Consider the following 46,728-nt stretch of genomic DNA (forward strand, 5'->3'; position numbering starts at 1 on the left):
TGTTTATTCTGACTTCATGGGTAAGTTCTTTTTATTTTCCTTCACTCTAAAATGGTAAATGATAGTTACGCTTAAAGGAATTTAATTAATGTTAAAAAGAAAAATTGCTTAATTATCGGGTCATAAAATAATGCGGATTATATGAGTGGAATTCTTGAACTTGTTGTTTGAAGAAGCTGCTACAATTAAGTCTTTTTTTGTCGCCCAAAGTAATAAATTCTGTGTTATACTCATTAGGATAAGGAAATTGTTGGGGGTGGAAAAATGGACGAAAACAAAAAAATATCTGCGAAAATCTATCCATTTTATCCGAATGGGCAATTTTATTTTGAGCGTGGTGTAGAAGCATTTCGCGATCAACGCATTAAAGAAGCTATTCGCTACTTGATACGTGCTTCAGAACTTGAGCCGGGAGAGTCAGTAATTATTTGTCAACTCGCGATTTGTTATACAGAAATAGGACAATTCCATAAATCTAATCAATTAATTAGAGATATTCTAGAAAATCGTAATGGGAATATGGATTATTGCTACTATTTTATTGCTAATAATTTTGCTTATATGAAAGATTATAGACGTGCGCTCCAATATGCGAACCGCTATTTAGAAATGTCTCCAGAAGGTGATTATGCGGAAGAAGCTCGTGATTTAATAGAGGTCTTACTTGAAGAAACTCCTTTTGGTGAAACATTAGAAAATGGTTTTTCAAAGTTAGAACAAGAATTTTATGCTTATAAAAAAGAAATTAATCGTCATTTGGCAGAAGAGGATAGCGCCTCAGCATGTGATATTTTAAAAAAAGTAATTGATGAAAAGCCAAATTTTTGGCCGGCTTATAATCAACTAGCGTCACTTTATTTTGAACAATTGAAAGAAGCGGAAGGTGTCAAAGTTTTAAGTGATTTGCTTGAAAGAAACCCTGGAAATCTTTTAGGGCTTTGTGATTTCTTTGTATATCATTTCTATAAAGGTCATAGAGAAGTCGCTGATGCACTTTATGCTGATTTGCGTGATGTATTACCAGTTCTTTCGCATCATAAAGAAAAACTTGGACTGATTCATGCGATGATGGGCAATTACAAGGAAGCAGACGATTTACTTGAACAAGTAGCTGATTTGGAAGTTAATGAACGCAGCAAATATTACTATTATCGTGCCAAAGCGGCTTACTATATAGGTGAAGTGGAAGATGCAAAGCTTTTTTGGCATTCTTTTTTAGAGTGCGATTTATATGAGGATGTTAGATTTCCCTGGGAAAAAGAAATCGATTTAACGAATGATACGCGCTATATATTAGAGATGCTTCAATCGGAGGATGAGTTAACACATCTATTGGGTGTTTATGCACTAACTGTTTCTAGTAACCGTCCAGAATTAATGTTATTTCACCCATTGCTTGATATGAGTAAATGGTCATATATGGAGCATTTAATTTTTACCGATTTTGATTATTTTCCAGATGGTGATGTAGAGCAAAATTGCTTTTTAATTACGAAGGCAATGAACACACTTCGAGAAAATGGTGTTTTGTTTAATAAGGAAAATCTGTCTTTATATAGTACAGTGTTTTCATTAGTTTTACATGATAGACGAAATGAGTTAATTCTTGGATGTTACACTATTCAAATTGTTGCTACTGCCATTGCGTATGTATTTTTACCAGAATTAAAACTTACCATGACAGACGAGCTAAATTACCATAAGTGTGCAAAAGAGATACAGCAAATTCTGAGCAGATAAATAGACCTTTTTGCTATTCCGTATTAGGATTAATTTAGGCTAACTATAGTGCGAACATAAATGAGGAGGGCGAAATGATGGCTAGTGAAGAAAAAATTTATGATGTGATAATTATTGGTGCGGGACCAGCTGGGATGACAGCAGCTCTTTATACTTCCCGTGCAGATTTAGATACTTTAATAATTGAACGTGGTGTACCAGGCGGACAAATGGTAAATACTGCTGAGGTAGAAAACTATCCAGGATTTGATAGCATCTTAGGACCAGATTTGTCTGATAAAATGCTTAGCGGTGCAAAACAATTTGGCGCTGAGTATGCATATGGTGATATTAAAGAAGTCATTGATGGCAAAGAATTTAAAACAGTAACAGCTGGTTCGAAAACATATAAGGCTCGTGCGATTATTATTGCTACAGGCGCTGAGCATCGAAAACTTGGCTCAGCAGGTGAAGAAGAGCTTAGTGGACGCGGTGTATCCTACTGTGCGGTCTGTGATGGAGCCTTCTTTAAAGGACGAGAGCTAATTGTTGTTGGTGGTGGCGATTCTGCTGTAGAAGAAGGAACTTACTTGACTCGCTATGCCAATAAAGTAACTATTATTCATCGTCGTGATAAACTACGCGCGCAACAAATTTTACAAGATCGAGCTTTTAAAAATGAAAAAGTAGATTTTATTTGGAATAGTACGGTAGAAGAAATTATTGGTGATGGGAAGAAAGTCACTGGAGCTAAACTTGTATCAACAGTGGACGGTTCTGAATCGATTATGCCAGTGGATGGTATCTTTATCTATGTTGGACTTGTACCATTAACAAAAGCGTTCTTGAATCTAGGTATTACAGATGATGAAGGCTATATTATAACGGATGAAGAAATGCGTACAAATCTTCCAGGTATTTTCGCAGCAGGAGATGTTCGTGCTAAAAGTTTACGCCAAATCGTGACTGCAACCGGTGACGGCGGACTTGCTGGACAAAATGTACAAAAATATGTGGAAGAACTAAAAGAAGAATTAGAAACAGAAGCGGCAAAATAAAGTATTGATATGGAAAATGGGTCTAAGGTTATTAATCTTAGACCCATTTTTGCGTGACTAGATAGACTAGAGTAGTGTAGAATAGAATGAAAAGAATCAGGTTAGGAGAGATAAACAAAATGAGTATTGTTGTTCTTGGAGGAGCCGGATATATTGGTTCTCATGCAGTAGATGAGTTAATTAATAGAGGTTATAAAGTAGTAGTCATTGATAATTTAAGAACGGGGCATAAGGAGTCCATTCATAAAGAAGCCATTTTTTATGAGGGGGATATTCGTGATAAAGCATTTTTGCAAACCGTTTTTGAACGTGAGGAAGTGGAGGGTGTAATTCATTTCGCTGCTAGTTCGCTTGTTGGTGAATCAATGGAAGAGCCCTTGCCCTATTTAAATAATAATGTATATGGAACACAAATTTTGTTGGAAGTGATGGAAGCGTTTAAAGTGAAGCATATTGTCTTTTCTTCTAGCGCAGCAACATACGGAGAGCCTGAGAAGGTGCCAATTACAGAAGATATGTTAACAAATCCTGAAAGCACCTATGGAGAAACAAAATTAATAATGGAAAAAATGATGAAGTGGTGCGATAAAGCCTATGGAATGAAATATGTTGCGTTGCGTTATTTTAACGTTGCAGGAGCAAAAGCAGATGGCTCTATTGGCGAAGACCATCAACCAGAGTCGCACCTTGTACCAATTATTTTACAAGTAGCGCTTGGTCAAAGAGAAAAATTAGCTATTTACGGAGATGATTATAATACTCCAGATGGTACATGTATCCGTGATTATGTCCATGTGGAAGATTTAATTGATGCGCATATTCGAGCAATGGAATATTTGAAAAACGGAGGCGAAAGTAATATTTTCAATTTAGGTAGTAGTAACGGTTTTTCTGTGAAAGAAATGTTAGATGCGGCTCGTATAGTTACTGGAAAAGAAATTCCTGCTGAAGTGGTAACAAGACGAGCGGGAGATCCGGGAACACTAATTGCTTCCAGTGAAAAGGCGCGAGATATACTTGGTTGGACCCCTATATATACAGATGTGAAAGATATTATCGCAACAGCATGGAAATGGCATGTATCACACCCAAATGGCTATAAATAAAATAGAAGAAAGAACGTGATTCTCATCAAAGTAATAAAACAGCATTTTGGCGAATTTAAAGGCGAAACAGTTTGGCAGTGGACATTAACAAATGACCATGGAATGAAAATGAGTGTGTTAAATTTTGGAGCAATAGTTACCTCGATAGAAACGGCGGATAAATTTGGTGAGTTTGCGAATATTAGCCTTGGTTTTTCAAACTTAGATGATTATCTGGCTTTCTCCCCTTATTTTGGTGCAGTGGTTGGTCCTGTTGCAGGGCGAATTACAAAAGGGCAATTTGAATTAGAGGGGGAGCAATTTCAGCTATCCATAAATGATGGTAATAATTCTCTTCATGGTGGAAAAGCAAACTTTAGTAAAAGAATGTGGGATGTTGCTATTGAAGAACAACCAGATCAAATTATTATGAAGTTTCAATATCAGTGGCCAGACGGAGAAAATGGCTATCCTGGAAAAATAGAAACAAAAATGAGCTATATATTAAATAATAAAAATGAATGGCTGATTGATTATGAGGCAGAGACGGAGAAACCAACTATTTATAATCCATCTAACCATATTTACTTTAATTTAACTGGAGATAATGGTTCCACTGTTTTAGAACATCAGCTTAAGGTTAATAGTGAGCAATATGTGCCTTTAGATGGTGAAACGCTCCCGATAGGAGAAATTTGGTCAGTAAAAGATTCGGTTTTTGATTTACGGGAAGAAACTAAAATTGCTGAGATAGTTAGTAGTTCAGATGAGCAAATAAAAATAGTCGGAGCAGGTCTAGATCATGCTTTTATTTTAAAACATGAAAAGGAACAGCCAGACGCAATCTTAGTAGATCCTAAATCAGGTAGATGTGTGGAAATGGAAACGACATCAGATGCGGTGGTAATTTATACAGCAAATAGTTTGGCAAGTAAATTTAACATTGCTGGAGTACCTGTTCCCAAATATGCAGGAATAACGATGGAAACGCAAGGCTTGGTAGATGCAATTAATCAACCGGGTTTTGGAGATATTGTGCTTAGACCTGGTGAGAAATTTGTTGCAAGAACTACTTTCCGTTTTACAGTGGGTGGACGAGATAAATAGAACCTGTTAAAATCAAAGAAACGAGTATGCTAAGGAGTGTGACTAATGAACTGGCAAAATGAATATCAAAATTGGACTAAAAATAAAATGTTAGATGAGTCCTTAAAGGCTCAATTAAATAAAATAGCTACTGATGAAAAAGAATTAGAAGATAGTTTTTACCGAGATATGGAATTTGGTACAGCGGGAATGCGCGGAGTACTTGGTGCAGGGATAAATCGGATGAATATTTATACAATCCGAAAAGCTTCATTTGGTTTAGCTCAGTTTGTAGCTGAAAATGGAGAAGAAGCAAAAAAACGCGGAATAGTAATAGCTTATGATCCGCGTCATATGTCACGTGAATTTGCTTTTGAGTCAGCTGCTGTATTAGGAGAACATGGTATTAAAAGTTATGTTTTTGAGGCACTTCGCCCAACTCCAGAGCTGTCATTTGCTGTTCGTTATTTAAATGCTTTCGGGGGAATTGTTATCACAGCTAGCCATAATCCGCCTGAATACAATGGTTACAAAATATATGGAGAAGATGGCGGGCAAATGCCACCAAATGGCGCAAAAGCAGTGACTGAATACATAGAGTCTGTCAAAGATATTTTTTCTGTCAAAGTAGCAGATCAAGACGAACTAATGAAACAGGGTTTACTAGAAGTGATTAGTGAAAAAGTGGATCGTCCTTATTTGGAAAGGTTAAAGGAAGTCATCGTCAATAAAGAACTAGTTCGTGCAAATGGAACGGATTTAAAAATTGTTTTTACGCCGCTTCATGGTACTGGTGGGATTTTAGGTGTTCCTGCGCTTGAAAGTGTTGGATTTACTAATATTATTAAAGTAGCTGAGCAATTTGTAAATGACCCGGACTTTGGTACAGTGAAATCGCCAAATCCTGAAAATCGCGAGGCATTCTTACTTGCCATTGAATATGGTAAAAAGAACGGTGGAGATATTTTAGTAGGAACAGACCCAGATGCTGACCGATTAGGAGTAGCTGTGCGTAATCATGCAGGAGACTACGAAATTTTATCTGGCAATCAAATTGGTGCCATTATTTTACATTACTTATTAAAACAAAAGAAAGCTCAAAATGAATTGCCAGAAAATGCTGCGGTATTGAAATCAATTGTAACGAGTAACCTTGGAACAGAAATTGCTAAACATTATGGTGTTGAAATGATCGAAGTACTAACAGGATTTAAATTTATTGCTGAACAGATTAAACAATTTGAACTTACTGGCAAACATACTTTTGAGTTTGGTTATGAAGAAAGTAATGGCTATATGGTGAAGTCGTTTACTCGAGACAAAGATGCTATCCAAGCTGTTTTAGCAATTTCAGAGGTGGCGCTTGTTTGTAAAACAGAAGGTCGCACGCTATTAGATGAATTAGACCAAATTTATGCGGAGTTTGGCTATTATAAAGAAGATCTTGTGTCGTTAACTTTAAGTGGAAAAGATGGTTCCGAGCGTATTAAAGAGATTACAAGTGGTTTTAGAGAACAACTTCCAACAAGTATGGGTGGCTATAAAATCGAACGCGCAGAGGATTATTTAAGAAGTGAAACAACGTGGATTGCTTCTGGTGAAACAGCAACAATTAAGCTACCAACTGCAGATGTGATAAAATGTTATTTAGAAGATGGTTCCTGGTTTGGTTTACGCCCATCTGGCACAGAGCCGAAAATCAAGTTTTACTTTAGCATTTGCGGAGAAAACGAGGAAGAAAGTACAACCAAACTAGAAAAAATTAAGACGGATTTGCTTACCTATATTGAGGCTTAAAAATAAAATCCCGGAAATGCTCTTTGGAGACTTTTCCGGGATTTTCTAGTAAGAAGTGTGCTAAAATGGTAGGTAGATATATTTTGTGCGAAAGGATGAGGCATTTATGGCTTCTAAACAATTAAAATTAGTAATTATTACTGGGATGTCTGGAGCAGGTAAAACAGTTGCAATGCAGTCCTTAGAAGATCTCGGTTATTTTTGTGTAGATAATTTGCCGCCAAGTTTACTTCCGAAATTTTGGGAGTTAATGAAAGAAAGCGATAAAATGGATAAAATCGCGCTAGTAATGGACCTACGCGGAAGAGAGTTTTTCGATTCCATTGAACCAGCGCTTGATGAATTAGATAATACCAATTTTATTACAACGAAAATTCTCTTTTTAGAAGCGGATGATAAGGTGCTTGTTTCGCGTTATAAAGAAACACGTCGGCACCACCCACTAGAGCCAAATGGTTCTGTACTGGATGGAATTAATGCGGAACGTGAACTGCTTAGCGATTTAAAAGGACGGTCTCAATTAGTAATTAACACTTCCAATATGGCTCCACGAGAGTTGCGCGAACGAATTAATAATGAATTTCAAACAGAAGATAAAGATGTTTTCAATGTGCAACTAATGTCTTTCGGTTTTAAATATGGTATTCCAATTGATGCAGATTTAGTATTTGATGTACGGTTTTTACCGAATCCACATTATATTGACAAAATGCGCCCGCTTACTGGCTTAGATGAAGATGTCTATGAATATGTGATGAAATGGCCAGAAACACAAACCTTTTTAGATAAATTAATAGACTTATTAATGTTTACACTTCCGTTTTATAAAAGAGAAGGTAAAACACAACTTGTGATTGCAATCGGATGTACTGGAGGGCAACATCGTTCAGTCGCTTTAACAGAGTTTGTCGGAAGAGCTATTCAGCAAAAATATGAAACAACGATCTCACATCGAGATATGAAACGTAGAAAGGATCGTTAATATGAGAAACGAAATGAAACCGAAAGTAGTCGTTATAGGCGGCGGCACAGGTCTTCCAGTAGTTTTAAAAGGATTAAAGCGAAAAGATATTCATCTGACAGCAATTGTTACAGTAGCAGATGATGGTGGAAGTTCTGGTAAGATTCGTGAGCAAATGGATGTGTTACCACCGGGAGATATTCGGAATGTTATGCTTGCTTTGTCCAATGTTGATCCGCGTGTGGTAGATTTGTTTCAGTACCGTTTTGCTGTTGATGGCGATCTTTCTGGACATGTTATTGGCAATCTGATTTTAACGGCTTTATCGCAATTGAATGATAGTTATGTGGATGCAATTAATGTTCTTGCTACCGTGCTAAAAATCCGTGGAAAAGTTATTCCGGCGACAGATCAACCGTTAATTTTGAGCGCAGAGATGGAAGATGGTTCGATTGTTCATGGTGAATCTCTTATCCCTTTACAAGGAAAACATATTAATCGCGTATTTATTGAACCTGAAAATGTGAAACCATATCCAACAGCAGTTGCGGCTGTAAAAGAAGCAGATTTAATTGTTATTGGTCCGGGAAGCTTATATACTAGTATTTTGCCTAATTTATTATTAACAGAACTAACAAATGAAATCATAGCAAGTAAAGCGCCAAAAGTCTATATTACCAATATTTTAACGCAAATTGGAGAGACCGACTTCTTTTCAGATGCAGACCATATTAAAGTTATTCACGAACATGTTGGTAAATCTTTTATTGATAAAACGTTGATTAATACCACAACAGTACCGAAAGAATTGCTATTTCCAGAAGATGTTACTCAAGTAGAACATAATGCAAAAGAAATAGAGGATCTTGGAGTAGAAGCCATTTATCAAGATTTTCTTTCGACAGAAGATGGACTTGTACGTCATGCTGCTGATAAGGTGGCAGATGCACTTTTAGCAATATTACCTAATAAAAAAATGGAAAAGGAGTGAGTCAGCCATGTCATTTGCATCGGAGACAAAGAAAGAATTAACTCATATGGACGTAAGTGATAGCGATGCAAAAGTGGAACTCGCAGCTTTTATTCGAATGAATGGTGCAATCTCGTTTTCTAATCAATTAGTCATAATGGATGTTCAAACGGAAAATGCCGCTATTGCTAGACGAATGTACCAATTATTAAAAGATTTATATGAAGTTCCAATTGAGCTTCTTGTTCGTCGGAAAATGAAACTCAAAAAAAATAATGTCTATATTGTTCGATTAAAGTCTGGGACACGAGGGATTCTGGAAGATTTACGAATTCTCGAACCACCAATGACGTTTACCAAATCAATTGATAGGGGATTTGTTAAGAAAAGAAGTGCCAAACGTGCTTATTTGCGTGGTGCATTTTTAGCAAGTGGCTCTGTTAATAATCCAGAAACTTCTTCCTATCATTTAGAAATTTTTTCGGTTTATGAGGAACATAACGAAGCAATATGCGCATTGTTGAATCAATTCGACCTTAATGCGCGAACACTTGAACGGAAAAATGGTTATATTACTTATTTGAAAGAAGCGGAAAAAATCACAGAGTTTTTAAGTATTATTGGAGCAACAAGCGCACTTCTGCATTTTGAGGATGTTCGAATTATGCGCGATATGCGAAATTCTGTGAATCGGCTAGTGAATTGTGAAACCGCCAATTTAAATAAAACTATTAATGCAGCTGTTCGACAAATTGATAATATTAAATATATTCAAGCGACAGTTGGTTTAGAAGCTTTACCCGAACGTTTGCGTGAAATCGCGGCACTACGGATCGCCAATGAGGATGTAACGTTAAAAGAATTAGGTGAAATGTTAACAACAGGTCAAGTAAGTAAATCTGGAATTAACCATCGTCTTCGTAAACTTGATCAAATTGCCGAACGTTTAAGAAGTGGAGAATCTCCTTCTCAAGTAGGTTTAAAAGTTAGTAATAGTTAAATAAAAGAAAAGGATGCGAATTAGAATGTCAAAATTATTTTCAGAATATAAGTTAAAAGATGTAACATTAAAAAACAGAGTAGTTATGTCACCAATGTGTATGTATTCAGTAGAAAATAAAGACGGAATCGCAACAGATTTTCATTTTGCTCACTACGTTTCTAGAGCAGCTGGTGGAACGGGACTTGTAATTTTAGAAGCTACTGCAGTGCAGGAAGTAGGGCGGATTTCAGAGTTTGATTTAGGTTTATGGAATGATGAACAAGTTCCAGCACTAAAACGAATTGTTGACGGTTTACATTATCATGGCGCAAAAGCAGGAATTCAACTTGCTCATGCGGGTAGAAAAGCTGTTATACCGGGAGAAATAGTGGCACCATCAGCTATTGCCTATGATGAAAAATCAATCAAACCAACAGAATTAACAAAAGAAGCTATTAAAGAGGTGGTTGCTGATTTTAAGCGGGCAGCTTTTCGGGCTAAAGAAGCTGGCTTTGATGTAATTGAAATTCATGCGGCTCATGGTTATCTAATTCATCAATTTCTTTCGCCTATTACAAATCGCCGGGAAGATAATTACGGTGGCCCTGCTGGTAATCGCTATAAAATTTTAAGTGATGTTATTAAAGCTATTAAAGAAGTTTGGGACGGTCCGATTATTGTCCGAGTTTCTGCAACGGATTATGCTCATGGTGGTCTGCAATTGGAAGACCATATTCCTTTCGCTAAATGGATGAAAGCAGATGGGGTTGAGTTAATTGATGTTAGTACAGGCGGGCTTGTTAATGTAGCGCCACCTGTTTTCCCAGGTTATCAAGTGCCATTTGCCGATGAAATTCGTCGTGGAGCTGGAATTGCAACCGGAGCGCTTGGCTTGATAACTCGTGGAGAACAAGCCGAAGAAATTTTATGTAATGAACGTGCAGATTTAATAATTATTGGGCGTGAATTACTGAGAAATCCTTATTTTGCAAAAGACGCAGCTCAAGCATTAGGTGAAACAATCGAAGCACCTAAACAATACTCTCGAGCTTGGAAATAAAAGAAGAGACTTGAAATCCCAATGATAAAGTGGATTTCAAGTTTTTTTATTTAATGGTATATGTATATATTTTTTTCAATAATAGAATAAATCACATGGAATGAGCGAATGGTGGTTGTAATCGCTTTTTCAAGTTTCATACCATAAAGCAGTCATTTTTGTATGTTTTTATACAAATATGGTGTATTTTTTAATTTATTTATGTTAGTATGGATAATGGTTTTCATGTTAGTTTTAAAAGAAATAGAAGGGAATTAACTGAAAATTGAAATTTGAGGAGGCGGAATTTTTATGGTAAAAGTTAATTCTTTTTTTAGAAAAAAGAGTTTTCATAACCCAGAAAAAGACAAACATCATTTGAACAAGACTTTGGGAGCATTTGATTTAACGATGCTAGGAGTTGGAGCAGTTGTTGGTGGGGGGATATTTATTCTTCCCGGGGAAGTTGCTTCTGTAATAGCAGGTCCAGGAATCGTTATTTCTTTTATAATTGCAGGAATTGCCTGTTGTTTGGCGGCGCTTTGTTATTCAGAGTTTGCTTCTAAATTACCAGTTGCTGGTAGTGCGTATACATATAGCTATCATGTGTTTGGCGAGGGAATTGCTTGGATACTCGGTTGGTCACTTATTTTAGAATATGGTTTGGCAGTTGCTGCTATTGCGAGTGGTTGGTCTTCTTATATGAAGAGTTTACTAGCAGGCTTTAACTTACACATACCAACAGTTATATCATCAGCGTATAATCCAAGTGCAGGAACTTATTTTGATTTAATGGCTTTTTTAGTAATTATGGTAATTGGAATTTTACTTAGTTTTGGTATTCGTGAATCCACTCGTGTCAATAATATTATGGTTTTAGTGAAAATTGCAGTAGTTGTATTATTTATTATTGTTGGTGCATTTTATGTTAAGCCTGATAACTGGACACCGTTCTTACCTTTTGGAGTACAGGGAGTAATTACTGGTGCTTCTACTGTGTTTTTTGCATATATCGGTTTTGATGCTGTTTCAAGTGCAGCAGAAGAAGTGAAGAATCCGCAACGAAATATGCCAATTGGGATTATTTCATCGCTTGCTGTTTGTACCTTGCTTTATATATTGCTTTCGGCAGTATTAACGGGCGTTGTTCCTTACACTGATTTAGTGGGTGTTAGTGCACCAGTTGCATTTGCACTTCAAGCAATTAATCAAAACTGGATTGCAGGCTTGCTTTCAGTTGGAGCAATAGTTGGGATGACAACCGTTGTTTTAGTTATGTCTTATGGTGGTACTAGGTTATTATTTGCGATGGGCCGTGATGGTTTATTACCAAAATCATTTTCAAAAATTGGTAAAAATGATACACCAGTTAGAAATACAATGATTTTTGCTACTGTAATGGGTTTAATAGCTTCAGTAGTTCCAATGAAAGATTTAGCTCAATTAATCAATATTGGCACATTATTCGCCTTTGCAATGGTCTCCATCGGGATTTTCTTTTTACGTCGAAATCCAGATCTTAATAAAAAAGGATTTAAAACACCATTTTATCCGGTTGTCCCAGCGCTTTCCTTTTTATTATGTGTCTATTTAATGCTTAATTTATCAAAAACGACTTGGATTGCTTTTGGTATTTGGTTTGTACTAGGAATTATTGTATACACATTTTACGGAAGAAAACATTCCGTCATTCGATTAAAATAAGACAATAAAAAAGTGGTTCTGCGTAAGCAAAACCACTTTTTTGATTAACCTTTTAAACCAGCTTTATTAACAATAATATCATCAATTAAACCATAATCTTTGGCTTCTTGTGCAGTCATAAAATTATCACGATCTGTGTCGCGAGCAATAACTTCATATGGTTGCCCTGTTTTTTCAGCCATAATTGTATTCATACGTTCTTTGATTTTTAAAATATGACGAGCAGCAATCTCAATTTCTGTTGCTTGACCTTGCGCACCGCCAAGTGGTTGGTGAATCATAATTTCAGCATTTGGCAAGGCAAAACGTTTACCATTTGCGCCTGCTGTAAGTAAGAATGAACCCATAGAAGCTGCCATTCCCATACCGATTGTTTGTACATCAGCTTTAACGAAATTCATTGTATCATAAATTGCCATCCCTGCTGAAATGCTTCCTCCTGGAGAATTGATATAAAGGAAAATATCTTTTTCAGGATCTTGTGCATCTAAAAATAATAACTGGGAAACGATAGAGTTAGCAACGTTATCATCAATTGCAGAGCCTAACATAATAATTCTGTCTTTTAATAAACGAGAATAAATGTCATATGCGCGTTCACCGCGGCTAGTTTGTTCAATTACTGTTGGAATTAAGTTCATATCAAGATTCCTCCTGTTAAATGTGAATTAAAATTAACTTTGTATCTATCATACACTAATGGTCAAATTAGGTCAAATAATAAAGTTCGAACCCAGAAATAAAGTGGGATTTAACTAAAAAAACGGAAAACTGTATAAAGTGAAACGGTTTAAAAGATTAAAGAACAACGAATTATGCAAACTAAACTGTTTATAGATAGTTGGAAGAACAATAATTGGTAAGTTAATAGGCACATAAGCTGTTTTAGCTCAAAATAAAGCTTGTAAAACCTTCTTTTTTTCGCTATAATTACTATTCGTACGATAATAATATTATGTGTACATAAAGCCCTCGTGGTGCAACGGATAGCACGTAAGATTCCGGTTCTTAAAATGGGGGTTCGATTCCCTCCGAGGGCAGTATTTCAACTAAAAAAACATTTTATAAATGACGTTAAAGTTAGCTTTATCAAAGCATTCAGCCGTTTATAAAATGTTTTTTATTTTGTTCTATTTTCCTTTTTTCACCCTGTTTTTTACAAATTTTTTACATTTTTTTATATAGTAAGTTCCCGATTGAATTGTTCTGATGTTCTTTTTTCATTTAGTGTTCTAATTTTAGAACTGACGTGATTATAGTACTTCATTGTTAGGTTAATGTCCGACGCGTTCAGACGCATATATAATAATCATACCCACTTCAAAACACTGTACGATGTGCGTATGTCGTAAGTTTATGCTTACAATATTTTTTAATTTCCCCTAACACACTCGTTAGGGCTTTTTTATGAGAAAAATAGTATAGGCAGTAGTATTATAATGACTGAAAATTAAAAATTGCATCCAAAAAATAGGGGGAACGCCCTTTTTTAGTCGTTCATGACAAGAATCGGACATTTTATTATATTTTTGATTATACATTCGCTTTTCATGCTACACTTATTTTGAAAACTAGTTTTTACATAAGGAGAAATATAATCATGAGAAAGAATTTTTTAATGAAAGTGATAATACAATTGCTTGTCGGATTTTTGATAATAACTCCGCTTGCACATGTATCCGCAGCAGAGGAAAAGGTTGGAACATCTCCAATTCTTACGCAAAGTGAGGTTGAAAATAGTGTGCAATGTAGTAGTGAAGCATTATCGACTGAATTTATAGTTAAAGATCAAAATACCCCAAATAGTCAAGAAAGACCACTTTTAAAAAGTGCCAGCTAATACACAAGGACAACTACAAAATATACAAGTACTGCTTCAAGTACATACGGTCAAAGCTGTAATAAATAAAATGAAAAGAGAGATAATGGAATGAAGAAAAAGTGGTTAATATTATTAATTGGGACAATAGTTATTGGTACTTCAGTATTCGGAATAAAATGGCTACTAGATAGAGATAATCTTGTAGGGATGGTACAAGTTGATGGGCTTCTATATATAGTGACGAATGAACCAGCAAAAAAGGAAGATAGTTTGGGGAAATTTGGGGAAGTAGAGCAGAAAATAAAAAGATATCAAATACCAGATAAAGATTTTACCTCTAACTCATTAAATGAAGGCGTAGAACTTTATCAAGCCAAAAACGGAGACGCTTACCCTAGAATTATTTTGTATAAAGAAGAGGGTGAATACTACATTGCCTCGGAAGCTGTGGAACAACCTAATCAGCAGCAATGATAGGATTTAGTATTAACAAACTAGTGGGTTATCCAACATAAGAGGTATGATTTGTAGCAAGTAAACTCTAAACGGCTATAAACCAAGTGTGTATTAATCCTCTGTTAGCATAACGGAAAACGAAAGATTAAAGCCTATAAATTATTTGAAAGCAATTGTAGTTAGTTGTTTTCGATTAATTTATAGGTTTTTTTAGAATAAATATATGCGAATTTATTTAGAAAAATATCAATATCACTTGAAAATGAAGGGCTGATTGCTTGTAATTTGATTTTTTAGTTTTTTGAGCCATTCACATTTTGTTCACAAAATAATGGATTAAGAAAAAAACTTTATGAAAACAGCTCAAAATTAAATAGAGTAAGCACGGTATGATATTAGTATGTATAGAAACGCAGAGGAGTGAGCGGATGATTAAAAAGATTTTCACTGGTGTCATAGCTGGTGCGATATTAGTGCAAGCGACAGTAGGCCCGATATATATCACAGCGAATGCGGTAGAAACACAAACAGAAACAAAACAAGCCGATATTACAATGCAAGCTAAAGCAGAAAATACAGGTTTAGATAATAATGAAATTGTTATCCAAAACACAGTAGAGGGTCAAAACTACACACTAACTTTACCTGAACAGCTTCAATTGGATACAAGCAAAATAGCTGAAAATATAACTTATAATAAAACAAAGAATGAAGTAACTATTGAAGGAACAGGGGAGAAAGTTTCTTTATTTTTGATAGCTACAAAAGAAGGAAGTTATAAGTTAGACCTTAAGGAAAATACAAAGGTTACTGCAACTCTTGACCTGATTGTCCAAAAACAAGAAGATAACACTGATGAAATAAAAAATATAATAGCAAGTAAGCCACTTAAAGCCGGATTACTTGCTGGTAGTGCTATTTCCGATAAGCTATCTTTGCAAGCAGAGGGTAGCAAAACGACACTTAATAGCTACACAGAACAAATGACTATTAGTTACTCCATTAACTTCTTGGATGGTGGAGCAACCTTAAAAGATGGAAAATTAGTAGTTGATTTTACTGGTTCGGGATTAGAACCAGTAAACTACCCGAAAAGTTCCGCAGCAAATGCAAATGTAAAGTCCGCATCCTATAGCTCATCCACAGATAAATTAACTATTAACTTAGCTGATAATATCCCGAGTGGTGCTCCATTTGATATTCCGGTTGTAGTTCGTGCCAGCTATGATGCTGTGCCTGGAACTACCATGGACTTAAAAGCAACTCTTTCCGGAGCAAATAACAGCGGAGACACATATAATCCAGTGGATAAAGCAATAAGCTATATGCTAGCAATAAGTGGCGATAACAAAGTATACGAGCCGATTACTGCTGGAGATGGCAGTTGGGATTTTGCTAATAGAAATGTATCCTTTTCATTGGCACCTGGAGGCTATCACATTGTATGGCCTGTACTTAATAAAAAAAGTACAGAAAATAAGAGTTTTAAAAACTTAAAGATAGAATATCTCAAAGAAAATGGTGCTGAAGCGTTTGATTTGAGATTGGGTAATTTAAATATCATTCAGTCTGGTGCATATTGGTCTTCTCTAAGCGATATTAACGGATCACCTATTCAAATTAGTGATACCGCTGAAAAAAAAGTAGTAGAATATGGACCAATTAATGCCAATTTATATAAGCAAGTACAATTAACTGTAGCATCTAGGATTCCTAAAACAGCAGTTCCGGGAACAGTTTATACAGGAACAATTAATGTATATGACGAAGATGTTTTAGTTACAACATTGAAAGTTAATTCAAATGTCCTTGCTGCCAAATCAACGGTAACCGTAGATAGTGAAGTATCCAGAACAACCATAACAGAGAATGAAATTTTTGAATGGGGTCTAATGCCTAAAGTCTCTTCTGCTATGTCTGGAGTTAATGATTTACAGATTGTCGCTCCAATTCCAGAAGGACTAAAGACACTTTCTTTTACACCCAACAATAACATGCTCCATGCCATAAAAAAATTAGAGTATTATCAAAATGGTTCATGGATAAAAGTGGATGCAAGTTCTCGAAGCGGTTGGGATTTTTCTGAAATAAATCAGTCTACTAACCCAATTGAAAAATTGCGAATTACTTATCGAGATGGAATAGTAGATGCAAATGAGTTACCTCCTTACACACCAGGAACTATTCGTTTACAAAATACAGGTATTCGTGCAGGAGATTCCTTTACTTTACAACCAGAAGCAATTTCCTACACGGATTTTGACAGCACAACTAAATCAGTAGATCCAACTAATTTAAAGAAAACAGTTCAAGTTGTGACACCTACTTCTGAACCAGCGAAGATTAACGGTGCTATTTCTTACCCATCTACTGTAAGTTCTTACGGGAAAGATTTTGGTAGTACCATTTTCTTTAACGGAGATACCATTGCACAATCAGTTCGGATTGGTAATTATGCGAATAAACTAGAAAACCCATATATTTTTGTTGTTGTACCTAAGGGGATGGACGTTACTGTATTAAGAAACTATATCCAACAGCCTTATAACAGTGCTTTAAATTATACCTATGCCCCATCAAACGGGATAGATACCATTTATCCAAAAACTTCTGCAGATATCAGTGGAGAAGAAAAACTAGCAGATGGTTCCACATTGCTTTATTGGGAAGCTCCCGATACTAGTTTATCTCCGGGAGTAAGACAATGTGAACTGCTATCTGTTGACTTAGCCTTTAAATTAAACAAAGTAAACAGTGGGGACAATAAAGTAGAATTTGGTATGGGTTCCATGACTGATGCAAACTGGTCTCTCAATGGTGCAGGTAATGATGGACTCACAACTAAAACGCTATCAAGTGAACTTCAAGCAAAATTACCAGGAGTCACCTCTAACAAATATCTATCAACAACTAAGACTGCTAATGTTGGGATTTCCAATAGCTTAGCGACCAAAATGAAGATAAAAGGTAGTCAAGATACAGAGTTAGTTGATGTAAGTACAACAACAGCAACTACGATTCCAGGTAAAAAAGTTGATTACAATTTAAACTTTAAAAACAATGGGACCAAGAGTATGAATAACTTGGAAATCATTGATATTTTACCTCATGTTGGAGATCAATACGTCCTCGGTACTGGAGGTCGTGGGTCACAATTCTCGGTTATACCAACAAGTGAAATTGAAGTACTAGTTAATGGAGAAAAAAGTGATGTAGCTACAGTAGAATACTCGACTAGCACCACACCAGAACGCTTTAACACGGATGGCGAAAATGTTGCCGGTGCTGCTTGGCAAATGACTGCACCAACCAATATGGCGGAGGTTAAAAGTTTCCGGATTAAATTACCAAACATTGAATTTAAAGTAGGCGACCAAATTGATCTCAACTTTGAAGGAATTGTTCCAACTGATGCACCACGTAACGGAGAAATTGCGTATAACTCTGTAGCGTATAGAGTGGATAAAGAAACAGCATCAGGGATTACAAAACTAGCATCCGAACCTCCACGCGGCGGTGTTAAAAGTACTACTCCAGCTACTGATTTAAGTCTCGAGGGGAATTCTTTCATCGACTTAAATAAAAATGGTGTTCAAGATAACGGTGAAAATGGTTTGAATTCTGTTCAGTTAGATTTATATAAAGAAAAAGAGGGGACATTTGAAAAATTAGAAACAATATATACGTCTCCCGATTCAACTAATCAAACGAACGGATTGTTTAACTTTGCCGGATTAAGCAATGGAGTTTATAAAATTGCTGCACATTTACCAAATAGAAATGCAGAATTTGTTACAACAGGAGATAATAAAGTCATTATAGATTCAGAAGATGATTCCATTGGTTGGTTAACTAAAAATGGTGCTCCCGAGTTTACAATAGATGATTTAGCAGCCGGAAATCCTAAAACCATCGCTGGAATTCAACTACCTATGTATATGTCTACTCCAGTTCAAGGGGCAGTCATCTTCATGAATAAAGATGGTGAGCGTAAAATTACGCAATATGGTGAAGGTTATCAAATTAAGCTATTAGATGAAGATGGGCAAGAAGTGAAAACTGCTGTGACTACAAATAATAAAGGAGAATTCTCTTTTAAAGATGTCGTTATTCAAAATCCAGTAGATTATACTTTGCAAGTTACTGCACCATCTGGTAGTAAATTTGTCTATGCGCCGCAGAATATAAATTTTAATAATACAACTGGAAAATATGCGCTAGATAATTTAACACCAGGCATTGGTAGCGTATCAGAAATTTATATTACAGATACAGGTTTACCAACAACAGCTATTCAATTAGATCGTGCGGTTTCCCCGAAAGCAATAACGATTGATTCCAAAGATGCTGAAACGGTGGTTACCAATAAATGGACAGTAGTAGATAGTAATGGAACACTGATTTATGAAGGAGTCGGAAAGGCAGTTCGTATCCCTAATGATGAAGGAACCTATACCGTTAAAAACATTGCGTCTGATGAAGCCGGAAATACGGCAACAGCAGAAAAAACTTTTGATATAGATCAAACAGCACCAGTTATTACTGCAAACCAAGATGCTTCTATCCAAGTGAATAGCACGGAAAGCGCGATTCAATGGGTGAAAAAACTTACTGTTACGGCAAATGATGTACACGATGGGAATATTCAACCAACTATCGACTACAGCCAAGTCGTTTGGAATGAACTTGGAACATATCCGGTAACAGTGCGAGCTACGGATGCTTCTGGTAATGAGTCAACACAAATCGTATCAGTTCAAGTTATTGATACCGTAGCACCTACTATTTTAGTAACCAATAATTCATTAACTTATACTGTTGAAGATATGCGTTTGTTATCGGAACAAGAATTATTTGAATCAGCTGGATTAATCGGAAGCGATAATTATGACCTAGCACCAGGACAAGCACCACAACCGAACAAGATGCCGATGATTTTTAGAAGTGATTTTAACACCGTATTTAATGATATTTCCAACGTGAAAAAAGGCCAGTATCAAGTACAAATTTTATTGGCAGATTCAAGCGGAAACCAAGCTATACCGCAAACTATCTCCATTCAAGTTGTGGATGATCAGGGACCTACTATTACCGCAGATAGTGTGACATATCATGTGAATACGACTAAAACAGAAGCAGATTTTTTGCAAGACGCTAATGTTAAAATTAAGGATAACAATGATGCTGAGGCTGATTTAACTTTAACAACAGATTTCGTTACCAAAGTTGATTTAGCAAAACCAGGAAAGTATGACGTGACTGTGAGTGCAACTGATACTTCAGGAAATACATCCACGAAAAAAGTAGAAGTTGATGTAGTAAAAGATAAGCCAGTGATTTCAGCAGATAAAGAAATCACTTATCAAGGGAAAACAAACGTCACAGAAGCTAAATTCCTCAGTGATATTCAGGCAACAGTGAATGATGAATTAGATGGAAATATCCAGGTTACCAGTGACTTTGCTGAAAAAGTTAATCAAAACAAAGTTGGCATCTATCCAGTGAAACTTGACGCAGTAGACACCTATGGGAATAAAGCAAATCCTGTTACTATCTATGTGCAAATTGAAAATAAGATAGCACCAACTTTAGAAAAAATAAAAGATCAAACTATTGAGGCGACGGATAAATTATCTGAGTTGTCGGCGATTTTCGGGATAGAAGCAAGTGATTATATGACGGGCGAATCCTTAGCAATCACCTACACTCCAGACCAATCTATCCAAGGTAACGTTCCAGGAACATACCCAATAAAAGTCAGCACGAAAGACACTGCGGGTAATACAACAGAGAGCAATGTTGTACTCACGATTGTTGATACAACAGCACCAACATTTATAGCAAAACAATCAAGTAAAAAAATAGAAATTAATACAGCAGCGCCAAATTGGTTGACGTTCTTTGGCATCCAAGCAATTGATATTGTAGATGGTGATGATACTAAACAGGTCAAAGTGGATGCGAGCGAAGTGAAACTAGCTCAACTAGGCGAATACCATGTTTACTTTACAGTAACGGATCAAACAGGAAATGTAGCAAATCAATTTATCACAACGGTCCAAGTGGTTGATACGACATCTCCAACATTGTTGGTAACAAAGGACAAGATTAGTTACCCGAAAGGAAAAAATGTATCAGAAAACCAATTTCTACAAGATGTCGGTGCAAGTGCAACTGACAATAACGGCATTGTATCAATCACTACCAACTTTGCCAAAGTAGTTAACTGGAATCAAGCAGGCGTATATCAAGTAACTATCACTGCAACTGATTCATCCGGAAATGTGGCGAAAAAAGTGATTCAAGTTACAGTAAAAGATAGCGACACAGCAATTATCATCAACCCTAAAAATGAACCCAATAACCAAAGAAAAGGCGGCAGCAAAAACGTTTCTTCTAAAAATAAGAAAAACATGCCAGAAACAGGAGATACATGGAATACTGAATTACTTCTAACTGGCAGCCTACTTCTCTTAGCTGGTATTTGGTTGTTCCGCAGAAAGAACACAAAAACAAAATAAAATAAAAAAAGTGGAGATAGTTAGTGATAGAAAAAATCACCAAACATCTCCGCTTTTTCTTATTTAAATACTGTATTTTTAACTTTCCAATCTTCCAATTTAATAAATACCCAGAAGCTATAAATACCTATCGTAATAATGCTTAATAATAACCACTTAATCCAATGACCGAAAAGCCCAACTGCTGATCCTCGAAATTCTAAACGTCTACCTTCAATAACAGTATGATTTATTTTCCAACCATAGATCATACATAAAGCCCATGGATAACAAATACCAATTGTCACAATCGTTATAATAACTCCTAGTATTGTCCAACCTATAAATTGCAGTAATCCTCCGTCAAAAAATGATGTTCTCCCGTTTCGTGTTTCTAACATAGTTTGTTCTCCCATTTTGCCCCAACTTCCTAGTTATATTTTGATAGCCATAAAAACGATTATACTATATTAATATAGCCGTAACAGCTACACTATTTATTTTAGCATAATGACTATAATAAGTAGACCATCCATTGATCATATAACAACAAATATTTAAAAGTAACGCTACAATTTAAAAAAATCCATTTTACAAATAGTCCAGCTTTTGGGAGCTGACAGTTTTTATTTAAAAAAATAGGGGCGTGAGGTAGGATGGAGGTAAGGATAAAAAGTGGCGTGTGTTAATTACTTATTGTGAAATGTAAATACTCCTGAAACACGGTTCATTACTTTTTCACGCAACGGATTAAACCAGATAGAAAACAATTATGTCCGTTTGGAGTAAATTGAGGAATTGCAACAAAAAAAACAAGGAACTAGTACAAAATTAGTTTCTTGTTAGAGTGGGTGTTGGTTATTTTGAAGGATAGAAGCTTCTAGAGACTGCAGGTCAGTCATAATTTCTTGAACAGAACGTGTTTTTAACGAAGATTCTTCTGTATTAGATTCTTTTTCTTTCTTCTTTTTGGCTTTTTCTTCGGCTTCAATATCGGAAATATTGGTTGATTTAAATTTATATTTTTGTTTCATATAATTTTCGTATATGTAAGTTGTTGTATCAACGACTTCAACTCCATTTATTCCGTCTAAAGGAGCATCAATTTTTAATTTTTTGTTATTGTTTATGTAACCTTTAATATGTGTTACACCGGTTGGATTTGTATAGGTTTCTGTTAAAGTAACAGATTCTATATTGTTATAGTTATAGTTTAGATATTTTTCAATACGTGGTTTTTGTTCAGCCATTAAATCTTTTTCTTGATGTTTCATGTATAAGTACCCTCCTAAAATGATACATAGTATAATAAATGGTATGATTGATATGATAATGAATTTCTTTTTTCTTTCCATGTAGTAAACTCCCGTCTTTTGTTCTATACAAAATAAGTATAACATACGAGGTGATGAAAATGGCAGAATTTAATGACGAACAATATTTTAATTTAACTGCTTGAGTTTATGAGAATGATGTACTTGAAATGTGAACAAGGATTTCCAAAATGTGGGAAAGGAAAATTTGGCACATACCAGGAGATAGATGCGCCTTGCGATGTGTGAAAATGAAGGAGTAGAAACATGGTTCATTGCCTTTTTACGCAACGGATTAAACCAGATAGAAACAATTAAGTCCGTTTGGAGTAAATTGAGGAATTGCAACAAAAAAACAAGAAACTAGTGCAAAATTAGTTTCTTGTTAGAGTGGGTTTCGGTTATTTTGAAGGATAGAAGTTTCTAGAGACTGCAGGTCAGTCATAATTTCTTGAACAGAACGCACTTTTAACGAAGATTCTTCTGTATTAGATTCCTTTTCTTTCTTCTTTTTGGCTTTTTCTTCGGCTTCAATATCTGAAACATTTTTTCCTTTTGTATCTGCATTGGGTTTTTCGAGTTTGTAAATTTCTTCTGTGACATTGACAACTTCAACGCCATTTTTTCCATCCATAGCAGCATCAATCCAAAGTTTTTTATTATCATTGATGTATCCTTCAATATGTGTGATTCCTGTTGGGTTTGTGTGAGTGCCTGTTAATGTTATGCTGTCTACATTATTAAAATTATAAGCGAAAAATTTTTCAATACGTGGTTTTTGTTCAGCCATTAATTCTTTTTCCTGATGTTTCATGTATAAGTACCCTCCTAAAATGATACATAGTATAATAAGTGGTATGATTGATATGATGATGAATTTCTTTTTTCTTTTCATGTAGTTAGCTCCCGTCATTTGTTCTATACAAGATAAATATAACATAAGAGGTGATGAAAATGGCAGAATTTACAGATGAACAATATTTTAATTTGGCTGATAGAGTTTATAACAATGATGTTTTAGAAAGTAAAAAGCCTATTAGTTTGAAAGATGGTTCGCAATGGCGTGTAATTAATTCGGTTGATAAACAAGGAAGTGGCTTACAAGCTATCGCCGTTGTACCAGCAAAAGAGTACAAAAAAGGAAAAACATCTTATGCTAACGCTATTTTTGTGGCACGAGGTTCGGAACCAAATGCCAAGCAATTTATGAAGGATTGGATCCACACGGATGTTGGGAAACTGGGTATTGGACAGAAACCAGAAACGGATAGAAAGTTAAAAAAAGCTGTAGGACAACCGTCTCAAACAGTGGCTGATTTTGCTAAAAAATGGTCGTTACCGGGAAAAGGAATGGCGCAATTACCAGCTTGGTACAGCAATACCGACAACCAATTTTATGATTATCAAGTGTTTGTGAATCAAACGTTAAAGGATTATCAGATTCCCAATTATACGTTTACAGGGCATAGTTTAGGTGGTGCTTTATCGCAATATATGGGTGTACAAAAAAAGAAAAAAACGGTGACGTATGCAGCAGCTAATCCGTTTCGCTTATTGACGAAGGAACAACAAGCAGCAGTGGAAAATGGAGATTTTGATAGCCTTATTACAGATTATCGTCATCGTCTAGACCCAGTAGGAAAAATTGTTCCTGGAGGTGTCGTGATAGGAAAACAATTTATTATGGATACGAATTCAGATGTACCTTTAGGTTCGTCTCTTTTCATGGGACATTTAAAAGGAACGTTTGCTGGAATGTTTACTGCTAATGGTTCAGCGAAATTAAAAGTGAATCCAGATATGGTTATTCAACAAGCAAGTCGATTGGATGATGTGTTAGCGATTATGCAACAGACTCAATATCGCATGCAAGATTTAGAGGAAGAAGTAATGAAAAAGTCGCGAAAACTTCGAGAAGATTTAGAAGATGATACCAGCGAAGGCGCTCGTTTTAGCGAATTAAATGTATGGGATGTGGATGAAGCATTAACGGAGCGTGCAGTGAAATATCATGAGGGGGTTTATACGTTTCATGATCCAGCTAAATTTGAAGCTTTTTATGCGTTAAATGAACAACAAATGCAACGTTTACGTGGTTTTCAAGAGGAATTAATTCAAGCAGCAGAGTCCATCCGAGAGAAAGATATTTCTTTAGGTGATTGGATAGCTCATAATCAGTCATAGGAGGTTTATGCATGTATCAAAGTACGTATCAACGGGGAATGGAAATGGCAACAGGCAGTCGTTCTGGTGAATTATTGTATCAAGCAAAACAATTAAGAGAACGGCTAGATAAAGGGGATTTAAGTGACAAAGAACGAAGCAATTTAGTGATGGCAGAAAGAGAGCTTATTCAGCAAGCGCAAAAAATTGATTTAAAGAAAGCCGTCAAAAAAGGGGCTAAAAAAATAGAGGATGTATTGGATGAAGAAATGGACCGTGTTCAAAAAAAGTATCCGACGGTACAAGAAGACCTGCAAGCAGTGCAAGTGACGTTGAAAGACGCTTTTGAATCAGCGACAGGAGATGCGGTATTTATGTGGCTACAAACGACTCGAACAGAAGCGATACAAGCGAGTAGAGAAGCATTAGAAGCTTCGTGGTAAGCAAGTACAAAGGATAGAAACGGATTAAATAGGAAGTGTCCACAGTAAATGGCCGGTAGAATGGAGAGGGGGGTTATGTTTTTTCTTGCCAAATAGAAGACACTGCCACTAAAAAATGAGCATAAAAGAAAAACATTTTCGTTGGATTTATGTAAAATGAACCGCTCCAAAAAGTTAGACCAAAAATCTAACTTTTTGGGTATCTATAGTAGAGGTATACTTTTTTTCCTACAAAATGCTATCCTTATAAGGTGATAAAAGATATCGGATTAGAAAAGACGTTTACATGCATTCTTTTTTTGAAGAAATCGTAATTAGCAAGGGAGGCGTTTAGGTTGGCTATTAGTTTAAGAGAGCGATTAGAAGAAGAAATAAAGGTATACAGTGAAGAAAATAATTTAACCGTTCGGACAATGGATTTTTTATATGCTGGTACTAACATGCGAGCAAGGCACACACTTGTCTTAGCTTTTACAGAGGCAGGAATGTTTACTTTTGTATTTAAGTTAAGTGATGCCGAAATGCACTTTTTAGATGCAAAAACAATCCAACAAATAAGTTTAGCTAAAAAAAAGTTAGTATATCAATTACATATTCGAGCAGTTACTGAAAATGGCGAGCTTGAAGAAGGTAAGTACCTTGTAAGTAAGCGTGTTTTTGGGAGGAAATGGCATAAAGAAACTTTGCAAAAATTAATTAATAAAAATATCCAATTGTTATCCTCGGAATAAAAGAAAGGTGGGATGATGATGCAGAAAAAGCGTACAAGAGCAGAAGAACTAGCAATTACTAGAAGGAAAATTTTGGATACCGCGCGTGATTTATTTATGGAAAAAGGCTATCGGGCTGTATCTACAAGGGAAATAGCAAGTGTTGTAAAAATTACTCAGCCAGCTTTATACCATCATTTTGAAGATAAAGAAACACTTTATATAGAAGTAGTCCGTGAATTAACCAAGCAAATCCAACTAGAAATGCATCCACTTTTAGCATCCACAAAAACTAGCGAAGAGCAGCTGAAAGATATGTTAATCATGCTAATTGAAAAGCATCCTACCAATATTTTATTAATGGTTCACGATATATTAAATGAAATGAAACCAGAAAATCAATATTTAATGTACAGATTATGGCAAGAAACCTATTTAGAACCATTTCAAGCTTTTTTTCAAGGGCAAGAAGCTGCGGGGAAATTGCGAGAAGGTATAACTGCCGAAGTGGCCGCTAGATATTGTTTAGCGACAATTAGTCCGCTTTTTTCTGGTAAAAGTCAATTTGCCGAAAAACAAAGTACAACACAACGGATTGAAGAATTAATGGATTTAATGATGTTTGGCATTTCTAAAAAAGAGGTATAAATGAGAGTGCTTCTTTTTTTGGCATTTCACTTATCAGACGATAAATGAAAATCAAACAAGCGTGAAGGGGGATTAATAATGAAAGATGGATTCTTAAGTAAAGTAGCTAGCGGGGTAGGTGGGAAAAAAGGACGTTTTATAACTCTTGGAATTTGGATTGCCGCAATCATTGTGTTACAAATTTTCTTTCCAAAAGCAGCTGATTACAAAGATGATACAGCTAAAGATTTACCAAGTTCAGAACCTTCTGTTGTAGCGCAAAAATTAATTGATAAGCAATTTGCTGGGACAGATGGGGTGCCTGCGCTTATTACATGGTATCGCTCAACAGGTTTGACCACAGCAGATTTAATAAATATTCAAAAATACAGTAAAGAATTAACTGAAAGCCCTGTGGATTATCAACAAATGGCTGTTCCTTATGATAAATTGCCACCAATAGCTCTTAAACAGCAAGTATCTGATGATGGGACAACCTTTATTCAAACTATTATTATGGAAAATAGTGCTACATCTGATGAACTATCAAAAAGTTTTCAGCAACTTGAATCAAAAGCAAAAACAACTATTGGAGAAGATCCATTTACTCAGAAAGTGACAGCGAGCGATACGTTGATAGCACGAACTACAGGACCTGCCGGGATTAGCGTAGATGCGAGCGGCTTATTTAAAGATGCGGATGTTTCTCTTTTAATCGGAACTGTTTTGCTCGTACTTATTTTTTTACTAGTTATTTATCGTTCACCGATTTTAGCGCTTATTCCGCTAATTGCAGTGGGTTTTGCCTACTTAGTTATTACGCCAATTCTCGGATTACTCGCAAAAGAAGGAATTATCACATATGGATCTCAAGGGCTGTCGATTATGACCGTATTGCTATTTGGTGCAGGGACAGATTATTGTCTCTTCCTTATATCCAGATTTCGTAGCCATTTGCATACAGAGAAAAATCGCTTTCAGGCATTTAAAGAAGCTTTTAGTGGCACAGCAGGAGCAATTGCGCTTAGTGGTTTGACTGTAATGGCGGCACTGTTGTTACTGCTAGCTGCTGAGTATGGTTCATTTCATAATTTTGCAGTACCATTCAGTTTAGCGATTTTTATCATGATGATTTCATCGTTAACGCTTGTACCAGCATTGTTAGGTGTTTTTGGTCGCGTTTCATTCTGGCCATTTGTCCCTAGAACAGTGGAAATGGAAGAAGAACGTGCAACGAAGAAAGGTAAAGCACCTAAATATCACAAAGAAAATCGATTTTGGCATAAAATTGGCGAAATGTCTGCAAAACATCCAGTGAAAATTTTAGTTATTACTTTGATTATTTTAATTGGTTGCGGCATCTTTACCACCCAAGTAAAATACACCTATGATACACTCTCCACTTTTCCAGAAGATATGCCATCTCGAGAAGGATTTACATTAATTAGTGATCATTATGGTGCAGGTATGTTAGCTCCAATGGAAGTTGTTGTAAACTCGAAGGAATCAATGAAAGCCTCACTCGAAAATGTGGATGGGATTCAATCTGTTTCCAGACCTGAACGGAACAATGGTTACCAAAAATATACACTAATTTTGGAGGATAATCCGTACAGCAATGAAGCAATGGATGTTGTACCGAAAGTTCGCGATGCAGCAGATAAGGGAAATGATGTATATATCGCTGGGCAAACAGCTACACAATATGATGATCGTGCAGTTACAGAGCATGATGAAAAAGTCATTATTCCTTTAGTGATAGCTCTAATTGCAATTTTACTACTCTGCTATTTACGTTCCATTACAGCCATGCTTTATTTGGTTGCGACTGTCTTGCTTTCATTTGTCGGGGCGCTGGGACTTGGTTGGGTCATTATTCATTATGCGATGGGAGTAGAAGCTATTTCTGGTTTAATACCACTATATGCTTTTGTTTTTATAGTTGCACTTGGAGAAGATTACAATATCTTTATGATCTCTAGCATTTGGAAAAATAGTGAAAAATTACCACTTCGAAAAGCAATTACAGAAGGTGTTGGGCAAACAGGAGGCGTTATTACTTCAGCTGGTTTAATTCTCGCAGGAACATTTGGTGTACTTACTACACTTCCAATTCAGCTATTAGTCCAATTTGGATTAATAACAGCAATTGGTGTGTTATTAGATACTTTTATTGTCCGTCCGTTCTTAGTTCCATCGATTACCGTACTTCTTGGAAAATGGGCATTTTGGCCGGGTAAAAAGCATAAAATCAGCAAATAAATTCATTCTAAAAAAACTGCTTGTCTATTCCTTAGAAAAGTATATAATAGATGTATCAAAAAGGAGGCACGACAGAAAATGAGAGTAATTGATACACACTGTGATGCGCTTTATAAATTGCAAGCTGGAAAAGGTAAATACACTTTTCAAGATGCTGAGGAACTAGATGTTAATTTTGAGCGACTTGTAGAAGCTGAAATGTTATTACAAGGGTTTGCGATTTTTCTTGATGAATGTGTTCCAGTAGAGCATAAATGGAAGAAAGCTGTAGAACAGGTTAATATTTTTAAGCAACATGTGCTCCATAAGGGTGGAATAATTCATCAAGTGAAAAAATGGACTGACTTAGAAAATTTCCCAGAGAATAAAATTGGCGCTGTGCTAACGTTAGAAGGCATTGAACCGATTGGACACGACTTGGATAAATTAACACAATTACTCGATGCAGGTGTATTATCTGTCGGTTTGACTTGGAATAACGCAAATTTAGCAGCAGATGGAATTATGGAAGAACGCGGCGCTGGTTTAACACAGTTTGGCAAAGAAATTATACGCCGCTTAAATGAACGAAAAGTATTTACAGATGTTTCTCATTTAAGTGTAAAGGCGTTTTGGGATACTTTAGAAGAAGCAGAATTTATTATTGCCAGCCATTCAAGTGCAAAAGCTATTTGTTCTCATCCTAGAAATTTAGATGATGACCAAATTAAAGCAATGATTGAGCGAGACGCAATGATTCATGTGATTTTCCACCCGCTATTTACCACTAATTCTGGAGTAGCTAATATGGAAGATATTATTCGTCATATTGATCATATTTGTGAACTTGGAGGAGTGAAAAATATTGGTTTCGGTTCGGATTTCGATGGCATTCCAGACCACGTTAAAGGGCTTGAAAATGCTGGGAAATACCAAGACTTTCTCCAAGTACTAGCAAAACATTATACAAAAGAAGAAGTAAGCGGATTTGCTTCTCAAAACTTTTTAAATCATTTACCAAAATAACCAAAAAACCAAGTACCAATCCAGTACTTGGTTTTTTGCGCATAAACAAACAGAATCTACTGTAATTTGAAAATCCCCATGTTATAATAAATTAAGAATGGAATATTACTTAGCTTGATATAAACATAATCAGACTAAATTTTAATGGAGGTTTTATTTTGCGTTTAGAATCTAATTTCGTTCAAAAGCAGCAACAAAAACAATCGCTGAAATTAAATATGACGCAACAATTGTCACAGTCTATTGCTATGCTTCAATTTGCAACAGCTGATCTAATGGCATTTTTAGAAGATAAAGCACTTGAGAACCCATTAATTGAAGTGATTCCAGGCTCAGATATTGGAACAGATTTTTCTTACAGTGGTCGTAAAAGCTCTGGAAGTTCAGATGATACAGACTGGCTAGACCAAATTGCAGATAATAAGCTGACATTAGCTGATGCGCTAAAAGAACAGTTGCAATTAATGAAAGTGACCCAAACACATAAAATTATTGTTTTATATTTAATAGAAAGTTTAAGCGATAGTGGTTATTTACAAATTGATTTAAAAGATGTAAGTTCTGCACTTTTAATGGATGATTCAACGGTTTTAGAAGGACTTGAAATTCTACAAAGTATGGAACCGGCTGGTGTGGGAGCTAGAGATGCACGTGAATGTATTTTGCTCCAAATCGAACGGTCCCCAGATGCTCCTTATATCGCTTACGACGTTATTCAAAAGTATTTCACAGAATTTGCTGAAAAGAAATGGAAGAAAATTGCTACGGAGATGGATGTTAGTTTACAAAATATCCAAGAAGTATCTGATTATATCCAAACATTAAATCCTAAGCCAGGTTCAGAATTTGAGTCGGAACGCGTGCAATATATTGTGCCAGACTTAATCCTTTTACAAAATGAAAAGGAACTCGTCGTTACTTTGGCAAAACAATTTTTACCGCAAGTTCGCTTTCAGTCTGCTTACTATGAAACAATGCGGGCAACCGAAGAGAAAGATGTTGCTCAATTTTTACGGGACAAAGCGGGAGAATTTGATTGGATTAAAAAAGGAATTGAACAACGAGAAAACACCTTACAACGAGTGGGAGAAGCCATTGTTCAACATCAAAAGGCATACTTCACAGACAATTCAGCGCATTTGCAACCACTAACATTAAAAGAAGTGGCGGAAGAACTTGGTGTTCATGAATCAACCGTAAGTCGAGCAGTAAATGGAAAATACATGGAAACAAATACAGGGGTATATGAACTAAAACGCTTTTTTGCATCAGGATTACAGAAAAAATCTGCTGAAAATGAAGATTTAGGAGATGTTTCCAGTACAACCATCAAAAAACTAGTACAAGAATTCGTTTTAGCAGAAGATAAACTAAAACCACTTTCCGATCAAAAAATAGTAGATATGCTTGCGAAAAAAGATATTCAAGTTTCGAGAAGAGCAATTGCAAAATATCGTTTAGAATTAAATATTCCTTCTTCATCCAAAAGAAAGAGATTTTAAAAGACGTTTTACTCCTATCAAAAGCTGTGGGACACAAAACGTCTTTTTTAAAAATAAAAAATTCGCTAGCGCATGTTTCTTTTTCAATTAAGGTGGAAAACTACTTATATAGCCCATCTAAAACTTTGCAAGATAAAAATGGATTGTAAATTATAGGTGAATATTTCATAAATGTCCCACTTAATACTTGAAGAATTATGCTAACACTGTTAGAATAGGGAACGTAGGGTAGTAAAAGAACGATAAAAAAGTTTCACCGGTGTAAGCAAAAAGAGAAGGGGTAAAAACACATTGAGAGACACTCTGTTGACGAGCTGAATTGGCTAGTTTAATAGTCTTGAAAGGTACGTTAAACCTCCATCTCTACTTTTTTTAGTTCAAACGGGACATCTTATGACTAAGTGGGTCGTATCGTGTCCATAGATGAGGAGCAATTAAAAATGTCAGATTTAATTAACATTCAGAAAAAGTTATTGCCCGACGTTTTAATGATTATGCAAAAACGCTACCAAATCCTACGCTCAATTTATTTTTCTGAACCAGTTGGAAGACGAACACTCGCTGGAATGCTCGGTATGAGTGAACGAGTTCTAAGAGGCGAAGTTGAATTTTTGAAAGCACAAGGTTTAATAGAAATTGCTTCATCCGGAATGACCGTTACAAAAGAAGGATTGATTGTTTTTCGTGATTTAGAAAGCGTCATGAATCAACTTTCAGGGTTACATTCAATGGAAGAACAATTAGCAAAAAAATTGCAAATCAAAAAATGCTTGGTAGTGCAAGGTGATAGTGATGTTACACCATGGGTCCGTGAAGAAATGGGACGTGTGGCAGTAGAACAATTAGACATGGCACTCACTGAAAAAAGAAACATCGTCGCAGTTATGGGCGGCTCTACAATGGCAACTGTTGCCGAAATGATGACAACTGATTTTGCAAAAGGCAGAGATTTACTTTTCGTTCCTGGGCGTGGAGGTATTGGTGAAGACCTTGACAATCAAGCGAATACAATTTGTGACAAGATGGCAACAAAGACAAACACGAAACACCGCGTTCTCTATGTTCCGGAGCAGCTTGGCGAAGAAGCCTATCGTTCCTTACTGAAAGAACCGGCAATTCAAGAAGGCTTACGATTAGTACAATCCGCAAATGCCATTATTTTAGGCATAGGTGATGCGCTCGCAATGGCGAAACGCAGACATACCAGCGAAGATGTGCTTGAAAAAATCATCCATCGTAAAGCTGTTGGTGAAGCATTTGGTTATTATTTTGATGAACAAGGCGAGGTTGTACATAAGGTTCCTACTTTCGGTCTTCAATTTGAAGATTTAGCACAAATCCCGCATATTATCGCTGTTGCAGGTGGTACATCAAAAGCCAAAGCAATCAAATCGTATATGAAAAGTGCTCCCAAAAATACGATTTTAATTACGGATGAAGGAGCAGCAAAGTCGCTTTTAAAAGGGAGTAATACCCTTTTGAAATAAAAAAAACACTATTTTCAAGGAGGAAATTGACTTATGACAGTTAAAGTTGGTATTAATGGTTTTGGACGTATCGGACGTCTAGCATTCCGTCGTATTCAAAATGTGGAAGGAATTGAAGTTGTTGCAATCAATGACTTAACAGATGCTAAAATGTTAGCTCACCTGTTAAAATATGATACAACTCAAGGCCGTTTTGACGGTGAAGTAGAAGTACACGATGGTTTCTTCAAAGTAAACGGTAAAGAAGTTAAAGTATTAGCTAACCGTAACCCAGAAGAACTTCCATGGGGAGACCTAGGAGTAGACATCGTTCTTGAATGTACTGGTTTCTTCACAGCGCAAGACAAAGCTGAATTACACATTAAAGCTGGCGCTAAAAAAGTTGTTATCTCCGCTCCAGCAACTGGCGATATGAAAACAATCGTTTATAATGTAAACCATGAAACATTAGACGGAACTGAAACAGTTATCTCTGGCGCAAGCTGTACTACTAACTGTTTAGCTCCAATGGCTAAAGTTTTAGAAGATAAATTTGGTGTTGTTGAAGGTCTAATGACTACAATTCACGCTTACACTGGTGACCAAAATACATTAGATGCTCCACATCCAAAAGGTGACTTCCGTCGTGCACGTGCTGCTGCAGAAAATATTATCCCTAATACTACTGGTGCTGCTAAAGCTATCGGTGAAGTATTACCAACACTTAAAGGTAAATTAGATGGAGCTGCTCAACGTGTTCCAGTTCCAACTGGTTCCCTTACTGAGTTAGTAACAGTGCTTGACAAAAAAGTTACTGTTGATGAAGTAAATGCAGCTATGGAAGCAGCTTCTGATCCAGAAACATTTGGTTACACTAATGATGCAATTGTTTCTTCTGACATCAAAGGTATGACTTTCGGTTCATTATTTGACGAAACTCAAACAAAAGTTCTTACAGTTGGCGATCAACAATTAGTTAAAACTGTAGCTTGGTACGATAACGAAATGAGCTACACTGCTCAATTAGTACGTACTTTAGAATATTTTGCAAAAATCGCTAAATAATTAGCAGATTAATTTTACTGACGTGCTTGTCACATCAGCAATAACAAGAATAAGCGGAGACACTATTGTTTCCGCTTATTTTCTGAAATATGAGGGGCAATCCCTATCCTTTAAAATCAATGGAGGAACTCTAAAATGGCTAAAAAAGTTGTAACTGATTTAAATTTAAAAGACAAAAAAGTTTTAGTTCGTGTTGACTTTAACGTGCCAATGAAAGACGGTAAAATCACTAACGACAACCGTATTGTAGCTGCACTTCCAACAATCGAATACATCTTAGAACAAAACGGTAAAGCAATTCTTTTTTCTCACCTTGGAAAAGTAAAAACAGAAGAAGACAAAGAAGGAAAATCGCTTCGTCCAGTAGCCGCTCGTTTAAGCGAGTTACTTGGAAAAGAAGTGAAATTCGTTCCTACTACTCGTGGTCCAGAACTTGAAAAAGCAATTGATGAGTTAAAAGACGGCGAAGTACTTCTTTTTGAAAATACACGTTTTGAAGATATTGACGGTAAAAAAGAAAGCAAAAATGATCCAGAACTTGGAAAATACTGGGCTAGCCTTGGCGACGTTTTCGTAAATGACGCTTTCGGTACTGCTCACCGTGCGCACGCGTCTAACGTTGGAATCGCTTCTAACTTAGAATCAGCGGCCGGATTTTTGATGGAAAAAGAAATTAAATTCATCGGCGGTGTAGTTGATAATCCAGCACGCCCACTAGTAGCAATCCTAGGTGGCGCAAAAGTTTCTGATAAAATCGGTGTTATTGAAAACTTACTTACAAAAGCAGACAAAGTACTTGTTGGTGGCGGAATGACTTTCACTTTCATGGCAGCTCAAGGTCAAGAAATTGGTAAATCTCTTTTAGAAGTAGATAAAGTGGAACTTGCTAAAGGCTTACTTGAAAAAGCTGGCGATAAATTAGTATTACCGGTAGATGCAGTTGTATCTAAAGAATTCAGTAACGATGCTCCATTCCATACTGTGAGTGCAGATAGCATTCCAGCAGATGAAATGGGACTAGACATTGGTCAAGCTACAATCGACCTATTTACAAAAGAACTTCAAGGCGCTAAAACAGTTGTATGGAATGGTCCAATGGGCGTATTCGAACTTAGCAACTTTGCTAAAGGTACAATTGGCGTTTGTGAAGCTATTGCAAACTTAACTGATGCGACAACTATTATCGGTGGTGGGGATTCCGCAGCAGCAGCTATGGACTTAGGCTTCGCTGACAAATTCACACATATTTCCACTGGTGGTGGTGCTTCTCTAGAATATCTTGAAGGTAAAGAACTTCCTGGAGTTGCTTCTATTAGTGACAAATAAGCTGAACCAAAAATAATTTTTAATATCGAGAGGATGTTTATCCATATGCGTAAACCAATTATTGCTGGTAACTGGAAAATGAACAAAACTGCTGCAAAAGCAGGACAATTTGCAGAAGATGTAAAAAATAACGTACCGTCAAACGATGCTGTAGAATCAGTAGTTGCTGCGCCGGCTTTATTTTTACAAGAATTAGTTCGTCTTACTGAAGGAACTAATCTTCGTGTCGCTGCACAAAACTGTTATTTTGAAGACGAAGGTGCTTTCACTGGCGAAATTAGCCCATTTGCAATTGCTGACTTAGGCGTTTCTTATGTAATTATCGGGCACTCTGAACGTCGTGAGTATTTCCACGAAACAGACGAAGATATTAACAAAAAAGCACATGCAATCTTTAAACATGGCATGACACCAATCATTTGCTGTGGTGAAACATTAGACCAACGTGAAGCTGGTCAAACAGATACTTGGGTACGTGGTCAAATCCGTGCAGCACTTGCTGGATTAACGGAAGAACAAGTAATCAAATCTGTTATTGCTTACGAACCAATTTGGGCAATCGGTACTGGAAAATCTTCCACAAGCGCTGATGCAAACGAAACTTGTGCAGTTATTCGTGCAGAAGTTGCGGACGCTGTATCTCAAAAAGCAGCAGATGCAGTTCGTATTCAATACGGTGGTAGCGTAAAACCTGAAAACATTGCTGATTATCTTGCAGAGTCCGACATTGACGGCGCTCTTGTAGGTGGAGCAAGCTTAGAACCAGCATCGTTCTTAGCATTATTGGAGGCAGTAAAATAAAATGAGTAAATCACCTGTAGCAATTATTATCCTCGATGGTTTTGGTAAACGTGCAGAAACAGTAGGTAATGCTGTAGCTCAAGCAAACAAACCAAATTTCGACCGTTATTGGGCTAATTTTCCTCATGGGGAACTTAAAGCTGCTGGTCTTGACGTTGGTCTTCCAGATGGCCAAATGGGTAACTCTGAAGTTGGGCATACAAACATCGGAGCTGGACGCATTGTCTACCAAAGCTTAACTCGTATTGATAAAGCAATTGAAGAAGGCGAATTTCAAAAGAATAAAGCCTTAAACAATGCTTTCACTCATACAAAAGAAAACAATTCGGACCTACATCTTTTCGGCTTGCTATCAGATGGTGGTGTGCATAGTCACATTAATCATCTAGTTGCGCTACTTGAAACAGCCAAAGATAAAGGCGTGAAAAACGTATATATCCATGCATTCCTTGATGGACGTGACGTGGCTCCACAATCTTCACTAGAATATTTAGAAACACTGCAAAAAGCAATTAGTGATTTAAACTATGGTGCGATTGCAACTGTTTCTGGACGTTTCTACGCGATGGATCGTGATAAACGCTGGGAACGTGTTGAAAAAGCATATAAAGCAATTGTAAGTGCTGAAGGTGAAAAATTTGAAGATCCAATCGAACTTGTCAAAGCTTCTTATGCTAATGACAAAAATGATGAATTCGTTGTTCCAGCTGTCATTACTAAAGATGGCGAACCTGTTGCAACAGTGAAAGACAACGATGCCGTTATTTTCTTCAATTTCCGCCCTGACCGTGCAATTCAACTTTCTAATGCTTTCACTGATAAAGAATGGGATCATTTCGACCGTGGGACAAATCATCCTAAAAACATTAAATTCGTTACAATGACTCTATACAACCCAAGCATTGATGCGGAAGTTGCATTTGAGCCAATTGAAATGAAAAATGTAATTGGCGAAGTACTTTCTAATGAAGGACTTTCACAACTTCGCATTGCCGAAACGGAAAAATATCCGCATGTAACATTCTTTATGAATGGTGGACGAAATGAAGAATTCCCTGGTGAAAACCGGATTCTAATTAATTCGCCAAAAGTAGAAACATACGATTTACAACCTGAAATGAGTGCATATGAAGTTACAGATGCACTTGTAGAAGACATTAAAAACGACAAACACGATGCGATTATCTTAAACTTTGCAAACCCAGACATGGTTGGACACTCAGGTATGCTTGAGCCAACTATTAAGGCAATCGAAGCAGTAGATGAAAATCTTGGTCGTGTAGTAGATCTTATTTTAGAAAAAGGTGGTTCAGTAATTATCTTCGCTGACCATGGTAACTCTGAAACAATGTCTACTCCAGAAGGCAAACCACATACAGCGCACACTACCGTTCCAGTTCCAGTAATTGTAACGAAAAAAGGTGTAACGCTTCGTGAAGGTGGTCGTCTGGCTGACGTAGCACCAACTATGCTTGACTTACTTGGCGTTAAAAAACCTGCCGAAATGACAGGGGAAAGTTTAATTCAAAAATAATTTTAGTTATTGCTTTAGTTTTTTTGCAAACAGAGCTACAATAAAAACGAATTTAAAAACGGATGGATCTTTGAATGTTTCGTTTTTTCATTCAAATGAATCCAACAAAGGAGAGAATTATAAATGTCTATTATTACTGAAGTTTATGCTCGCGAAGTCTTAGATTCCCGCGGTAACCCAACTGTTGAGGTTGAAGTTTATACAGAAGCTGGTGCGTTTGGTCGCGCTTTAGTTCCAAGTGGTGCTTCAACTGGTGAATACGAAGCTGTAGAATTACGCGATGGCGACAAAGCTCGTTACCTTGGAAAAGGTGTTTTAAAAGCTGTTGAAAACGTAAACGACATTATTGCTGACAAAATTATCGGTTTTGATGTAACTGATCAAATCGGAATTGACAAAGCAATGATCGAACTTGATGGTACACCTAATAAAGGTAAATTAGGTGCTAACGCTATTCTTGGTGTTTCTTTAGCTGCTGCTCGTGCTGCTGCTGACGAACTAGGCGTACATTTATATGAATATCTTGGTGGAGTGAATGGTAAAGTTCTTCCAGTACCAATGATGAACATCCTTAACGGCGGAGAACATGCTGATAACAATGTCGACGTTCAAGAATTTATGGTAATGCCTGTTGGAGCTCCTAACTTTAAAGAAGCTTTACGTATGGGTGCTGAAATCTTACATGCACTTAAAGCTGTTCTTAAGAATAAAGGTTTAAATACTGGTGTTGGTGATGAAGGTGGATTCGCTCCAAACCTTAAATCCAATGAAGAAGCCCTTGAAACAATTATGCAAGCAATTAAAGATGCTGGTTACAAACCTGGCGAAGAAGTTAAACTTGCAATGGACGCTGCATCAAGTGAGTTCTATAACCGCGAAACTGGTAAATATGAACTTAAAGGTGAAGGCGTAACTCGTACTTCTGAAGAAATGGTAACTTGGTATGAAGAAATGATTACTAAATACCCAATCATCTCTATTGAAGATGGCCTAGACGAAAATGACTGGGACGGATTCAAACTACTTACAGAACGTATTGGTGACCGCGTTCAATTAGTAGGTGACGATCTATTTGTAACTAACACAACTAAACTTAAAGAAGGTATCGAAAAAGGTATCGCTAACTCCATCCTAATCAAAGTTAACCAAATTGGTACTTTGACTGAAACATTGGATGCAATTGAAATGGCTAAACGCGCTGGCTACACTGCAGTAGTTTCTCACCGTTCTGGTGAAACAGAAGATTCCACAATCGCTGACATTGCAGTAGCTACAAACGCTGGTCAAATCAAAACTGGTGCACCTACTCGTACTGACCGTGTTGCAAAATATAACCAATTACTCCGCATCGAAGACAATTTGGCTGATCTTGCTGAATATCATGGTAACGACACTTTCTACAACTTAAAAAAATAAGTTGATTGAATAAAACGCTAAACTCCGCGAAAAGTAACATTTTCGTGGAGTTTTTTCTGTTTTAAAATGATAAATAGGGGTAATGATTTGGAAGAGGAGGTAATGCTGATGAAAGTAAAAAATAGTCAGACCTCAAAAGTGATTGAAACTCCAAAAATCAAAGACGCTGTGGTGCATGAAAAAAACCACCCCTTAGCTGAGAAACGTTCCGTACCGAAAAAAATTAGTAATGTAGATATGCCACAACAACAATTTCACCGAAGACTTATGAAATAAATAGTACGCCTGATTCTAGCAATAATTGAATCAGGCGTATTAAAATTGAAGCATGATAAAAACAATGCATTTTAATATGAAATCAAGTATAATCAGGTGTAAAATAAGGGTAGTAAAAGCTTCCACAAGGAGAAATGCTCTATGTTTGCAGAAATCAATGGAATTAACTTGTTTTATAAAATCGTTGGTAAAGGTGAACCAATTCTTTTGATTCATGGGAATGGGCAAAATCATCGTGCCATGAAACATATACTAGATGATTTAGCACTTGATCATATGGTAATTGCAGTTGATAGCCGCGGTCACGGCAAAAGTGATGCGGGAACTACGCCGCTGGATTTTGAAATAATGGCATTAGATATGCTTTCGTTACTTGATTATTTAAAAATTGATAAATATAAAGTAGTTGGTTATAGCGATGGAGGGATTATTTCTTTAGTAATGGGAAAAATGCAACCTAACCGTCAAATTGCATCTGTGGTCATTGGAACAAATTATCATGTCAATCAAATTCGATTTTTACCTGATTTATTTTGTCGGATTGCATATGGTGCCGCTAGTATTTTTGCCCCATTTAGTCGTTTTTTCGATCGAATGAAACGTCAACTAGCCTTAACTATTTATCATCCGCACATGTCAGAAGCAGACTTAGAAAAAATTAGCGCACCACTCTTAGCTATAATTGGTGAGTTTGATATGATTTCTTCAGAAGATACGCAGAAAATGATTCACTCAGTTCAGCGTGGAAAAATGGAAATTATAAACAATGGCACGCATTTTTTACCACGCCAAAATCCAAAGCAATTGTTACAATTAATTCATACTTTTTTTTCTAATTCAAGCGCACAAATTCACATTTGAAACATACTGGAAAGAACCTATTACCAAGGGGTTTCAAGTTTCTTTAAAAAGTATTTGACAACTTTAAGAGATAGGGTTAATATTGGTCTATTGGTCAGAACTAAAAAGTTAGCTTATTTACTTAATATGGGCTACAATAGAGTGGATTATAAAAGTGATGATATTAGGAGGATTGCGTAAAAATGAGTGCGGATCGTAGCTTTACGTTAAAAGCGGGAAATCGTGCTGTTTTGCTCTTGCATGGCTTTGCAGGGACTACAGAAGACGTAAGAGAACTTGGAGAAAATCTAGCAGAAAATGGATACACAGTACATGCACCAAACTTCAGAGGCCACGGGGATGAACCCGCTATTTTCTTGAAAACAACACCGGAAATGTGGTACGAAGACGCGGTGGCTGGATATCGTCAACTTGAAAAAGACGGATATAATGAAATTGCTATTGTCGGTGTGGCAATGGGTGGTGTTTTTGCGCTTAAAATGGCAGAATCATTCTCACCAAAAGCAATTGTTCCGCTATGTGCGAATGTAAACCGCAAAATGCGTTACATCCCAATTGAAAACTATTTAACAAAACAATTAATGAAGCAAGGAATAGTAGAACAAGAAGCAGATGATATGTTGAAAAAATATCTTCCTGAAATTGATACAATGACAGAAGCGCGCGCTAGTTTCTACAAAAATGTTGCTAAAGACATTGAGAAAATTCATGTACCAACCATGATTGGTCAAGGTTGCCAAGATGAAGAAATCGATGCAGATAATGCTAACTATATTTTTAAACACATTCACACAAATGATAAACAATTGTGTTTCTATGCAGGTTCAGGACATGATATTGTTAATGACTGCGAAAAAGACATTTTAGAAGAAGACTTAATTTATTTCCTAGACGATTTAGTTTGGCTAGAGGAAAAAGTTGTTTAATGATTGTAGCGAAACAAGTCTTTACGGATAATCACAAATATGGTAAAATTAACCTTAGTCAAATTGGGCGGTTTTAGGAGGAAAGAACAATGAGTACAGTTTTAACGGTCTTACTCATCATCGTATCAGTACTGTTAATTACAGTTATCATACTTCAACCAGGTAAAAGTGCTGGCTTATCCGGTGCCATCTCTGGTGGAGCTGAGCAATTATTCGGTAAGCAAAAAGCAAGAGGACTAGAACTTATTTTACACCGTACAACCATCGTTCTATCCATTGTTTTCTTCGTAATACTAATTGCACTGGCATACTTTGTACAGTAACGAGATGTTAACCACCTGAATGAAAATTTAGGTGGTTTTTTATTGGAGTTCTCAGGAAGCGTACTAAGCTTCCCTAGAACTCCAATACAAGGCGTAACAAAGTGAAGCGTTGTTTCCATAAAAAAGTGGACGAACCACTCCACCATTTAGAGACAACTCATACAACATAAAAATAGTCCCTAGAACTCCAATACAAGGCGTAACAAAGTGAAGCGTTGTTTCCACAAAAAAGTGGACGAACCACCCCACTAATAAAAACAACCCATACAAAATAAATAAAAACCAATTAAAACTAACACGACAAACCAAAACTCCAAAAAGAATCAAGGAGCGATTGTTATAATGAAAATAACACCACCACAACCATTTTTATTCGAAAAAGGTCCACGAGCAGTATTGCTTTTACATGGATTTACAGGTAGCTCAGCGGACGTAAGGATTTTAGGTAGGTTTTTACAAGAAAATAATTATACATGCTATGCACCTCAATATAGAGGACATGGAGTCTCACCGGATTTATTACTACAAACGGGACCTAGTGATTGGTGGGAAGATGTACTTGCAGCGTATGACCATTTAAAATCACTTGGATATAATGAAATCGCCGTTGCTGGACTTTCATTAGGAGGACTTTTTTCATTGAAATTAGGTTTTTCTAAGCCTTTAAAGGGAATTATAGCTATGAGTACGCCAACACGAATGGATAGCTCATCTCCTATTATTCAAGGTTTTCTGGATTATGTGCGTAATTATAAAAAACTAGAAGGTAAAACAACTGAACAAATTGAAAGTGAAATGCTGGCATATAAAGATGCACCAATGAATACTATCGCCAAATTAAAAGAAGAAATAAACGGTGTAGTTGCTGAAATAGATATGATTTATGCTCCTATTATGGTTGTTCAAGGAGAAAAAGATGATATGGTTGATGTCAGCGGAGCACAGTTGATTTATGATACAGTAGAGTCAACAAAAAAAGAATTACACTGGTTTAAAGACTCTGGTCATGTTATCACACTAGATAAAGAACGAAAAGAAGTAAATCAAGCCGTTTTAACCTTTTTAGATGGTTTAGATTGGCAAGAATAAATTATTTTTAACACAGAGAGAGGAGGGACAGAAGTGGAACAAAAACAAATGGAAGAAAAAATTATCGATCTTTTAAATCAAGCGCCGGATAAAACTTTTGCGCTAGAAGATTTGGAAATAGAAATTGCTTTAAATAATGCAGATGACTTTAAATTAATGGTCAAAGCGTTAGTAAAATTAGAAGATTCCGGAACTATTGTCCGCTCAAGGAAGAATCGGTATGCACTACCTGCAAAAATGGATTTAGTAAAAGGAACCTTTCGTGCTCATGAACGTGGTTTTGGCTTTGTTCTCCCGGAAGAAAAAGAATTGGATGATATATTTATCCCACCAAATGAAGTAAAAGATGCTATGAATGGAGATCTCGTTTTTGCGACAATTACAAAACGCAAAGGAGATAATTTAGCAGAAGGTACCATTAAAAAAATTGTAGAGCGTAAAACAACACAAATTGTCGGAACTTATATGGAAGACTTGGCGGGGACACCGATTGTAATGCCAGATGATAAGCGGCTTTTTGGAGAGGTAGAAATTGACTTAGAAGACGGCTTAAAACCGGTTGATGGACATAAAGTGATCGTTGAATTAACCGAATATGCTACTGGAAATGCTCGTGCTAGAGGTGTTGTGAAGTCAATTATTGGACATCGTAATGATCCAGGGGTGGATATTTTATCAATCATTCATAAACATGGTATTTCTATCGCTTTTCCAGAAGAGGTAATGGAACAAGTGAGTAAAGCGCCAGATGTAGTGGACGCTTCTGATATTGGTAATCGTCGTGATTTGCGTGATCAAATGATTATTACAATTGATGGAGCTGATGCAAAAGATTTGGATGATGCAGTCACAGTGAAACAGTTGCCAAATGGTAATTGGAAGCTGGGTGTTCATATTGCAGATGTAACGCACTATGTCACAGAAGGTTCGCCACTGGATATGGAAGCGCAAGACCGTGGAACAAGCGTGTATTTGGTAGACCGAGTAATTCCTATGCTACCACACAAGCTTTCCAATGGGATTTGCTCACTTAACCCGCAAGTAGACCGTTTTACGATGAGTTGTGAAATGGAAATTGATAATGATGGACATGTAGTCAACCATGAAATCTTTGAAAGTATTATTAAAACGACAGAACGAATGACATACACGGATGTAAATGATATTTTAGTTGAAAAAGATGAAGCTTTACGTGAAAAATATCTGCCAATAGTTCCTATGCTTGAAGCGATGCAACATTTAGCAGAAACACTACGAACTAAACGTGAAAAACGTGGTGCGATTGATTTTGATTTTAAAGAAGCACGTGTAGTAGTTGATGAGGAAGGACACCCAGAGGCAGTCGTAATGCGCGAACGTTCAGCTGGCGAGCATCTAATTGAAGAATTTATGCTAGCTGCGAATGAAACAGTAGCAGAACATTTCCACTGGATGGATGTACCATTTATTTATCGTATTCATGAAGATCCAAAAGAAGATAAGCTCGCGCGTTTCTTTGAATTTATTACTAACTTTGGCTTAATTGTTAAAGGAACTGCTAATGATATTCATCCAGCGGCCTTACAACAAGTGCTAGAAGAAGTAAAAGGCAAGCCGGAAGAAATGGTCGTTTCAACGGTGATGCTTCGTTCTATGCAACAAGCGAAGTATGATACGGTAAGTGCGGGACATTTTGGTTTATCAACCGATTTTTATACGCATTTTACGTCACCAATTAGACGTTATCCGGATTTGATCGTACACAGGCTAATTAGAGAGTATTTAATTAATGGGGATGTTCGCCCAGAAACGCTTGAAAAACGCGCAGAAGAGCTTCCTGAGATTGCTGAACATAGCTCGAAAATGGAGCGCCGTGCAGTGGAAGCTGAACGTGAAACGGATGAACTGAAGAAAACAGAATTTATGGTTGATAAAGTAGGAGAACGTTTTATTGGTATCATCAGTTCTGTAACGAATTTTGGATTATTTATTGAGCTGCCAACTACAATTGAAGGTTTAGTCCATGTTAGTGCGATGAAAGGTGATTACTTCAAATTCCATCAAAATCAATTAGCGATGATTGGCGAAAGAACGGGTCAAATTTATCGTATTGGTGATGAAGTGGAAGTTGAGGTAACAAAAGTAGACGTAGATGCACGTGAAATTGATTTTGCGCTACGTAGTGAAGGAAAAACAGGACCAGTAAGCGATAAGCAAAAACGTCAACGCGAAAAACCAATTGATAAAACAAGAAATTATAAAAGTAATCCAAAAAACAATCGTAAAAAGCGCAGAAGTGGTAATACTGAGGAAGCGAAATCAAAAACAGAACGTAAAGAAGACGAATGGTATACAAAACCGAAAAAGAAAAAGAAGAAAAAGCCTTTTTACCAAGGTGTAGCAAAAGAAAGCCCGAAAAAGAAAAAACGTCGCTAGAAAGGATGGGGAGTTATGCCAAAAGGTGATGGTAAACTAGTCGCGCAAAATAAAAAAGCGCGTCACGATTACGCAATTGAAGAAACTTTTGAGGCTGGCATTGTCCTGCAAGGTACTGAGATTAAGTCCGTTAGAAATGCGCGGGTAAACTTAAAAGATTCCTATGCACGTATTGATAAAGGGGAAATTTTCTTACACAATATGCATATTAGTCCATACGAACAAGGTAACCGCTACAATCATGATCCGCTAAGAACGCGCAAATTACTGCTTCATAAAAAGCAAATTAGTCGTTTAATTGGAGAGACAAAAGAGTCGGGTTATTCAATTGTTCCACTAAAAATGTATATTAAGGATGGCTACGCAAAAGTATTAATCGGTGTAGCCAGAGGTAAAAAGAAATATGATAAACGTCAAGATTTAAAACAAAAAGAAGCAAAACGTGATATTGAACGTGCTTTTAAAGAACGCCAACAATAAAAACCTAAATCTAGTCTTTCAACTAATATAGTTGGAGAAACTGGATTTAGGTTTTTTCTTCTAAGTAGAGCTTATTTTAGTTACTGCCACATATGTTTTTTTCTATTTGTAAAGCCTGGTTTTTTCCTGTATAATGATACCTGTTAGACTTATTTTCTGGGGATGTTACGGATTCGACAGGGATAGTTCGAGCTTGAGTTGCGAGTCGGGGGGATCGTCCTCGTTATCAACGTCAAAGCCAATAATAACTGGCAAAGAAAAACAAAACCTAGCTTTCGCTGCCTAATAAGCAGTAGCATAGCTGATCCTCCGTGCATCGCCCATGTGCTACGGTAAGGGTCTCACTTTAAGTGGGCTACACTAAATAATCTCCGTCTGGGGTTAGTTAGAAGAGCTTAATCAGACTAGCTGAATGGAAGCCTGTTGCCGGGCTGAGGTTTATGCGAAATACTAATACGGTGACTACGCTCGTAGATATTTAAGTGCCGATATTTCTGGACGTGGGTTCGACTCCCACCATCTCCACTTTTAGAAGAATAATAAAAAGTACTATAAACTGCTATTTTAAGCCGTTTGTAGTGCTTTTTTTATTTTGAGGTATCAAAAATTTCATCCCCATACCAAAGTTAGTTAAGATAAATCTATTTTTTGTCATTTTTAATAAAAATAGCAGAGAAAATCTTTTTAAATGATTTTCTCTGCTATTATCTTTCTCACTTTTAGCATTGTTTTGAAGTGATTAGCTTCTTTTCTTCCACATAACTAAAGCGGAACTTGAAAGAAGGACTCCCACAATAAGTGCATTCCAAGGAGTAGTGTCACCAGTCTTTGGTAATGAACTAGTAGCTGTTATTATAGTTTTTCCTTCTGCAGAAATCCGGTTTTCGGAAATGGAAAGATTAGCTGGATCGTTGTTATTTTGCTTAATTGATCCAGCGTGATTAGTGCTTGAATTTATAGCTATAATATCATCTGAATTACTTGTTTTTCCATCTACATCAATACTATCAGAATCGGAGGATTGGGTGGCTTCTGTGTAAATATAGCTAACTGTCTGTGGCTTATCAGTAAAGAGTCCAGCAACATTTGTTGGGGATGCGCTTAACTTATAACCAGAGATAGTTTTCGGTGTAGTAGTATAATTATCGCCAATATTTCCAGTTAAAACATCTTCTACAGCAATAGCATTCCCGTCAATGTCGACGTATTGAACAGTAACAGGTTCAGCGGCAACTGGGTCTTTCGTGTAAACATAAGTGACAGTCTGAGCTAGGTCTGAAAATAGCCCATTCGCATTAGCGGGAGTAGTTTTTAAAGTATAACCAGCAATAGTTTTTGGTGAAGAAGTATAATTATCGCCAATATTTCCAGTTAAAACATCCTCTGCAGCAATAGCATTCCCGTCAATGTCGACGTATTGAACAGTAACAGGTTCAGCGGCAACTGGGTCTTTCGTGTAAACATAAGTAACAGTCTGAGCTAGGTCTGAAAATAGCCCATTCGCATTAGCGGGAGTAGTTTTTAAAGTATAACCAGCAATAGTTTT

At 36.5% G+C, this 46,728-nt stretch carries 38 protein-coding genes, 1 tRNA gene and 1 other RNA gene; 35 read left to right on the forward strand and 5 right to left on the reverse strand.

Annotated features, from left to right (window positions below; all coding sequences use genetic code 11):
* Positions 1-264 precede the first annotated feature (264 nt).
* From HCJ45_RS10500 to bcaP, 10 genes are all read left to right on the forward strand, one after another.
* Positions 265-1,740, forward strand: coding sequence for a tetratricopeptide repeat protein (locus tag HCJ45_RS10500; protein WP_185380722.1), 1,476 nt, complete (start codon positions 265-267; stop codon positions 1,738-1,740).
* Positions 1,741-1,817: 77 nt separating this feature from the next.
* Positions 1,818-2,777 carry a thioredoxin-disulfide reductase gene (gene trxB, locus HCJ45_RS10505; protein WP_187124760.1) on the forward strand — a complete coding sequence of 320 codons (960 nt, stop codon included), beginning with the start codon at positions 1,818-1,820 and terminating at the stop codon, positions 2,775-2,777.
* Between the two features lie 119 nt (positions 2,778-2,896).
* A complete protein-coding gene (gene galE / locus HCJ45_RS10510) occupies positions 2,897-3,883 on the forward strand; it encodes a UDP-glucose 4-epimerase GalE (protein WP_185345637.1) in 987 nt (328 codons plus the stop codon).
* Between the two features lie 15 nt (positions 3,884-3,898).
* Positions 3,899-4,969: an aldose epimerase family protein gene (locus HCJ45_RS10515; protein WP_187124761.1), complete on the forward strand. Its 1,071-nt coding sequence runs from the start codon at positions 3,899-3,901 to the stop codon at positions 4,967-4,969.
* Between the two features lie 45 nt (positions 4,970-5,014).
* A complete protein-coding gene (locus HCJ45_RS10520; protein WP_187124762.1) occupies positions 5,015-6,745 on the forward strand; it encodes a phospho-sugar mutase in 1,731 nt (576 codons plus the stop codon).
* Between the two features lie 106 nt (positions 6,746-6,851).
* On the forward strand, positions 6,852-7,727 hold the full coding sequence (gene rapZ / locus HCJ45_RS10525) for an RNase adapter RapZ (protein WP_185345631.1): 876 nt from the start codon (positions 6,852-6,854) through the stop codon (positions 7,725-7,727).
* A gap of 1 nt (position 7,728) precedes the next feature.
* A complete protein-coding gene (locus HCJ45_RS10530; protein ID WP_187124763.1) occupies positions 7,729-8,697 on the forward strand; it encodes a YvcK family protein in 969 nt (322 codons plus the stop codon).
* Between the two features lie 7 nt (positions 8,698-8,704).
* On the forward strand, positions 8,705-9,676 hold the full coding sequence (whiA, locus tag HCJ45_RS10535; protein WP_185345627.1) for a DNA-binding protein WhiA: 972 nt from the start codon (positions 8,705-8,707) through the stop codon (positions 9,674-9,676).
* Between the two features lie 25 nt (positions 9,677-9,701).
* Positions 9,702-10,718, forward strand: coding sequence for an NADPH dehydrogenase NamA (gene namA, locus HCJ45_RS10540; RefSeq protein WP_187124764.1), 1,017 nt, complete (start codon positions 9,702-9,704; stop codon positions 10,716-10,718).
* 291 nt (positions 10,719-11,009) lie between these two features.
* Positions 11,010-12,401: a branched-chain amino acid transporter BcaP gene (bcaP, locus tag HCJ45_RS10545; protein ID WP_187124765.1), complete on the forward strand. Its 1,392-nt coding sequence runs from the start codon at positions 11,010-11,012 to the stop codon at positions 12,399-12,401.
* Between the two features lie 44 nt (positions 12,402-12,445).
* Here bcaP and clpP read toward each other — a convergent pair whose 3' ends face one another.
* Complete coding sequence (gene clpP / locus HCJ45_RS10550) at positions 12,446-13,042, reverse strand: ATP-dependent Clp endopeptidase proteolytic subunit ClpP (RefSeq protein WP_014093683.1); 597 nt, start codon at positions 13,040-13,042, stop codon at positions 12,446-12,448.
* A 327-nt stretch (positions 13,043-13,369) separates the two neighbouring features.
* On the opposite strand from clpP, the gene HCJ45_RS10555 reads away from it, so the two are divergent.
* The 4 genes from HCJ45_RS10555 (at position 13,370) to HCJ45_RS10570 (ending at position 21,200) form a co-directional block, all read left to right on the forward strand.
* A tRNA-Arg gene (locus tag HCJ45_RS10555) sits at positions 13,370-13,441 on the forward strand.
* Positions 13,442-14,001: 560 nt separating this feature from the next.
* The gene (locus tag HCJ45_RS10560) at positions 14,002-14,241 is read left to right on the forward strand and encodes a hypothetical protein (RefSeq protein ID WP_187124766.1); all 240 of its coding nucleotides are present in this window, start codon (positions 14,002-14,004) and stop codon (positions 14,239-14,241) included.
* 90 nt (positions 14,242-14,331) lie between these two features.
* A complete protein-coding gene (locus HCJ45_RS10565) occupies positions 14,332-14,697 on the forward strand; it encodes a hypothetical protein (RefSeq protein ID WP_187124767.1) in 366 nt (121 codons plus the stop codon).
* Positions 14,698-15,107: 410 nt separating this feature from the next.
* Positions 15,108-21,200, forward strand: a complete 6,093-nt coding sequence (locus HCJ45_RS10570) for a LapB repeat-containing protein (RefSeq protein ID WP_187124768.1) — start codon at positions 15,108-15,110, stop codon at positions 21,198-21,200.
* A gap of 59 nt (positions 21,201-21,259) precedes the next feature.
* On the opposite strand, the gene HCJ45_RS10575 is transcribed toward HCJ45_RS10570, so the two are convergent.
* The 3 genes from HCJ45_RS10575 to HCJ45_RS10585 form a co-directional block, all read right to left on the reverse strand.
* Complete coding sequence (locus tag HCJ45_RS10575; RefSeq protein ID WP_185345619.1) at positions 21,260-21,595, reverse strand: DUF898 family protein; 336 nt, start codon at positions 21,593-21,595, stop codon at positions 21,260-21,262.
* A gap of 426 nt (positions 21,596-22,021) precedes the next feature.
* Entirely contained in the window at positions 22,022-22,453 is a 432-nt protein-coding gene (locus HCJ45_RS10580; RefSeq protein ID WP_187124769.1) for a DUF1433 domain-containing protein, read from the reverse strand.
* Positions 22,454-22,877: 424 nt separating this feature from the next.
* Positions 22,878-23,306 carry a DUF1433 domain-containing protein gene (locus HCJ45_RS10585; RefSeq protein WP_187124770.1) on the reverse strand — a complete coding sequence of 143 codons (429 nt, stop codon included), beginning with the start codon at positions 23,304-23,306 and terminating at the stop codon, positions 22,878-22,880.
* Between the two features lie 140 nt (positions 23,307-23,446).
* On the opposite strand from HCJ45_RS10585, the gene HCJ45_RS10590 reads away from it, so the two are divergent.
* The 21 genes from HCJ45_RS10590 to ssrA all read left to right on the forward strand — a co-directional run bounded on the left by HCJ45_RS10590 (position 23,447) and on the right by ssrA (position 45,710).
* Complete coding sequence (locus tag HCJ45_RS10590; protein ID WP_187124771.1) at positions 23,447-24,676, forward strand: lipase; 1,230 nt, start codon at positions 23,447-23,449, stop codon at positions 24,674-24,676.
* 11 nt (positions 24,677-24,687) lie between these two features.
* Entirely contained in the window at positions 24,688-25,098 is a 411-nt protein-coding gene (locus HCJ45_RS10595; RefSeq protein WP_185395779.1) for a hypothetical protein, read from the forward strand.
* Between the two features lie 335 nt (positions 25,099-25,433).
* Complete coding sequence (locus tag HCJ45_RS10600; protein ID WP_187124772.1) at positions 25,434-25,829, forward strand: hypothetical protein; 396 nt, start codon at positions 25,434-25,436, stop codon at positions 25,827-25,829.
* A gap of 18 nt (positions 25,830-25,847) precedes the next feature.
* Positions 25,848-26,456 (forward strand): TetR/AcrR family transcriptional regulator, encoded by a 609-nt coding sequence (locus tag HCJ45_RS10605; protein ID WP_187124773.1) that lies wholly within the window; start codon positions 25,848-25,850, stop codon positions 26,454-26,456.
* A 78-nt stretch (positions 26,457-26,534) separates the two neighbouring features.
* Positions 26,535-28,697, forward strand: coding sequence for an MMPL family transporter (locus tag HCJ45_RS10610; RefSeq protein ID WP_187124774.1), 2,163 nt, complete (start codon positions 26,535-26,537; stop codon positions 28,695-28,697).
* 78 nt (positions 28,698-28,775) lie between these two features.
* Positions 28,776-29,702 carry a dipeptidase gene (locus HCJ45_RS10615; RefSeq protein WP_187124775.1) on the forward strand — a complete coding sequence of 309 codons (927 nt, stop codon included), beginning with the start codon at positions 28,776-28,778 and terminating at the stop codon, positions 29,700-29,702.
* Positions 29,703-29,860: 158 nt separating this feature from the next.
* Entirely contained in the window at positions 29,861-31,204 is a 1,344-nt protein-coding gene (gene rpoN, locus HCJ45_RS10620) for an RNA polymerase factor sigma-54 (RefSeq protein ID WP_187124776.1), read from the forward strand.
* Between the two features lie 440 nt (positions 31,205-31,644).
* Positions 31,645-32,691, forward strand: coding sequence for a sugar-binding transcriptional regulator (locus HCJ45_RS10625; protein WP_187124777.1), 1,047 nt, complete (start codon positions 31,645-31,647; stop codon positions 32,689-32,691).
* Positions 32,692-32,724: 33 nt separating this feature from the next.
* Entirely contained in the window at positions 32,725-33,735 is a 1,011-nt protein-coding gene (gene gap, locus HCJ45_RS10630; RefSeq protein WP_185345601.1) for a type I glyceraldehyde-3-phosphate dehydrogenase, read from the forward strand.
* Positions 33,736-33,870: 135 nt separating this feature from the next.
* The gene (locus HCJ45_RS10635) at positions 33,871-35,061 is read left to right on the forward strand and encodes a phosphoglycerate kinase (RefSeq protein WP_187124778.1); all 1,191 of its coding nucleotides are present in this window, start codon (positions 33,871-33,873) and stop codon (positions 35,059-35,061) included.
* Positions 35,062-35,106: 45 nt separating this feature from the next.
* Positions 35,107-35,862, forward strand: coding sequence for a triose-phosphate isomerase (tpiA, locus tag HCJ45_RS10640; RefSeq protein ID WP_185345597.1), 756 nt, complete (start codon positions 35,107-35,109; stop codon positions 35,860-35,862).
* Between the two features lies 1 nt (position 35,863).
* Entirely contained in the window at positions 35,864-37,396 is a 1,533-nt protein-coding gene (gene gpmI / locus HCJ45_RS10645; RefSeq protein WP_187124779.1) for a 2,3-bisphosphoglycerate-independent phosphoglycerate mutase, read from the forward strand.
* 123 nt (positions 37,397-37,519) lie between these two features.
* On the forward strand, positions 37,520-38,812 hold the full coding sequence (eno, locus tag HCJ45_RS10650; RefSeq protein WP_185345593.1) for a phosphopyruvate hydratase: 1,293 nt from the start codon (positions 37,520-37,522) through the stop codon (positions 38,810-38,812).
* Between the two features lie 102 nt (positions 38,813-38,914).
* Positions 38,915-39,088 (forward strand): hypothetical protein, encoded by a 174-nt coding sequence (locus HCJ45_RS10655; RefSeq protein WP_185398275.1) that lies wholly within the window; start codon positions 38,915-38,917, stop codon positions 39,086-39,088.
* A 141-nt stretch (positions 39,089-39,229) separates the two neighbouring features.
* Entirely contained in the window at positions 39,230-39,949 is a 720-nt protein-coding gene (locus HCJ45_RS10660; RefSeq protein WP_185345589.1) for an alpha/beta fold hydrolase, read from the forward strand.
* Positions 39,950-40,131: 182 nt separating this feature from the next.
* Positions 40,132-40,875: an alpha/beta hydrolase gene (locus HCJ45_RS10665; protein WP_185380708.1), complete on the forward strand. Its 744-nt coding sequence runs from the start codon at positions 40,132-40,134 to the stop codon at positions 40,873-40,875.
* A gap of 89 nt (positions 40,876-40,964) precedes the next feature.
* Positions 40,965-41,198 carry a preprotein translocase subunit SecG gene (gene secG, locus HCJ45_RS10670; protein ID WP_014093666.1) on the forward strand — a complete coding sequence of 78 codons (234 nt, stop codon included), beginning with the start codon at positions 40,965-40,967 and terminating at the stop codon, positions 41,196-41,198.
* A gap of 342 nt (positions 41,199-41,540) precedes the next feature.
* Positions 41,541-42,287, forward strand: coding sequence for an alpha/beta hydrolase (locus HCJ45_RS10675; protein WP_187124780.1), 747 nt, complete (start codon positions 41,541-41,543; stop codon positions 42,285-42,287).
* A 33-nt stretch (positions 42,288-42,320) separates the two neighbouring features.
* The gene (rnr, locus tag HCJ45_RS10680; RefSeq protein WP_187124781.1) at positions 42,321-44,702 is read left to right on the forward strand and encodes a ribonuclease R; all 2,382 of its coding nucleotides are present in this window, start codon (positions 42,321-42,323) and stop codon (positions 44,700-44,702) included.
* 15 nt (positions 44,703-44,717) lie between these two features.
* On the forward strand, positions 44,718-45,182 hold the full coding sequence (gene smpB / locus HCJ45_RS10685) for an SsrA-binding protein SmpB (protein WP_003723350.1): 465 nt from the start codon (positions 44,718-44,720) through the stop codon (positions 45,180-45,182).
* Between the two features lie 158 nt (positions 45,183-45,340).
* Positions 45,341-45,710, forward strand: a transfer-messenger RNA (tmRNA) gene (gene ssrA / locus HCJ45_RS10690).
* 211 nt (positions 45,711-45,921) lie between these two features.
* On the opposite strand, the gene HCJ45_RS10695 is transcribed toward ssrA, so the two are convergent.
* A partial coding sequence (locus HCJ45_RS10695; RefSeq protein ID WP_187124782.1) for a MucBP domain-containing protein occupies positions 45,922-46,728 on the reverse strand: 807 nt, incomplete at its 5' end.

The sequence above is a fragment of the Listeria immobilis genome (assembly GCF_014322845.1).
Taxonomy (GTDB): Bacteria; Bacillota; Bacilli; order Lactobacillales; family Listeriaceae; genus Listeria; species Listeria immobilis.

Coding starts and splice junctions, on each gene's coding strand:
- HCJ45_RS10500 (WP_185380722.1), top strand. CDS start 265: ATGGACGAAAACAAAAAAATATCTGCGAAAATCTATCCATTTTATCCG.
- trxB (WP_187124760.1), top strand. CDS start 1,818: ATGGCTAGTGAAGAAAAAATTTATGATGTGATAATTATTGGTGCGGGA.
- galE (WP_185345637.1), top strand. CDS start 2,897: ATGAGTATTGTTGTTCTTGGAGGAGCCGGATATATTGGTTCTCATGCA.
- HCJ45_RS10520 (WP_187124762.1), top strand. CDS start 5,015: ATGAACTGGCAAAATGAATATCAAAATTGGACTAAAAATAAAATGTTA.
- rapZ (WP_185345631.1), top strand. CDS start 6,852: ATGGCTTCTAAACAATTAAAATTAGTAATTATTACTGGGATGTCTGGA.
- HCJ45_RS10530 (WP_187124763.1), top strand. CDS start 7,729: ATGAGAAACGAAATGAAACCGAAAGTAGTCGTTATAGGCGGCGGCACA.
- whiA (WP_185345627.1), top strand. CDS start 8,705: ATGTCATTTGCATCGGAGACAAAGAAAGAATTAACTCATATGGACGTA.
- namA (WP_187124764.1), top strand. CDS start 9,702: ATGTCAAAATTATTTTCAGAATATAAGTTAAAAGATGTAACATTAAAA.
- bcaP (WP_187124765.1), top strand. CDS start 11,010: ATGGTAAAAGTTAATTCTTTTTTTAGAAAAAAGAGTTTTCATAACCCA.
- clpP (WP_014093683.1), bottom strand. CDS start 13,042: ATGAACTTAATTCCAACAGTAATTGAACAAACTAGCCGCGGTGAACGC.
- HCJ45_RS10560 (WP_187124766.1), top strand. CDS start 14,002: ATGAGAAAGAATTTTTTAATGAAAGTGATAATACAATTGCTTGTCGGA.
- HCJ45_RS10565 (WP_187124767.1), top strand. CDS start 14,332: ATGAAGAAAAAGTGGTTAATATTATTAATTGGGACAATAGTTATTGGT.
- HCJ45_RS10570 (WP_187124768.1), top strand. CDS start 15,108: ATGATTAAAAAGATTTTCACTGGTGTCATAGCTGGTGCGATATTAGTG.
- HCJ45_RS10575 (WP_185345619.1), bottom strand. CDS start 21,595: ATGGGAGAACAAACTATGTTAGAAACACGAAACGGGAGAACATCATTT.
- HCJ45_RS10580 (WP_187124769.1), bottom strand. CDS start 22,453: ATGAAACATCAAGAAAAAGATTTAATGGCTGAACAAAAACCACGTATT.
- HCJ45_RS10585 (WP_187124770.1), bottom strand. CDS start 23,306: ATGAAACATCAGGAAAAAGAATTAATGGCTGAACAAAAACCACGTATT.
- HCJ45_RS10590 (WP_187124771.1), top strand. CDS start 23,447: ATGGCAGAATTTACAGATGAACAATATTTTAATTTGGCTGATAGAGTT.
- HCJ45_RS10595 (WP_185395779.1), top strand. CDS start 24,688: ATGTATCAAAGTACGTATCAACGGGGAATGGAAATGGCAACAGGCAGT.
- HCJ45_RS10605 (WP_187124773.1), top strand. CDS start 25,848: ATGCAGAAAAAGCGTACAAGAGCAGAAGAACTAGCAATTACTAGAAGG.
- HCJ45_RS10610 (WP_187124774.1), top strand. CDS start 26,535: ATGAAAGATGGATTCTTAAGTAAAGTAGCTAGCGGGGTAGGTGGGAAA.
- HCJ45_RS10615 (WP_187124775.1), top strand. CDS start 28,776: ATGAGAGTAATTGATACACACTGTGATGCGCTTTATAAATTGCAAGCT.
- HCJ45_RS10625 (WP_187124777.1), top strand. CDS start 31,645: ATGTCAGATTTAATTAACATTCAGAAAAAGTTATTGCCCGACGTTTTA.
- gap (WP_185345601.1), top strand. CDS start 32,725: ATGACAGTTAAAGTTGGTATTAATGGTTTTGGACGTATCGGACGTCTA.
- HCJ45_RS10635 (WP_187124778.1), top strand. CDS start 33,871: ATGGCTAAAAAAGTTGTAACTGATTTAAATTTAAAAGACAAAAAAGTT.
- tpiA (WP_185345597.1), top strand. CDS start 35,107: ATGCGTAAACCAATTATTGCTGGTAACTGGAAAATGAACAAAACTGCT.
- gpmI (WP_187124779.1), top strand. CDS start 35,864: ATGAGTAAATCACCTGTAGCAATTATTATCCTCGATGGTTTTGGTAAA.
- eno (WP_185345593.1), top strand. CDS start 37,520: ATGTCTATTATTACTGAAGTTTATGCTCGCGAAGTCTTAGATTCCCGC.
- HCJ45_RS10655 (WP_185398275.1), top strand. CDS start 38,915: ATGCTGATGAAAGTAAAAAATAGTCAGACCTCAAAAGTGATTGAAACT.
- HCJ45_RS10660 (WP_185345589.1), top strand. CDS start 39,230: ATGTTTGCAGAAATCAATGGAATTAACTTGTTTTATAAAATCGTTGGT.
- HCJ45_RS10665 (WP_185380708.1), top strand. CDS start 40,132: ATGAGTGCGGATCGTAGCTTTACGTTAAAAGCGGGAAATCGTGCTGTT.
- secG (WP_014093666.1), top strand. CDS start 40,965: ATGAGTACAGTTTTAACGGTCTTACTCATCATCGTATCAGTACTGTTA.
- HCJ45_RS10675 (WP_187124780.1), top strand. CDS start 41,541: ATGAAAATAACACCACCACAACCATTTTTATTCGAAAAAGGTCCACGA.
- smpB (WP_003723350.1), top strand. CDS start 44,718: ATGCCAAAAGGTGATGGTAAACTAGTCGCGCAAAATAAAAAAGCGCGT.